General features: G+C 64.1%; 42 protein-coding genes (1 of these 42 running past the window's edge). 17 read left to right on the top strand and 25 right to left on the bottom strand.

All coding sequences use genetic code 11. The features are described 5' to 3' along the window. The first annotated feature begins 64 nt into the window (after positions 1-64). The 4 genes from AC1DW0_RS25525 to AC1DW0_RS25510 are packed head-to-tail and all read left to right on the top strand — an operon-like array spanning position 65 to position 3815. The gene (locus AC1DW0_RS25525; protein ID WP_477948803.1) at positions 65-484 is read left to right on the top strand and encodes an SRPBCC family protein; all 420 of its coding nucleotides are present in this window, start codon (positions 65-67) and stop codon (positions 482-484) included. Between the two features lie 19 nt (positions 485-503). Then, positions 504-785: a hypothetical protein gene (locus AC1DW0_RS25520; protein ID WP_457324486.1), complete on the top strand. Its 282-nt coding sequence runs from the start codon at positions 504-506 to the stop codon at positions 783-785. Between the two features lie 23 nt (positions 786-808). Then, positions 809-1243, top strand: a complete 435-nt coding sequence (locus AC1DW0_RS25515; RefSeq protein ID WP_477948801.1) for a VOC family protein — start codon at positions 809-811, stop codon at positions 1241-1243. A gap of 16 nt (positions 1244-1259) precedes the next feature. Further along, positions 1260-3815 carry a serine/threonine-protein kinase gene (locus AC1DW0_RS25510; protein ID WP_477948799.1) on the top strand — a complete coding sequence of 852 codons (2556 nt, stop codon included), beginning with the start codon at positions 1260-1262 and terminating at the stop codon, positions 3813-3815. 155 nt (positions 3816-3970) lie between these two features. Here the strand turns inward: AC1DW0_RS25510 and AC1DW0_RS25505 are convergent, their stop codons facing one another. The 7 genes from AC1DW0_RS25505 to tsaB form a co-directional block, all read right to left on the bottom strand. Next, positions 3971-5221: an NAD(P)/FAD-dependent oxidoreductase gene (locus tag AC1DW0_RS25505; RefSeq protein WP_477948797.1), complete on the bottom strand. Its 1251-nt coding sequence runs from the start codon at positions 5219-5221 to the stop codon at positions 3971-3973. Beyond that, on the bottom strand, positions 5218-5508 hold the full coding sequence (locus AC1DW0_RS25500) for a c-type cytochrome (RefSeq protein ID WP_457447380.1): 291 nt from the start codon (positions 5506-5508) through the stop codon (positions 5218-5220). The genes AC1DW0_RS25505 and AC1DW0_RS25500 overlap by 4 nt, the downstream gene beginning before the upstream one ends. Before the next feature lie 10 nt (positions 5509-5518). After that, positions 5519-6610 carry a class I SAM-dependent methyltransferase gene (locus tag AC1DW0_RS25495; RefSeq protein WP_477948794.1) on the bottom strand — a complete coding sequence of 364 codons (1092 nt, stop codon included), beginning with the start codon at positions 6608-6610 and terminating at the stop codon, positions 5519-5521. Further along, a complete protein-coding gene (locus AC1DW0_RS25490) occupies positions 6607-8682 on the bottom strand; it encodes a putative bifunctional diguanylate cyclase/phosphodiesterase (RefSeq protein ID WP_457356180.1) in 2076 nt (691 codons plus the stop codon). The genes AC1DW0_RS25495 and AC1DW0_RS25490 overlap by 4 nt, the downstream gene beginning before the upstream one ends. Positions 8683-8758: 76 nt before the next feature. Beyond that, complete coding sequence (locus AC1DW0_RS25485) at positions 8759-9496, bottom strand: uracil-DNA glycosylase (protein ID WP_477948792.1); 738 nt, start codon at positions 9494-9496, stop codon at positions 8759-8761. After that, on the bottom strand, positions 9493-9975 hold the full coding sequence (gene rimI, locus AC1DW0_RS25480; protein ID WP_477948790.1) for a ribosomal protein S18-alanine N-acetyltransferase: 483 nt from the start codon (positions 9973-9975) through the stop codon (positions 9493-9495). The genes AC1DW0_RS25485 and rimI overlap by 4 nt, the downstream gene beginning before the upstream one ends. Then, on the bottom strand, positions 9972-10655 hold the full coding sequence (tsaB, locus tag AC1DW0_RS25475; protein WP_477948788.1) for a tRNA (adenosine(37)-N6)-threonylcarbamoyltransferase complex dimerization subunit type 1 TsaB: 684 nt from the start codon (positions 10653-10655) through the stop codon (positions 9972-9974). Before tsaB ends, rimI begins: the two co-directional genes overlap by 4 nt. A 38-nt stretch (positions 10656-10693) precedes the next feature. On the opposite strand from tsaB, the gene dacB reads away from it, so the two are divergent. Beyond that, positions 10694-12064 carry a D-alanyl-D-alanine carboxypeptidase/D-alanyl-D-alanine endopeptidase gene (dacB, locus tag AC1DW0_RS25470; RefSeq protein ID WP_477948786.1) on the top strand — a complete coding sequence of 457 codons (1371 nt, stop codon included), beginning with the start codon at positions 10694-10696 and terminating at the stop codon, positions 12062-12064. A gap of 8 nt (positions 12065-12072) precedes the next feature. On the opposite strand, the gene AC1DW0_RS25465 is transcribed toward dacB, so the two are convergent. Next, on the bottom strand, positions 12073-12510 hold the full coding sequence (locus AC1DW0_RS25465) for an SET domain-containing protein-lysine N-methyltransferase (RefSeq protein ID WP_477948783.1): 438 nt from the start codon (positions 12508-12510) through the stop codon (positions 12073-12075). Positions 12511-12678: 168 nt separating this feature from the next. Here AC1DW0_RS25465 and AC1DW0_RS25460 point away from each other — a divergent pair, with 168 nt between their 5' ends. The 4 genes from AC1DW0_RS25460 to AC1DW0_RS25445 all read left to right on the top strand — a co-directional run bounded on the left by AC1DW0_RS25460 (position 12679) and on the right by AC1DW0_RS25445 (position 14995). Beyond that, the gene (locus tag AC1DW0_RS25460) at positions 12679-12852 is read left to right on the top strand and encodes a hypothetical protein (protein ID WP_056194453.1); all 174 of its coding nucleotides are present in this window, start codon (positions 12679-12681) and stop codon (positions 12850-12852) included. A gap of 166 nt (positions 12853-13018) precedes the next feature. Then, complete coding sequence (lepB, locus tag AC1DW0_RS25455; RefSeq protein ID WP_477948781.1) at positions 13019-13705, top strand: signal peptidase I; 687 nt, start codon at positions 13019-13021, stop codon at positions 13703-13705. 131 nt (positions 13706-13836) lie between these two features. Next, positions 13837-14172 (top strand): hypothetical protein, encoded by a 336-nt coding sequence (locus tag AC1DW0_RS25450; protein WP_157281263.1) that lies wholly within the window; start codon positions 13837-13839, stop codon positions 14170-14172. A gap of 208 nt (positions 14173-14380) precedes the next feature. Continuing rightward, positions 14381-14995, top strand: a complete 615-nt coding sequence (locus tag AC1DW0_RS25445; RefSeq protein ID WP_477948779.1) for an OmpA family protein — start codon at positions 14381-14383, stop codon at positions 14993-14995. A gap of 192 nt (positions 14996-15187) precedes the next feature. Here the strand turns inward: AC1DW0_RS25445 and AC1DW0_RS25440 are convergent, their stop codons facing one another. Beyond that, positions 15188-15514 carry an NIPSNAP family protein gene (locus tag AC1DW0_RS25440; RefSeq protein ID WP_477948777.1) on the bottom strand — a complete coding sequence of 109 codons (327 nt, stop codon included), beginning with the start codon at positions 15512-15514 and terminating at the stop codon, positions 15188-15190. Between the two features lie 67 nt (positions 15515-15581). Here AC1DW0_RS25440 and AC1DW0_RS25435 point away from each other — a divergent pair, with 67 nt between their 5' ends. The 4 genes from AC1DW0_RS25435 (at position 15582) to AC1DW0_RS25420 (ending at position 21467) form a co-directional block, all read left to right on the top strand. Next, complete coding sequence (locus AC1DW0_RS25435) at positions 15582-16862, top strand: LacI family DNA-binding transcriptional regulator (RefSeq protein WP_477948775.1); 1281 nt, start codon at positions 15582-15584, stop codon at positions 16860-16862. A gap of 401 nt (positions 16863-17263) precedes the next feature. Then, positions 17264-18922, top strand: a complete 1659-nt coding sequence (locus tag AC1DW0_RS25430; protein WP_056194466.1) for a glycoside hydrolase family 5 protein — start codon at positions 17264-17266, stop codon at positions 18920-18922. 586 nt (positions 18923-19508) lie between these two features. Then, the gene (locus tag AC1DW0_RS25425) at positions 19509-21026 is read left to right on the top strand and encodes an arabinofuranosidase catalytic domain-containing protein (RefSeq protein WP_477948772.1); all 1518 of its coding nucleotides are present in this window, start codon (positions 19509-19511) and stop codon (positions 21024-21026) included. 57 nt (positions 21027-21083) lie between these two features. Further along, the gene (locus AC1DW0_RS25420) at positions 21084-21467 is read left to right on the top strand and encodes a hypothetical protein (RefSeq protein WP_477948770.1); all 384 of its coding nucleotides are present in this window, start codon (positions 21084-21086) and stop codon (positions 21465-21467) included. Positions 21468-21854: 387 nt separating this feature from the next. Here AC1DW0_RS25420 and AC1DW0_RS25415 read toward each other — a convergent pair whose 3' ends face one another. Continuing rightward, complete coding sequence (locus AC1DW0_RS25415) at positions 21855-22307, bottom strand: nuclear transport factor 2 family protein (RefSeq protein ID WP_162247748.1); 453 nt, start codon at positions 22305-22307, stop codon at positions 21855-21857. Positions 22308-22492: 185 nt separating this feature from the next. Between AC1DW0_RS25415 and AC1DW0_RS25410 the strand changes: the two genes are divergently transcribed. Beyond that, on the top strand, positions 22493-23590 hold the full coding sequence (locus tag AC1DW0_RS25410) for a sensor histidine kinase (RefSeq protein WP_056194474.1): 1098 nt from the start codon (positions 22493-22495) through the stop codon (positions 23588-23590). Further along, a complete protein-coding gene (locus tag AC1DW0_RS25405) occupies positions 23591-24304 on the top strand; it encodes a LytR/AlgR family response regulator transcription factor (RefSeq protein WP_056194476.1) in 714 nt (237 codons plus the stop codon). A 28-nt stretch (positions 24305-24332) separates the two neighbouring features. Here the strand turns inward: AC1DW0_RS25405 and AC1DW0_RS25400 are convergent, their stop codons facing one another. From AC1DW0_RS25400 to AC1DW0_RS25345, 12 genes are all read right to left on the bottom strand, one after another. Beyond that, complete coding sequence (locus AC1DW0_RS25400; protein ID WP_477948767.1) at positions 24333-25868, bottom strand: alpha-N-arabinofuranosidase; 1536 nt, start codon at positions 25866-25868, stop codon at positions 24333-24335. 96 nt (positions 25869-25964) lie between these two features. Further along, positions 25965-27413, bottom strand: a complete 1449-nt coding sequence (locus tag AC1DW0_RS25395; protein ID WP_457325551.1) for a glycoside hydrolase family 43 protein — start codon at positions 27411-27413, stop codon at positions 25965-25967. Positions 27414-27459: 46 nt separating this feature from the next. Continuing rightward, positions 27460-29091, bottom strand: coding sequence for a glycoside hydrolase family 43 protein (locus AC1DW0_RS25390; protein ID WP_457356165.1), 1632 nt, complete (start codon positions 29089-29091; stop codon positions 27460-27462). Positions 29092-29210: 119 nt separating this feature from the next. Beyond that, positions 29211-30683 (bottom strand): tryptophan halogenase family protein, encoded by a 1473-nt coding sequence (locus AC1DW0_RS25385; protein ID WP_477948764.1) that lies wholly within the window; start codon positions 30681-30683, stop codon positions 29211-29213. Positions 30684-30838: 155 nt separating this feature from the next. Then, positions 30839-33934 (bottom strand): TonB-dependent receptor, encoded by a 3096-nt coding sequence (locus tag AC1DW0_RS25380; protein ID WP_056205316.1) that lies wholly within the window; start codon positions 33932-33934, stop codon positions 30839-30841. Between the two features lie 141 nt (positions 33935-34075). Further along, entirely contained in the window at positions 34076-35776 is a 1701-nt protein-coding gene (locus AC1DW0_RS25375) for a hypothetical protein (protein WP_457394282.1), read from the bottom strand. 554 nt (positions 35777-36330) lie between these two features. Continuing rightward, the gene (locus AC1DW0_RS25370; protein ID WP_327082895.1) at positions 36331-37026 is read right to left on the bottom strand and encodes a FadR/GntR family transcriptional regulator; all 696 of its coding nucleotides are present in this window, start codon (positions 37024-37026) and stop codon (positions 36331-36333) included. An 859-nt stretch (positions 37027-37885) separates the two neighbouring features. Continuing rightward, a complete protein-coding gene (locus AC1DW0_RS25365) occupies positions 37886-43264 on the bottom strand; it encodes an NACHT domain-containing protein (protein ID WP_477948761.1) in 5379 nt (1792 codons plus the stop codon). A 1262-nt stretch (positions 43265-44526) separates the two neighbouring features. Next, on the bottom strand, positions 44527-45906 hold the full coding sequence (locus AC1DW0_RS25360) for a hypothetical protein (protein WP_477948759.1): 1380 nt from the start codon (positions 45904-45906) through the stop codon (positions 44527-44529). Then, positions 45903-47987, bottom strand: coding sequence for a hypothetical protein (locus tag AC1DW0_RS25355; protein WP_477948757.1), 2085 nt, complete (start codon positions 47985-47987; stop codon positions 45903-45905). Before AC1DW0_RS25355 ends, AC1DW0_RS25360 begins: the two co-directional genes overlap by 4 nt. Next, positions 47984-48967 carry a PDDEXK family nuclease gene (locus AC1DW0_RS25350; RefSeq protein WP_477948756.1) on the bottom strand — a complete coding sequence of 328 codons (984 nt, stop codon included), beginning with the start codon at positions 48965-48967 and terminating at the stop codon, positions 47984-47986. The genes AC1DW0_RS25355 and AC1DW0_RS25350 overlap by 4 nt, the downstream gene beginning before the upstream one ends. A gap of 226 nt (positions 48968-49193) precedes the next feature. Then, the gene (locus AC1DW0_RS25345; protein WP_477948829.1) at positions 49194-49460 is read right to left on the bottom strand and encodes a DNA-binding protein; all 267 of its coding nucleotides are present in this window, start codon (positions 49458-49460) and stop codon (positions 49194-49196) included. A gap of 116 nt (positions 49461-49576) precedes the next feature. On the opposite strand from AC1DW0_RS25345, the gene AC1DW0_RS25340 reads away from it, so the two are divergent. Continuing rightward, positions 49577-49972: a helix-turn-helix domain-containing protein gene (locus AC1DW0_RS25340; RefSeq protein ID WP_477948754.1), complete on the top strand. Its 396-nt coding sequence runs from the start codon at positions 49577-49579 to the stop codon at positions 49970-49972. Between the two features lie 469 nt (positions 49973-50441). After that, entirely contained in the window at positions 50442-52301 is a 1860-nt protein-coding gene (locus tag AC1DW0_RS25335; RefSeq protein ID WP_477948752.1) for a TnsD family Tn7-like transposition protein, read from the top strand. Positions 52302-52389: 88 nt separating this feature from the next. On the opposite strand, the gene AC1DW0_RS25330 is transcribed toward AC1DW0_RS25335, so the two are convergent. From AC1DW0_RS25330 to AC1DW0_RS25320, 3 genes are all read right to left on the bottom strand, one after another. Beyond that, positions 52390-53100: a hypothetical protein gene (locus tag AC1DW0_RS25330; protein ID WP_477948750.1), complete on the bottom strand. Its 711-nt coding sequence runs from the start codon at positions 53098-53100 to the stop codon at positions 52390-52392. 46 nt (positions 53101-53146) lie between these two features. Further along, a complete protein-coding gene (locus tag AC1DW0_RS25325; RefSeq protein WP_477948748.1) occupies positions 53147-55384 on the bottom strand; it encodes a hypothetical protein in 2238 nt (745 codons plus the stop codon). 1091 nt (positions 55385-56475) lie between these two features. Further along, a protein-coding gene (locus tag AC1DW0_RS25320; RefSeq protein WP_477948746.1) for a tetratricopeptide repeat protein crosses the window boundary here: on the bottom strand, positions 56476-57671 show its 3' portion. The gene runs 754 nt beyond the window's last position; only the last 1196 of its 1950 coding nucleotides appear in the window; its start codon lies off the right edge, out of view; the stop codon is at positions 56476-56478.

Raw genomic sequence — 57671 nt, 5'->3', positions numbered from 1 at the left:
CCGGTTCCGGCCGGCGCAGGGCTGGACAAGCGGCCACCATGAGCCATCACTTCAGGAGACGGCCATGGCCTCCATCCACCGCGAAATCGTTGTCGACACCCCCGCCGCCGTGCTCTGGGACGCGATGCGCGACCCCGGCGCCCTGCACACCCGCCTCGTGCCCGCCTTCGTCACCGAGTGCACGATGGACGGCAATACGAGTGGTGAACAGGCCCGCGAGCTCCGCTTCGCCAATGGCATGACGGTGCGCGAACTCATCATCGACATCGACGACGACCGCCGCCGCATCGCCTGGTCAGCCGTGGGCGGGCGGCTGACCCACCACAACGCGTCGACGCAGATCTTTGAGGAAGGCAGCTCACGCTGCCGCGTCGTCTGGATCGCCGACCTGCTGCCCCACGCACTGGCACCGGCCATCGCCACCATGATCGAGGCAGGGCTGCAGGCCATGAAGGCGCACGCGGAAAGCATTTTCACCGCCTGACTGGCTTCCAATCCAATCGTTGCAATCGACAATCCTTCGCGACAACCTTGATCCGAATGGAATGCGTTCTGTAAAGCGCCTGCTTATCCTTGTCCTGCCCTGGTTGCTGTTCGTCAGCGGCATCGGCATCGTGTTCAAGCCTCAAAGCGGCGCGCAATGGCTTCTGGCTGGGCACTGGCTGCTGATCCCCTTCCTGCCTGTTTACGTGCTTCTTGTGTGGCTTGTGTTCCGCGCCACCCGGCCTCCCAAGGAGACGCCGACGACGCGGTGGATCAAGTCCGTGCAACAGCGAAAGAAATAGCAGAGGCGTCGACAATCACGACCATGAAATACCTCCACACCATGGTGCGCGTCGAGAACGTCGACGCGTCGCTGCGTTTCTACCGCGACGCCCTCGGCCTGCACGAAGTCAAGCGCTCCGAAAGCAGCGCCGGCCGCTTCACGCTCATCTACCTCGCCGCGCCAGGCGACGAAGACGCCCAGGTCGAGCTGACCTACAACTGGCCGGACGCCGACGGCAAGGCAGAGACCTACACCGGCGGCCGCAACTTCGGCCACCTGGCCTACGCCGTAGACAACATCTACGCCGCCTGCCAGAAGCTGATGGACCACGGCGTGACGATCAACCGCCCGCCGCGCGATGGCCGCATGGCTTTTGTGCGCTCGCCGGACGGCATTTCCATCGAGCTGCTGCAGGCCGGCCCGTCGCTGGCGCCGGCCGAGCCCTGGGCGTCGATGCCCAACACCGGCAGTTGGTAAGCCCGCGCCGGGCGTGGTGCAGGCTGAAGCGGGCGACGCCGCGACGTTGACCGGCCTGCGGCTGGGTGCCTGGGTGCTGTGGCGGCGCATCGGCCGCGGCGGCCTCGGCGAGGTCTGGGAGGCCGAGCGCGCCGACGGCCTCTACCAGGCCAGCGCCGCCATCAAGCTGCTGCACGGCGACAGCGCGACGCCTGCCGTCGCGCGGCGCTTCCTGCGCGAGCGTGCAGCGCTGGGTCGCCTCACGCACACCGGCGTCGCCGCCCTGCTGGACGCCGGCGTGCAGGCGCCCCACGCCTACCTGGTGCTGGAGCTCGTCGACGGCCTGCCGCTGGCCGAGCATGCGCGCGCCCAGCTCCCCACCGTGGCGGACCGCGTCACGCTGCTGCTGCGTGTGGCCGAGGCGGTGGAATACGTTCATGCGCGCCTGGTCGTGCATCGCGACCTCAAGCCCGCCAATGTGATGGTCACGGCCGCAGGCCTGCCCAAGCTGCTGGACTTCGGCCTGGCGGCCTCTCCCGGTCAGGCCGTGGACGAGGCCCGCGCCGGCCTGACACCGGCCTACGCAGCCCCCGAGCTCATCGAGAGCGGCGACGCCGGCACGGCGGTGGATGTCTTCGCCCTGGGCGTCATGCTTTTCGAGCTGCTGACGGGCCGGCTGCCCTTCGGTGCGCGTGACGACAGCCGCGCGGCGCTGGAACACGCAGTGCTGCACCAGCCCCCGCATCGCTTCGCCGCGTTGCTGGGCGCGCCCGAGGACGAGGACGGCCCCGGACGCCCGCGCGACGCGCAGCGCGCCCGCGGCGACCTCGAGGCCATCGCCGCCAAGGCCCTGCACAAGAACCCGGCTGAGCGCTACGTCGGCGCGCATGCCTTCATCGAGGACCTGCGGCGCTGGCAGACCCAGCGCCCCGTGATGGCCAGGCGCCGCCTCAGCCTGCGGCACCGTACCGCCCTGCTGCTGCGCCGCCACACGCTGCTGGCCGGCCTGTCGGTGCTGCTGCTGGCCAGCTTGACGGGCAGCATCGCCGCCAGCCGCTGGCAATGGCGCGAGGCCGAGTCCGCACGCCAGCGCAATGACAGCGTCGCGCGCTTCATCACGCATCTGCTCGCCGGCGGCAGCCTGCCTCGCCAGGGCCGCATGCCGTCGGTGCTTGAACTGCTGGACGACAGCCGCGGCCGCCTGGACGAGTTCGCCAACGACCCCGCGACGCGGCAACGGCTGCTGGAGGTGCTGTCGCGCACCTACATGGCCCTGAACCGCTTCGACCATGCCCTGCCGCTGGGCGAGCAATGGCTGGCGCTGGCACGCCAGCAGCATGGCGAGGACGAAGCCGCGGTGCTGCAGGCCCGGCTGAGCCTGGGCCAGGTGCAGCAGATCATGGGCAACCACGACGAGGCCATCGCGCTGCTGGAGCCGATCGCGGCGCCGCTGGCACGCCGTTTCGGCCCCGACAGCGAGGCGGTGCGCCAGCAGCAGTTCATCCTGGCCGCCGACTACATGCACGTCCGCCGCCTGGACGACGCCGAACGCGCGCTGGAACGCGTGCGCGTGCTGACCGACAGGCTCCACCCCGGCGACGACTACGAACGCGCCGACTACCTGCAGAACCTCGGCGTGCTGCGCCAGCGCCAGGGCCGCCTGGCCGAGGCGCTGGACCTCGTGCGGGCGACGCAGCCGATGTGGACCAGCACCGACCCGCGGCTGACGTTGCCCGTGCTGGTGCTGCGCCACAGCGAGATTTCAATGCTGACGCTGAACGCGCTGTTCGACGGCATCGACACACGCGCCGCGCCACTGCTTGCCGACATCCGCAGCAAGCTCGGCCCCGGCAACGACCTCGCGCTGCAGGCCGCCACCGGCTGGGCCGAGGCGCTGCAGCTGCAGGGCCGCCATGCCCAGGAGGTGCGCACCCGCCAGGCGCTGCTGGACGGCGCAAGTGCCGACGGCCTGGCCCCGGGCTCGCTGCTGATCTACCGCGCCGAACTGCTGCTCGCGCAGGCGCGTCTGGGCCAGCCCGACCTGAATGCCCTGCGCGCGCTGATGACCGAGGCCGCCGCGCTGGATGGCGGGCCGCGCGGCCGCTGCCTGCTGCTGGCGGCGGACGCCGCCCTGGCCGCCGGCAACCCGGCCCTGGCCGCCGAGGCCGTGCAACACGTGCGCGACAAGCCGCTGTCCCCCGCCCTCGCCCTGCCCGGCAGCCGGCTGGCCAAGGTCGAGGGGCGGCTGGCCCGCGCCCGGGGCGAGCTGGCCCGCAGCGCCGAGCTGCTGAGCCAGGTGCGCGGCGTCGGGCGCGTCCATGCCTGGGGCTCGCGCCTGGATGCGGCACTGACCGCCGTGCTGCAAGGCTCGCCCGAGGCGCCTGCCCTGCTCGCCCAGGCGCGCCAGGCCCGGCCCGCCAGCCTGCCCGACAGGCACCCGCTCGACCTCGTCAGCCATTGGTTGGAGGTGCGCCAGGCCGCGGGTCGTGACGACGACCCTGCCGTGCGTGCCGCCTGGGCGGCGCTGGCCGGCGCACGYGGCCCTGGCGCGGCAGCACCCACGCTGGGCAACCTCGGCGGGCTTTTCCCCTAGGAGTCTGCGCGGCAGAGGCGTGGCCCGCGCCGGGGCGAGTTGCGGGGCGATGCAAGGCGCCGGCGAGGCGTGGGTCGGGACCCACAACGAGCCGGCAACGCCGCAGCGCCCCGCAACTCGCCCCGGCGCGGGCCACGCCTCTGCCGCGCAGACTCCTAGCCAAGCGCCAGCGTGTCGGCCCAGATGTTCTCGGCCCAGGCCAGCGCGATCCCAGCCTCGGCCGACGTCGCGGCCGGCGACACGCCCCCGGCACCGGGCACCGCCTTCATCGTCTTTTCTGCCGCGTCGTACTGATGGACGGAAGCCACATGCATGGCCTCGGTCGGCGTGACAAAGCTGTAGCAGGTGTTCATCACCACCGGCGCCGGGTTCACCGCCTCACCCTTGAGCAACTGCAGCACGGCCGCCGCCGCGAGCTTGGCCTGCTGGTTGGCGAGATGGCCCGACTTGGGCATGCCCGGCGCCGAGAAGATCGCGTCGCCGACGACATGCACGCCCTGCGCGGCCTGCGCCTGCATCGTCAGCCAGTCGATGCCGACCCAGCGGCGATTCACGTTGGCAAAGTCGCGCGCCAGATCGCCGGCACGCTGCGGCGGGATCAGGTTCAGCACATCGGCCTTGACGTCCTCGAACTCGAAGCGCGCCGTGCCGTCGGCCAGCACTTCCTTCAGCTCGGCATTCGGCCGGTACTCGAGCACGCCGGCATGGTGTTGCGCAAAGGCGCGCTCGAACAGGGCCTTTTTGCTCTGGATCTCTGGGTTGGCGTCCAGCACCAGCAGCTTGGCGCGCGGCTTGGCGCGACGCAGATACGAGGCGATCAGGCAGGCCCGCTCATAGGGCCCTGGCGGGCAGCGATAAGGCGCCTTGGGAATACTCATCAGCACGACACCGCCATCGGGCAGGGCTTGCAGCTGGCGGCGCAGCGCCAGCGTCTGGGCGCCGGCCTTCCAGGCATGCACGGCACGGCCGCTGTCGAAGGCGGCGGCGAGGCCGGGCACGGCGTCGTTCATGAAGTCGATGCCGGGCGACAGGATCAAGCGGTCCCAGCCCAGGGTGCTGCGGTCGGCCAGCTGCAGGGTCCTGGCCGCGGGGTCGATGCCCACGACCTCGCCACGCACGCGCTTGACGCCCTGGGCCTCCAGGCCCGCATAGCCATGGCTGATGCTGAGCGGGTCGCGCACGCCGGCGAGTACGAGGTTGGACATCGGGCAGGAGATGAAGCCTTCGTTGCGCTCGACCAGGGTGACGTCGACCGCCGCGCCGCCCCAGAGCTTGAGATAGCGGGCCGCGGTCGCGCCGCCAAAGCCGCCGCCGACGACAACGACTCGGGCAGTCGGGCCCGATGGCGTTGCACAACCCGCCAGCGCCAAGCCACCGGCCACGACCAACTGGCGCCGCGCAATCATGGCTTGGCCTGCACGGCGAAGTAGGCGGCGACGAGGCGCAACTGCTCCTCGGTAAAGCCCTTGACGATCTGCGGCATGACGGTGCCGGCCTGCCTACCGCTGCGGTAGTCGGCCAGCAGCTCCAGCATCACGTCGGCCTTCATGCCAGCCAGCGGCGGTATCGCCTGGTTGCGTGGTCGGCCGTTGTTGGCATGGCAGTTGGCACAGGTGGCCGCAAGGCTGCGGCCGACATTGAGGTCTTGCGCCAGCGCCGGGGCGCAGAGCAACAGCAGCAACCAAGCCTTCATTCACAACTCCTCAGAGTTTGTGCGAGCGGTCTCCGCGACTGAATCCGAGCGCATCGAAAGTACCGCTCAGCGGCGCGAAGCCGATCACCTTGAACAGCTCGCCCATCTCATGCTCGGCCAGCAGGCGGTGGGCCATGGCGCGCTCGCCCAGGCTCGCCCCGTGCAGCAGATCGGCGATACCGCAGTTGAGCAGGAAATTGGCCTGGCTGGTGTAGCCCAGCACGACAAGGCCGGCGTCCTGGCCGGCCAGCGCAATGCCGGTGAAGTTGACGTGGGCCGTGATGTCCTTGTCGCCCACGGCCACCAGCGGATCGGCATCGGCCAGGTGGCCCTGGTGGCACATCAGCGTGCCGCCGTGGCGCTGCGGGTGGTAGTACTCGGCTTCGGGGAAGCCATAGTCGATGAAGAAGGCGGCGCCGCGTTTCAGGGTCCGGGCGAGGGTCGCAACGAAGGCCTCGCCCTGCGGGTGGATCTCGGTGACGGTGCCCGGCACCATGCCCGCCTCCAGCGGCGGGCGCAACATGCTGGCGCGGTCTTCAAAGGCAAAGCCCTCGCCCGCCGAGACCACACCGCGCTCGCGCCAGACCTGGCCGTCGAAGGCAAGGAGCTGGACCGGCATCGCATCCAGCACCTCGTTGCCGATGACGACAGCCTCCAGTTCGGCGGGCAACGCGTCCAGCCAGTCGACGCGCCCCCCCCAATGCGAAAGGCGTTCGCGCTGGCGCTCGCGCAGTTCGGCCGACAGCTCCACTATTGCGTAGCGTGCCAGGCCCGCGCCCAATGCATCCAGCTCCGCGATCAACTGGGCCGCCAGTGCACCCGAGCCGGCACCGAACTCGATGACATCGCGGCAGCCGCTGGCGTCCATGGCTTGGGCGAGCTGGCGAGCCAGCGCGCGGCCGAACAGCGGCGACATCTCGGGTGCCGTGACGAAGTCCGAGCCCTCGCTGGGCATCTGGCCGAACTTGCGCCGGCCGCCGGCGTAATAGCCCAGGCCCGGCTCGTACAGGGCCATGCTCATGAAACGGTCGAAGCCCAGCCAGCCGCCGGCTGCGGCGATCTCGGCGTGGATCTTGTCGGCGAGCTTCACCGCGCCATTCATCGAGCTTTCACCCAGGCTTCGAACTCGGCCAGCGGCATCGGCGCGCCGACCAACTCGCCCTGGAACTGCTGGCAGCCCCAGCCAGCCAGCAGCTGCCACTGGGCCGCGGTGCGCACGCCTTCGGCCGTGACGGTCAACCCCAGGCCGACGGCCATCTGCACGATGGCCCGCGTGATGGCCTGGGCACCGACATCGTCGGGCAAGCGGGCGACGAAGCCCTGGTCGATCTTGAGCTTGTCCAGCGGCAGCTCCGTCAGGTGGGCCAGCGAGGTGTAGCCGGTGCCGAAGTCGTCGACCGACACCGTCAGCCCGAGAGCACGCAGCTGGGCCAGCGTCGCCGGCGCATGCGTGATGTCATCGATGAGCATGCGCTCAGTCAGCTCCAGCTCCAGCCACTGTCCTTCGGCGCCGGATTCCTGCAACACCCGCTTGACCGTGTCGGCAAAACCATCGAGATGGAACTGGATGCGCGACAGGTTGACGGCGATGCGCATGGCGCCATGGCCGCGGGTCAGGCCGTTCTCGCGCCAGCGCCGTGCCGTTGCGGCGGCTTCGCGCAGCACCCATTCGCCGAGGTTGAGCATCAGGCGGTGGCGCTCGGCAACGAAGATGAAAGCGTCCGGCGCCAGCAGGCCACGCCGCGGGTGGCGCCAGCGCAGCAGCGCCTCGGCGCCCGACAGCTGGCCCGTCGTCGCCTCGACCTGGGGCTGGAAGAAGAGTTCGAACTCGTTGCGCGTCAGGCCTTGGGCCAGCTCGGCTTCGAGCACGATGTCGGCATAGGCGGCCTCGGCCAGCGAGGATTCGAAGAACTGGTAGGTCGCGCGGCCGCGGGCCTTGGCGAGGTACATGGCCGTGTCGGCATGCTGGATGAGGTCATCCGCCTGCCGGCCATCGTCCGGGTAGACGGCCACGCCGATGGAGGGCGTGACCGACAGCGCCCGGCCATCGGCCTTGACGGGCACTTCGACGACCGACAGCAGGGCCTCCAGCACGACGACGATGTCGGCGCGACTGGTCAGGTCGCTCAGCAGCACGATGAACTCGTCGCCACCGAAGCGGCCGACGAGGTCGCTGTCGCGCAGCGCACCGACGATGCGCTCGGACACCGTCGTCAGCACCTGGTCGCCCTCGAGATGACCCAGGGAATCGTTGACGCGCTTGAAGTTGTCTAGGTCGATGAAGAGCAGGGCCAGCATCTCGCCCTTGCGCTCGGCGCGGCGCATCTGCAGGGCCATGCGGTCCATGAAGGCCGCGCGGTTGAGCAGGCCGGTCAGGACATCGTGATGGGCCAGGTGCTGGATGCGCGCCTCGTTGGCGAGGCGGTCGCTGATGTCGCGCACGACGGCCATGCGCAGCTGCTCGCCGTCGCGCTCCATCGTGCGCATGATGAGCTCGACCGGAATGCGTGAGCCGTTGCAGTGCGTGACGGCGGTCTCGTAGCGAAGCTCCTGCCCTCGCAACATGACCTCGCGGACCTTGGGCAGTTCGTCGGCGTCGACATAGGACAGCACGTGCTTGCCGATCAGTTCGTCCGCCGACCAGCCCAACATCTTGCACAGGGGCTGGTTGACGTCGGTCATGATGCCGTCGCGGTGGAAGAGGATGCCCTCCACCGTGGCCTGCATGAACTTGTCGAGCCTGGCCTCCGATTCCCGCAGCCGGCGCTCGGCCAGGCGATGGCGCGTGATGTCGTAGACCAGGACCCAGCTGCCCAGCAGCGTGCCCTGGCTGTCGAACTGCGGAATCAGGTGGATCTCGAGGAAGGACAGCTTGCCGCCGGGCTGGATCAGCTCGCGCTCGTAGACGACCGGCTTGAGGTCGCGCACCAGTTGTTCGACCGACACGCGCACATGCTCGTAGGCCTCGGATCCGACGATCTCGCTGAAGTGCTTGCCGACGATGGAGTCCTGCGTCAGCTTGAAGGCCTCGGCATAGCCACGGTTGGCAAAGAGGCAACGATGGTCGGCGGCACCGTACAGCGCGATCCAGGCCGGCACATGATCGGCCAGCATGCGAAAGCGCGCCGCGTCCAGGGCCTGGCGCTCGAGGTCGAGTTCCCTGGGTGAGCTCACTGGTGCACCCTTCGGCCTACGGCCTGTCCCGCCAAGCGGGAGCGAGCTTGCTTGGGGCGGCCCGGCGCGGCGCTCATCAGTCGTTCACCGTCCGCAGGGCCAGACACAGGTCGTCCCAGGCGCCGGCCTTGTCCGCAGGCGAGCGCAGCAGGTAGGCCGGGTGGTAGGTGACGATGACGGGCAGGTCGCGCCAACGGTGCACGCGGCCGCGCAGCTTGCCCAGGGGTTCGGTCAGGCCAGTCAGCCGGCGCGCCGCCTGCAGGCCCATGGCCAGCACGACGCGCGGGCGCAGCAGCTCGGCCTGGCGTGCCAGCACGGCCTCGCAGGCATCCAGCTCGCCGGGCTGGGGGGCGCGGCCGCGCGGCGGGCGGCACTTGACGATCGAGGTCACGAAGGCGGTCGCTTCATCACCCGTGCGGCGTTGGCCGGCGGCGCTCAGCATGCGGTCCAGCAGCCGGCCCGTATCACCGCCGAGCGCTTCGCCGGAGGCGTCGTCGCCTTCATCGGGCGGATCGGTGACGACCAGCCATTGCGCCTGCTGCAGGGCGCCGTTGCCGAAGACGGCGTTGCGGCGCTGCTCGCACAGGCCGCATGCCCGGCAACTCGAGACGGCCTCGCGCAGCGCCGGCATATCCAGGTTGGCGAAGCTCGATGGCGCCGACGGCGCTGCCACACGCACGATGACAGGCGGCGGCGCGGCAACGACGATGGGCTCCGGCTCGGCTTCGACGACTTCGGCGGCCACTGCCGAAGCAGCCGGCAGCCGATAACCCATCTCGGCCAACATGGCCCGCTGGCGCTGGTCCCAGCTCATGCCGTCACCGAGAAACTCATCAGGATGGCATCCTCGCGCGGCCCCTGCTGCACCGGGTAATACGCGCGGCGCCTGCCGACCTCGGCGAAGCCGTAGCGCCGGTAGACCTCGCGGGCGCGCTCGTTGCCGACGCGCACCTCCAGCCACAGCTGCGTCAGGCCGCGGCGGCGGCATTCGCCCACCAGCCGGTCCAGCATGGCCACCGCCAGGCCGCGCCCCTGCCAGGCCGGCACAACGGTGATGTTGAGCAGGTGCATCTCGTCCACGCCCGGCATGGCGACCCAATAACCGAAAAGCTCGGCGCGCGGCCCGCGCAGCACCTCGGCCGGGTAGGCGGCCGCCAGCGAGTCGACGAAATTGCCATGCGTCCACGGCACCGGGTAGGCCTGGCGCTCGACGGCGATGATCTCGGTCAGGTCGGGCACCCGCATGGCCTCGGCCTCGAAGGGCGGCAGGCTGCGCTCCAGCAATGCGTTCATGACTTGAGTTCTCGCTCGGCCGTCGTCAGCGCGACCTTGTCGCGCACATAGACGGGCAGGGCCTCGGCCGCGTCGCGCATCTCGCCACGCTGCCAGGCGGCCAGAGCCAGGGTACCCAGGGCTGCAGCGCGCGAACGGGCCTGCGGCCAGGTCTGCGGCAACACGCCCAGGGCCTCGGCATATTCGGTCAGGGCCGTGCCGGCGACGGCCGCGGGCGTCCCCCAATGAGCGGCCAGCGCCGTGGGCTTGTACAGAGCTGGCGCCTCGACGGTGCCCCAAGCGCCATCGGCCCAGCGGTAGCGGGCCGCATAGATCTCGCCGATACGCGCGTCCATCGCCACCCAGAGGTCGTCGCCAGCGCCTTGCGCACGAGCGTCCTCGGCGACCACCATGAGGCTGTCGATAGCCAGCACCGGCCGGTCCAACCCGAAGGCCAGGCCCTGCGCGACGGCGCAGGCGGTGCGCAGCCCGGTGAAGGCGCCGGGGCCCTGCCCGAAAGCGATGGCGTCCAGGTCGGCCATCGCGATGCCCGCGCCGGCCAGCAGGGCCTTGACCTCGGGCAGCATGCGTGCCGACGCCTGCGCCCCGCCCTGAGCCTCGAAAACCCGAGTCTGCCCCTCGGCCACGAGGGCCAGGGCCATCGTGTCGGTGGAGCTGTCGAGAGCCAGGAGGGAAGGCATCAACCCAGTGTAACTTTCGGGTCATGCGCAGACAGGCGATGGGATGGGTGTTGGCGGGTTGGATCCTGGGGGTACAGGCGGCGGAACCATTGCCGCTGTCGGTCCAGGTCGCGCTGCGCCAGGCCCAGGTGCCGGCCACCGCTCTGGGCGTGTTCGTGCAGGCCCTGGATGAACCCCGGCCCCGCCTGGCCTGGCAGCCAGACATGCCACTGAACCCCGCCTCACTGACCAAGCTCGTCACCAGCATGGCGGCGCTGGACACCCTGGGCCCGGCCTGGCAATGGCAGACGCCGGTCTGGCTGACCGAGGACGGCGGCCTGGCCATCCAGGGCAGCGGCGACCCGCGCCTGTCCACCGAGCGCGTCTGGGGGGCGCTGAAGCGCCTGGGCATCAGCGAATTGCGCGGACCGCTGCGCCTGGACCGCAGCGCCTTCACGCCCGGCGCCGCCGAGCCCGGTGACTTCGACAACGAGCCCTGGCGCGTCGGCAATGCGCTGCCCGAGGCCTTGCTGCTGAACTTCAAGGCGGTCAGCTACACGATCCGCGTCGAAGGCATGCAGGCCCGCATCAGCGCCGACCCGGCGTTGGACCCACCCCAGACCGTGCCGACGACGGCCGGGCCCTGCGGCGACTGGCGCGGCGCGCTGAAGCTGCAATGGGCTGCCGGCCAGCGCCCGCGCTTTGCCGGCAGCTATGCGGCGGCCTGCGGCGACCTGACCTGGACCCTGGCCGATCCCGACCCGGCCACCTATCCGGCGCGGCTGCTGGCGCTGATGCTGCGCGAAGCCGGCATCGCCTGGCGCGGCGAGGCCATCGTCGACGCACCAGCGCCCGCCAGCGCGCCCACGCTGCTGTGGCCCGGCCCGACGCTGGCCGAGGCGCTGCGCGATATGAACAAGGCCAGCAGCAATCTCACGGCCCAGCAGGTGTTGCTCAGCACCGCGCGCGCCGCTGGCGTGCCCGCGCCCTCACCCGACACGGCGGCAACCTGGCTGCAGGCCTGGCTGGACGCGCATGCCGGCACGACGCCACCGACCCGCGTGGTCAACGGCTCGGGCCTGGCCCGCGAGACGCGCATGAGCCCGGCCCAGCTGGCAGCGCTGCTACGCTGGGCCTGGGGCCAGCCCTGGATGCCTGAGCTGTTGGCCTCGCTACCGGTGGCAGGGCTGGACGGCACGCTGTCACGCCAGCCCGGGCGCTTTGGCGCTGCGGCCGGGCGGGCGCATCTCAAGACCGGTTCGCTGCGCGACGTCGTCGCGCTGGCCGGCATCGTCGATGCGCCCTCGGGCAAGCGCTGGGTGCTGGTTGCCATCGTCAACCACCCACAGGCCCAGGCCGCGCGCGGCGTGCTGGATGCAGTATTGCGCTGGGTGGCGCAGGACGCGCCGGAGGGCAAGGCCGGGCGCTGACGCGCAGGTCAGGCGTCGCTCTCAGCGGCGTAGGGCTCGACGCCCTGGCCCGTGAACCAGGTGTCCCGCTCAGACACATGGCCGCCGCCGACGGCGTTGTAGTTCACCGTGAGTTCCTCATCGGTGGCAATGTCGCGGATGGCCACGAAGCGCAGCAGCCGCAATTCGACATCGGCCTCGTAGCGCATATTGGCCGGGTTCTCATGGTTGTACATGCTGCCGTAGCCGAGAGCCAGGCAATGGCCGCTCGTGGTGTGAGCCAGCACGCCCCAGTTGAAGAGCAGTTTTCTGACCTCCTCGGGAATCGACGTGTAGGAGCCGGTGAACAGCACGACAGGGCAGGCCTCGACGGTCTCCCCCTTGGCATGAGGCCGTGACGCATAGGCGCCGCGGCCTTTGGTCGTGCCCGTGTCCTTGATGTAGACGCTGGGGGATTGGATGGTCATGAGGCGGATTCTCGCTATCCCCGCGCCCGAGCTTGTGCAGCGAGAGCCGCGCCGCGGTAGGAGGCCACCTACCGGCAGCTTCAACGGCGTCCGACCATCCGCGACGGGCCGCCTCACTAAAGTGCACTGACGAGATGGGGCGCCGCTCCATCCCTGACAGGAGCCGCTATGTCCTTCCTGCTCTATATCGTTGGCCTGGCCGTGCTGCTGGGCGGCTTGGCCTGGGCCCTGATCACGGCCGGCCTGGCCGCCACCTATGTCGCCATCGCCTGTCTCATCGTCGCCGGTGTCGGCATCATGATGGCCGTGTCCCGCACCCGGGCCAAGGATCCGCCGGCCTGACGGCCTGACGTCAGGGCGCCGCTAGCGGGCGGTCGAAGGCATTGGGCCGAGAAATCGGCCTGCCGCGCCCGCCATTCGCGCAGCGCCGCTGCCATTCGCCCACTTCAGCCGGCCATTCGCCCGCCGGCTGGGTCGAAGCCAGGAGATCGGCCCGAGCATGGCCGTCATGAACCTCCGACGCACCCTCCGCGACAACCGCGGCTTCATCCTCTTCCTGCTCAGCTTCGCGCTGTTCCGCACCGCGGTGGCCGACTGGAACCCCATCCCCTCGGGCTCGATGCGGCCGACGCTGCTGGAAGGCGATGTCGTGCTCGTCAACCGCCTGGCCTATGACCTCAAGCTGCCGCTGACCGACGTCGTGCTGCTGCCACTGGGTGAGCCCCAGCGCGGCGATGTCGTCACGCTGAGTTCGCCGGCCGGCGGCACGCGGCTGATCAAGCGCATCGTCGGCCTGCCGGGCGATCGCGTCGAGATGCGCGACGACGTGCTGATCCTCAATGGAACGCCGCTGAGCTACAGCGGCAACCAGTCTCATGGCGAGGCGGTGGCGCCCGGCTGGGTCATGGACGCGGTGCGCTCCACGGAGGACCTTGACGGCCGGCCCCATGCTGTCCAGTTCCTGCCGGCCCTCAGCGCGCGGCGCAACTTCGCCGAGCTCACCGTGCCGGCAGGGCAGTATTTCCTGCTCGGCGACAACCGCGACAACAGTGAGGACTCGCGCTTCATCGGCACGGTGCCACGCGAGAAGCTGATCGGTCGAGCCCATCACGTCATCGTGGCGGCGGACTGGCTGGGCGAGGACGGCTGGCGGATGGCGCCGCGCTTCGAACGCTGGGTGTCGGCGATCCGCTGAGTGCATGCTTGTCGCAGGCCGTGACCAAGCCCACACCTTTTGCGCCGCCCATCGACCGGCGCCCGTCGAAAGCCGAAGAAGCGGTGTTTTTCGGCACGGGTTTGAGGTGCGGCGGTTCTATCTTCGCGGCCATGACATCCCGCCGCCACCGCCGCTCGCTCCCGCTGCCCAGCTTCGGCCCACGCCGCGTCAGCTGCCCCGAGGGGTCGGTGCGGCTGGTGATCGAGGAGCAGTGGACCTGCGAGGAACGCCCGATGCAGGCCGAGCTGCAGCTGCTGGAGCGCTTCTCGGCGCTGATGGCCGCCCAGGGCTGGCCCGCGCATGTGTCACGCATGGCCTATGACCGCATCTACGCCGGCGAGCGCTTCGGCTTCGCCAAGCGAGCCGGCCGGGGCGAACTCCCTGCCCTGGCACGAGAGCTGATCCTGTGCTGGCGCGCCAACCGCAGCGAGCCAGTGCAGGGCTGAGTCTCAGGCCGCTCGCGTGCCCTGCGGGGGCTGCTGGTCAAGCACCTGCGCAACATGGATCTGTGCCCGTAGCGCCGTAGCGCCGTAGCGCAGAACGGTAAGGCTTTGTTCAGTCCGGTTAATGGCGCAAGGATTGCTCACAGCTCGGTACGTTCGTCCGTGAAGGACTGCCTACATTCGCACCACTTTCTTATCCACGAGACTACCGATGTCGAGACTTTCGCCCCTGATCGTCGCCAGCAGCGTCATGTTGCTGAGCGCTTGCGCCACCAAGGATTTCGTCAAAGAGACAGTCGCTCCGGTGCAGACCAGCGTGGACGGCCTCGGCACCCGGGTGCAGGCGCATGACGAGGGCCTCAAGGCCCTGGATGGCCGGCTGCAGGGCAGCGAGGCACGCATGCTGGCCCTTCTGCAGCAGGAGGCTGCAGCGCGAACCCAGGCCTTCAACAACCTGCCCAAGCCGCCCGGCCTGCTGATGAGCACCGTGCTGACCGATGACAAGGTCAAATTCAAGTCGGGCCGCTTCCAGCTCACCGAGCAGGCTGGCCAGGAACTCGATCAACTTGTCGCCAAGCTCAAGGCCGACAACCAGCCGGTGTTCATCGAAATCCAGGGCCACACCGACGCGACCGGCAGCGACACGATCAACCAGCAACTGGGTCTCAAGCGAGCCGAAGCCGTGCGCCTGCACCTGTCTCGCGCCGGCTTGCCGCTGGCGCGCATGGCTACGATCAGCTACGGCGAATCTGCGCCCCTGGCCGACAACAGCAGCCGCGAAGGCCGCAGCACGAACCGGCGGGTTCAGCTGATCGTGATGCGCTGAGCTGGAGGGGAAGCCGCAACGCGATTGCGGCACTACAGCTGGACAACGACCAAGCCGCAGGCAGAAGCGATGCCTGAGCGCATCGCGCTCCCTTCCTGCGGCTGAACTGTTCCTGAAGCGGTGGCCAGACTGAAGAGGCATTGGGCGTTGATACCGCGTCCCAGCCCACTGTGTCGTCCGCCGCGGAACAGACTATTTCGCAGGCGAGAAAGAGGTTGGCGCCAAGAACGAGTTGTCCATCTTCGCAACAATCGGTCCGGCTGCCTCGCTCGCCTTTCTGACCTCGACCCATTCGGGATCGGCGACAAACTTGCTCCACTTGACCTCACGATCGGCCATGCTCTCCCAGACAAGCATGTAGGTGAGCGCGTTGCTGTCAGGTCCGACTGCCGTCGTCCAATATCCGAGTTGACGAATTCCCAGCCGGTTCCAGATGCCCACGGTGTGATCGCGAAATCTTGCAAGAACGTCGGGTAGCCGGCCAGGCATTGCCGTATAGACGCGCAGTTCGTAGATCATCGACATCAGTCCTGGGAAGATTGTTGCGAGTTGACGGGGTGGCGGGCGTGACCGCCAGGCTCACATTGTGCTGTCCAAGCGCGCGTGCTGGCGTCGCCAGGAAGACGCCTGCCAAGAAAGCGGGCAAGTTGAAGGGGCGTCCTGGACCGGGTTGCTGCCGACTTCCAGCCGTGGCGACGCCGAGCTTGCGGACGGCCCGGTGCTACAGTGCGCCGCTCGTTCACCCCGCCGCCGGTCAGTGTCCGCCTCGACACCCAAGCCTTCCCAGCCGACGAAAAGTCGTCGTCACAGATTGCCCACGCTCGCTGACGTCGCGCGAGAAGCTGGCGTGTCGGATGTCGCGGCCTCCTGCGCGCTCAACGCCGGCAAAGGCTCGACGCGCGTATCCATGGAGACGCGCGAACGGGTGCTGGCGGCGGCGGAGCGCCTGCGCTACCGGCCAAACGCGACGGCACGCGCACTCAGCCGTCAACGGGCCAACGCCATCGGCTTCGTCGCGAACATTGCCAATGAGGAGCCCAACCTCTACTTCCTGGAGGTGTTCAACGGCGTTGTGCGGGGCGCGACGGAGGCCGAGCAGGCCACATGCGTCTTCCCGCTCAGCGGCTGGGAAGAAGCGCCCAAGCGCATCCCCGCGCTGTGTGACGGCCGCGTCGATGGGCTGGTCGTGCTGGCGCCGTATCTGGAAGATGACTGCACGAGCTGGCTGCCTCCCCATACGCCCTTGGTCACGATCCATGCGGGAATGCAGCTGCAGGGCCAGGTGAACGTCGAGGCGGACGACGAGGCGGGCGGCTTTGGCATCGTGCGCCACATGCTTGATCTCGGCCATCGCCATATCCTGTGCGTGGGCGGGCCGCCGCACACCAAGGGTGCGGACCGCCGCGTCGAGGGCTTCTTGCGCGCGCATGCCGAAACCGGCGTCGAGGTCGCTGCCGACCATGTGATCCGTACCTGGTTCACCGTGCAGGGCGGCCGACAGGCGATGGAGACGTGGCTGCAGGGCCACCGCGGTGAACGGTTGCCCGAGGCCATCTTCTGTGGCAACGACGCCATCGCGTTCGGTTGCATGGAAGCGCTGGAGGCGCGGGGGCTGAGCGTGCCTCGGGATATTTCGATCGCCGGCTTTGACGATACCTTGCTGGCCCGCACCCTGCGCATGACGACCGTGCGCCAGCCCCTGCTCGAAATGGGTCGTCATGCGGTCAACGTCCTCATGCAATTGATCGAGGCGCAGCGCAGTGGACAGATGTACGAGGGCCCGCGCAATATCGTCCTGCCCGTCGAGATCCTTCCCGGCCGGACGTTGATCGCCCCTGCGCGCGGCGCGGTGCTGACGATCTCCTGAAGCTGTAAGCAGGTGCAGCGGCGCCGATGGGTTTCCCCTAATTAGTTCGGTTGTCGACCGAATTAAGATGACCTCGCGGCACTGCTGCAATTTTTTTCGCCGAATGATTCGGCGTCGAATCAATCCTCGCATGGTGCTCACGCCGACCTGCCAAGCCTCCGACCGACCGGATCGACCGGCGGCGGTCGCCATGCACGCCCACACCACGTCGAGCAGCCGCGGGCCATCCTGCCCGCGCCGTTTTGAGCCCAGCCTGGCCCGCAGGACCTGGTGCTGGCACTGCCTCCGGCAGTCCATCGATGTCGTCGGGATGTAGCCATGCATTGAAGCTGCATCTTTCACAACGCTCGTGACCGGAGGAGACAACCGGCCGAGCACTTTTCAACCTTGAAAGGTAGAACATGAGAACCTTGATACCCGCACTGCTGCTCGCCTTCGGCGCGAGCGCAGGCACCCTCGCGCAGGCGCAAAGCTGCGGCAGCGGCGGCGGCGCCACCGTCTGCCTGAGCGCCAACGGCTCGGCCAACGACAACCAACTCAGCTGGACCGTCAGCGGCAACGTCTCTCGCCTGGAGGTCTACCGCGACACGGACAGCGACCCCAACGGCCGCACCCGCATCGCCGTACCCGCCACCAACGCCAGGAGCTACGCCGACGGCTCGGCCAACACCGGCACGCCCTACTGGTACTGGGTCAAGTTCACGACCAGCGCCGGCAGCTACAACTCCGGCTCGGCCTCCGCCACGCGCGGCAGCAGTTGCGCGCCGACCGCCGTCACGCCGTGGGTCAACGTCAATGGCACGTGGACGCAGACCGCCTCGGGCACCGTCACCGCCGGCAGCTCGGCCATCCTGGGGCCGCAACCGATCTCCGGCGGCATGTGGACGTGGAGCGGCTGCGGCACCGCGGGCGGCTCGCGCGAGCAGACCATCACGCCTACTGCCAGCTGCACGGCCACCGCCACGTATACCAACAGCTGCGGCGCCAAGAGCAATCAGGCGTTCGTGATCACCGTGCCAGGCTCCATGCGCGACCTGACGAGCGTCCAGCTGTCGCAGCAGATGTCCCCCGCCTGGAACCTCGGCAACACGCTGGACGCGGTGCCGGCTGAAACGTCCTGGGGCAACCCCGTGGCGAGCCAGCAGTTGCTCAACGCGGTGAAGGCGGCCGGCTTCAAGACCGTGCGTATTCCCGTCACCTGGAACCAGTACGCCGACGCCGACGGCAACATCAACCCGAGCTGGATGGCGCGCGTCACCCAGGTCGTCGGTTACGCCCGCAACGCCGGCCTGTATGTCGTGCTGAACACCCATCACGAAGGCGACTGGCTGATTCCGACCTACGCCCGCCAAGCCAGTGCCAACGCGCGCCTGGCCCGGATGTGGACGCAGATCGCCAACAACTTCAAGGACTACGACGACTACCTGCTGTTCGCCGGCACCAACGAGATCATGGTCGCTGGCGACTACAACCCGCCGACGGCCGAGTACCAATCCGTCCAGAACGGGTTCAACCAGGTCTTCGTCAACGCGGTGCGGGCCACGGGTGGCAACAACGCCAAGCGCCATCTCGTCGTGCAGGGCTTCAACACCAACATCAACGCGACCTACGACGGCTTCGTCAAGCCCACCGATCCGGCGACGAACCGGATGTTCATCGAAGTGCACTTCTACGATCCGTTCAACTTCGCGCTGAACGACAAGAGCGGCATCTGGCAGTGGGGTTCGATCGCGACCAATCCGGCCGCAACCGAACCCTGGGCCCACGAAGCTTACGTGGACGCGCAGTTCCAGAAGATGAAGTCCCGCTTCGTCGATGCCGGCATGCCCGTGCTGATGGGCGAGTACGGCGCCATCCTGAGGACCGAGTACGACCCGGCCGGCACCTACCGCACCTACTGGACCAAGTACGTGACCAAGTCCGCCTACCAGCACGGCATCGTGCCGACATGGTGGGACCCGGGCTACACCACCAACCACGCGACGGGCCTGTTCGATCGCTCGACCAGCGCTCAGTCCTTCCCGGACTTGATCAAGACCATCGTCGACAACGCCAAGTGACGTCATGACATCACGGTGGTGACACCGTGAGCCCGCCGCGGATGGTGTCCGATGACCGGGCCACCAACCGCGGCGGACCCAGTTTTACAGCGTTAAAGCCTGTCCCGCTGCCTGGCACCTTGGCGCGATGTCGGGCGACAGGCCACTCGCCCAAGGGTGGCCCGCAAGGACCTGCTGAGCCTGCCGTTGGCTCGCGGCCATGGTGCGGCGCCCTGGCCGCCCTTCAAGGAACCAGACCCCTTTCCTTGTGAACAAGTTCAGTCAACGACTCGCCGCCCTTTGCGTCCCTGCGGTCGGCTTGGCAGGTTGCGGCGGCAACAGCGCAGGCAGCGACACGACGCCCCCGCCGTCGGCGGCGGGTCGCCGGCCCAGGCCAGCGCTTTCGAATGGAAATCCGGCGAGCCCCTGATCCAGCCGCCGGCTGAGGCGAGCCGCCCTATCGGCTGGGCTTGATCGTCGCCACCGCCCCCAACGCCATCAGCGAGTTGTGCACGAAATGAACAGCCGCGGCTGCAGGAGCCAATGCCTGCTCCGTGATCAGCGCCGCCGCGCCATAACAGTCAACGAACCACACATCTTTTCCGCCATGAAGTACAGCAAACAGCTCACCGTTCTCTCCATCGTCACCGCGACCCTGGTGGCGGGCTGTGGCGGCGGTGGTGGCGACGCACCTGCACCTGCACCTGCACCTGCACCTGCCCCTACACCTGCGCCTTCGGCTGCGCAGGGGCCTTGCGACATCTACGCCGCCGGCGGCACGCCGTGCGTCGCGGCGCACAGCACGACGCGGGTCCTGCTCTCGACCTATACGGGTCCGCTGTACCAGGTCCTCAGGCAATCGGACAATGCGACGCTCGACGTCACCGCCCTTTCCAGCGGCATCGCCAACGCGGCGCTGCAGGACGCCTTCTGTGCGGGCACGACCTGCCTGATCAGCGTCATCTACGACCAATCGGGGCGCAACAACCACCTCACGCAGGCGCCCCCCGGCTTCTTCAAGGGGCCGGCGGCCGGCGGCTACGACAATCTCGCTGTCGCCAACGCGGCGCCGTTGACGCTCTCGGGCCAGAAGGTCTATGGCGTCTTCATCCCACCAGGAACCGGCTACCGCAACAACGCCACCAATGGCATCGCGGTGGGCGACCAGCCCGAAGGCATGTACGCGGCCCTCGACGGGTGGCATTTCAACTCGGCATGCTGCTTCGACTACGGCAATGCCGAGCCGAGCGGGAACGACACCGGCAATGGCCACATGGAAACGATCTACTTCGGCAACCAGTCCGCCTGGGGCACCGGAGCAGGCCCGGGCCCCTGGATCATGGCGGACCTGGAGAACGGCCTGTTCTCGGGCCGCGACCCGCACCTCAACGCGAATGACCCCACGATCACCAGCCGATTCGTCACGGCCATCGTCAAGGGTGAGCCGAACCACTGGGCCATCCGCGGCGGCAACACACAGGCCGGCTCGCTGTCGACCTTCTATGACGGCGTGCGCCCGAGCGGGGGGTATACGACCATGAGCAAGGAGGGTGCGATCGTCCTGGGCATCGGCGGCGACAACAGCAACGGGGGGCGGGGGACGTTCTACGAGGGCGCGATGACGTCGGGCTATCCGTCGGACGCGACCGAGAACGCCGTCCAGGCCAATCTGGTCGCGGCGAAATACGCGGCCGACATTTCCACGACGCTGGCGGGCCGTGCGATCAAGAATGAGTACAACGGTCTCTGTCTCGACGACTACAACTCGGCCACCGCGGCCGGCTCGCCCGTCGTGCAGTGGACGTGCAACGGGTCGGCGGCGCAGCAATGGAATATCGTGCCTGCGGCCGACGGCTACGTCACGATCGTCAACGTCAACAGCGGCCTGTGCCTCGACGATACCGACGGGAAGACCGCCCCCGGCTCCGCCATCCAGCAATCCACCTGCAACGGCCAGGCCGTCCAGCAATGGCGCCTCGTCAACGCGGACGGCGGCCAGCTCAACATCGTCAACCGCAACAGCAACCTCTGCCTGGATGACTTCAACGGCGGGAAGACCCCCGGCGCGGAAGTACGGCAGTGGCAGTGCACCGGCGGGGTCGTGCAGTGGTGGAGCATTCTTTGACATCGTGCCGGTGGAATTCTTCCCGTTCGGCCTCTACTCCGACGCCGGCTCCTTGACATGCGGCTGGCCGCGCCGCTGATCGCCGGCAACGACCTGTCGAAGATGGACGCCGAGACGCTGCGCATCCTCACCAACAAGGATGTCATCGCCGCCGACCAGGATCCACTGGGCAAGCAAGGCCACCGCACACTGAAGGAAGGCGATCTTGAGGTCTCGGTGCGTCCGCTGTCTGGCGGTGAGCACGCGGTGGTGCTGTTCAACCGCGGCAAGACGCCGGCCAACATGAAGGTGGCTTGGGACCTGCTCCAGTTGCCCATCGACCAGAAGGCCGACGTGAAGGACCTGTGGAGCAAGAAGGTCACGAAGAACGTCAGCGGCAGCTATGGCGGCAAGGTCGCTCCTCACGGCGTGATCATGGTGCGCATCACGCCGCTGCGCTGACGGCGGGCCCACGCGCCGATGGCGGGCAGACCATGATCGCCGTTGCCCATGACGCCGAGCATCGCCAAGCCGGCGCATTGAAACGCAGGACGGGCCCAGCGACTTCGGGTCGCTGACCCATGACGACGCCATCCATGCTCAGACTCACGTCACCCCGCTGCTCGGCGCACTCATGCCGTCGGGAGGCACTTCAGCCGCGCCCGAGGCGCCTCCCGCGAAGCCGCGCCTCGTCGTCCTCACCGACATCGCGTACGGGCCTCGGTAATGGCACTGTGATCCGCTGGAGGACACGCTTGGTTGGCGCCCGCGCGAGTCGTTGCGCGCCTCAAGGCTGATGGGCGTGCGCGAAGCAGGTCTTCATTCGCATTCGCAACGACATCCCCGCACTTACCGAACCTTGGCACCCATGCTTTGCACGACCACCCAGCGGCCGTCGCGCTTTTTCAGGATGTCCGCATAGACGAGTTCCATATAGATCTCCCGACCGTCGACGAATCTCTTCTCGGCCACGTTGCCCTGAGCAATGGCGACTTCACCGAAGACCTGTACATCGATCGGCCGCAGCTCGAACCACGTAAGCCTCTTCTTGCCCGTCTTGACGTCGTTCAGGAGCATTCGCTTGGTTGATACGCCGCCGGATGATCCGACCGACACCCAGTCATCACCAAAAATTTGGTCAATCTTGTCGATGTCGAGTGCCACCATCGCATCCCCCATCTCTTTCCCTAGCTGCCTGATTTCCTCGACGGCCGCCTGCGTCGAAGGAGGAACCGGTGTGTCAGCCAAGGCAGCGACCGCGAGCGACCAGAATGAAAGAATCAAAGCCATCGATCGTTTCATATTGCCATCTCCTTTTGGTTGTGTGAGATCTCCCCGCGTGCCTCTCGAGGGCCCGGGCCCGTGCGCAGCGACTTGAGTCAGTCTAGGCAGTCCGCAGGGACGAGGCCAGACCGCTCCCTGCATGCCGGCCGCCGTTCGCTGCAGAACGCGTGGAGGCTGATTACGCCTAAGGTATCGTCGCCGGCATGCTCTCCTTGGGACGGTATGCAGCCTCGAGCCGTTGGCGCTGGATCGCCGCAGCCTGGACGGCCGGCGCGCTGTTCGACGCGTGTCAAACCGTGGCGATCATGCGCCTGGAAGGCAGAACGCATCCCTGGGCGCCGCTGTTCTTGATCGAACTGGCCCTGTGGTTGCCATGGGCGTTGGCGACGCCACTCGTCGTCCAGCTGGCCTTGCGCTACCCGATCATTCGCAGAGCCAGCGTAGGCACCGTCACGCTGCATCTGGCAACGTTCGCCATCATCAGCACGATCACTGAATGCTGGTATGCGTGGCTCCAGACGATCTTCAATCCGTGGGGCAACAAGCGCTGGCCGACGTTCGGGGAAACGTGGAGCACGTCGCTTGTCTACCAGCTATTGACGTTCACCATCGCCTACACGCTGATATTGACTGTGACCTATCTGGTGGACGCGAAGGACCGCATCACCAAGCAGGTGACAGAAGCTGCCCGACTCAATGAAGAGCTGACCAGAGCGCAGCTGGAGGCGTTGCGAAGACAACTCGAGCCGCACTTCATGTACAACACGCTCAACACGATCGCTGGCCTTGTTCGTGACCGACGCAACGACGCGGCAGTCAACATGGTCGTGGGACTGAGTGAATTCCTGCGTCGCGCATCGGAAGATTCGCACAGGGCGCAGGTGACGTTGGCGGAGGAAGTGGACTACCTGCAGCGTTACGTCGACATCCAGAAGCTTCGGTTCGGCGAGCGCCTTGTCGTGAACATGGAGCTCCCGAACGAACTGCTCGGCGCCAAGGTGCCGAACCTGCTGTTGCAGCCTCTCGTCGAGAACGCCATCAAGCACGGCATTTGCAAACGAGTGAGCGGCGGCGGCATTCGCATCGTCGGCGAGGACAGGCAGGGGATGCTGCGGCTGACCGTGTCAAACGACGGACCGTTCACGCAGGAGGATCTCGCTGCAACGGGCACCGGCGTGGGCCTCAGGAACTTGCGGGCACGCTTGCGGATTCTTCACGGCGAGCGGTCCGGCCTGACGCTCAAACCCGCCGGAGAGGATGGCGTCGAAGTCGTCGTCACGCTTCCCCTGCAGGTGTCCTGAATGGCGGCGCTGCGGATCCTGGTGGTCGACGACGAGGCGATCGCCCGGCGTAACCTTGTGATCTTGCTGAGTGCCGATCCAGATGTGGCAGCCGTCGTTGAATGCGACTCTGGTCAAGCGGCCGTTGCCGAGATGCGGCGCACAAGACCTGACGTTCTCTTTCTCGACGTCCACATGCCCGAGTGCGATGGCTTCGATGTGCTCGAACTGATGGGCTCGGACATGCCCGCGGCCGTCGTCTTCGTCACGGCGTACGACGAATACGCGCTGCGCGCGTTCGATGCAGGCGCGCTTGACTATTTGCTCAAGCCGTTCGACGACGCGCGATTTCACCGCGCGTTGCAGCGAGCCAAGTTTCGGATCACGCAAGAGCCGACGGCGGACCGCCCGCCATTGACTCAACTCGTGGTGAAGAACCGGGGCAAGACCTTGTTCTTGAACACGGCAGACGTGGACTGGATCGAGGCGGCCGACTACTACGCATACTTGCACGTGGGCAATGCGACGCACATCTTGCGCCGCAGCCTGCACGCTCTAGAACGAGAGCTGGACGCAAAGACCTTCGTTCGTATCCACCGGTCCATCATCGTCAATCGCGAGAGGGTTCGCGGTCTAGAGCTTCACAGCAGCGGAGAGCACGAGGTGGTTCTTCAATCGGGCGTTCGGCTGTCAATGAGCCGCAGGTTTCGAAAGAATTTCACCGATCGAATATGACTTCACGAAGCGCTTGCGCGCGACGCCTTCACTCCTCCAGCGCGACCACCATCACGGCCTTGGCAGGTACCTTGATGGACAGCTTGCCGTCCGCGGCACGCGCGCTGAACGCCGCCGGCTTGATGACCTGCGGATCCTGGAAGGTGTTGTGCGCGTCCATCGCGGCCGAGGTCAGCACCTTGCCTGCCGCACCGTTGACCTTCGTGCCCGCAACGTTGACGGCGACATCGACCGCCTTGGACGGATCGGTGTTGACCAGCGCCAGGTACACCTTGCCGTCCTTGGCACGCGCCGCCGAAGCGCTCACGCCCGGAATGGTCACAGCGCCCAGGGTGTAGCTGGTGTTGTCCTTGATGGCCAGCGGCAGCGACTTGGCATCCTGGAATGGCGCATACATCTGAAAGGCGTAGTAGGTCGGGGTCAGGACCATCTTCTCCTTGTCCGTCAGGATCATCGCCTGCAGGACGTTGACCATCTGGGCGATGGTGGTCATGGGGACCCGCTCCGCRTGCTSATGGAAGATGTGGAAGTTGAGYGCCGCCACGAGCGCGTCGCGCAGGGAGTTCTGCTGGAACAGCCCGCCYCTGGGGTTCACTTCGTCATACCAGGTGCCCCACTCGTCGATCATCAATCCGATCTTCTTCTCGGGGTCGTGTTTGTCCAGCACGGCCACGTGGTCCTTGATCAGCTGATCCATCTTCAAGGTATTGGCCAGGGTCGAGATCCACTCGCCTTCCTTGAAGCCGAGGTCCTTGCCCTTGACGTCCCAGTTGCCGGTCGGGACGGTGTACTGGTGGACGGTGATGCCGATCGTGCGGCCCTTCAGTTCCTTGCTCAGGAYCTGGGTCCASGCGGTGTCGAAGCCGCTGCCGCCGCTGGCGATCATCTTCGGCCGCGACTTCTCGGGCGCCCACAGGAAATGCTCGTAATTGCTGTACAGGCTCGCGTAGTACTCGGGCTTCATGTTGCCGCCACAGCCCCACAGCTCATTGCCGACACCGAAGAARGCGACCTTGAACGGCTTCTCGCGSCCGTTCTGRGCGCGCAGCCTGGCCAGCGGCGAGCCGCCTTCCGCRGTCATGTACTGGACCCAGTCGGCCATCTCCTGCACGCTGCCGGTACCGACGTTGCCGTTGACGTAGGCGTCGGCGCCCATCATCTCGATCAGGTCGAAGAACTCRTGSGTRCCGACGGCGTTGATCTCTTCGACGTGGGTCCCCCAGACGTTGCTCGGGCGCTTGTCCTGCGGGCCGATCCCGTCGCGCCAGTGGTAGGTGTCGGCGAAGCAGCCGCCCGGCCAGCGCACCAGCGGCACATGCAGCTCCTTGAGCGCGCCGACGACGTCATTGCGCCAGCCTCGGGTGTTCGGGATGTTCGACTTCGTGCCGACCCACATGCCTTCGTAGACGCCGGTGCCGAGGTGTTCGGCGAACTGGCCGTACACATACTTGCTGATGACCGGGCCGGGCTTGCCGGCGTCGATGTTGATGCTGACCTCGTTGGCGGCAAAAGCCGGGGCCGCGATCAGGCCGAGAACGGCGAGGCTGTGTTTGATTGTTTTCATATAGGGTCTCAAGACAGCTGCAAAGCCGCCATGTGTTTGATCGCAATGAATCCCGCTGATTCTTCGGCAGCGCCATGCGCGGACCGCCTTGTTCAGTTATTTCGAGAATTGCCAGTAATCGAACTTGAACAGTTCTTCGCCGGCCGCACCGCGGAATACGAAGAAGAGATCCTGGACGCCGGAGGCTCCGGAGATCTGGGCCAACTGCTGCTTCCATTCGCCGCCGGTTCCTGACACCGGCAGAGTGCCGATCAACTGGCCGTCGAGCTTGCCCAGACGAATCTCGATCTTTGCCCCGCTGGGCTCCTTCGCCTCGGCCGTGCTGGCGAGGCTGGCCATGAAGGCGCGCGCGCCGGTCACGCCGAAATCGACATTTCGCACCTGGATATAGGCGCCGTCATGGATGTCGCGCACATTCTGGCCACCGGCGCTGCTGGGCTCGATCTTGACACCGGAAGACCAGGCGATGGTCTCGGCTTCAACTCGCTTGTAGGGATCGAGGGTGGCGACCGGCGCCGGCCCTTCCTTGGTTGGCTGCACCATCGGGACCGAGCCATCGGGGTTGAACTTCAACTCGTCGACGCACACGGAACGTTTGAAGCCGTCGCCTCCCGGAAGAGCGGCGTTGTGATAGAAAAGGTAGGTCTTGCCCTTGTAATCGACCACGCCCGGGTGGTTGGTAAAAGCGCTTTGCGGAGACATGACGGCGCCGCCGTAGGTCCACGGGCCTTCGGCTGTGGGGCCGGTGGCGTAGCCGAGATGCTCAGGGATGGGACCGGCGGCAAAAAACAGGTAATTGAGATTCTTGCGCCTATAGAGCCAAGGACCCTCTTCGTAGGATGTGCCGCGCAAAGCAGGCTTCGGCTTCGTGACGCCTACTGTGTCCGGAGGGTTGCGCTCGCCCAAGGCCTTGACGGTCATCGGATGGCCAATGATGCCCTTCTCCCCGACGCTGGTGTCGTAGGAAATCATGTCCTTGTTCAGTTTCACTGACCACAGATTGGGATTGCCCCAGGCGAGATAGGCCTGACCCTTGTCGTCGATGAAAACGGTCGGATCGATGCTGTCGTACAGGCCGCCGGCGTGGCCGGCGATCAGCGGCTTTTTGATCGGGTCGATATAGGGGCCCAGGGGGTTATCGGCCACCAGCACGCCAATGCCACGGCCTTGCACCGGGCCATAGAGATACCACTTGCCATCGCGCTCAATCACTTGAGGGGCCCAGGCACCGTTGTCATAGCCGTCCCAGCCGGAGTTCTCCTTGGAGGCCCAAGGAAAATCTCGCAGGGAGGCGACCGCGCCGTGCTGAGTCCAGTTCACCATGTCCGTCGTCGTGGCGAGCACCCAATTCTTCATATTGAAGTTGTTGGCCTCCCCGACGTCTTCGTCGTGGCTAGAAAACAGGTAGAGCGTGCCCTTATGGACCATGGGGGCCGGATCGGCCGTATACATCGTTTGAATAACCGGGTTGCGCGCGAATGACGTTGCGGGCAGCAAGACCAGCACGGACGAGAGAACGACTGCGGAGAAGGCTGTTTTTTTCATGCGCGGCGGAAAATGAGAGAAGGCGGAGAAATAAAGTTGCGCCGTCCTAGCGCCCGTCTTGCGTCCCTTGCCCGACCCGGTAGTAGTCAAAGTCCACGCGGCCGCCGGCAATCTTGGTCGAGTAATAGAAGAGGCCGTAGCGGTAACCCATGAAGTGCGGGAAGGTGTAGGCCAGGCGCGAAGGACGACCGATGGGGGTCCACGATTTGCCGTCTAGGCTGTAGGAGAACCGGGCAACTTCAGGCGCGGGCTCAAATTCGCAGTCGACCCGAAGGTGAACGGTCTTGCCGGAGAGGGGAATGGAGGCGATCTCTTCGGGCTTGTCGGTTTCGGCGCTCACCATGACGAGAGATCGGGCGCCGTCGCTCATCTTGACGCCCACGAAACCGTATTGCCTTTGAAACGCGGCCAGGCCGGCCCAGTCGCCGTCTTTCATGCCGCTCACGTCGATGCTGGTGGTGGCGGAACTGCGCGGCCCGAAGGTGCGCTGAGTGAGGGTGTTCCGGGCCTCGAGCAGAGTTGCGACGTTCCGGCTGGTGGTCAAGCTCAGGTGGCCCGGGCGCTTCGTGAGCGACCAGTCACGAGGCTCGGGGTTGTGATTCCATTGCCAGGCCAGGGGCAAGTCGGGCTCGCCAGGCTGACGGTCGAATTCGTCGGAGGCGACGATGCCCGATGCGCCTGAGACGCCCTGCGCGCCGGCCGGGATATCGAGCGTCATGGCCACCTTGCCGTTTTCGCCGAGCACAGGCCAGCCGTCCGTCCAGGTCACAGGCACGAGGTAGGGAATGCGACCGACGGCGCCGTTGTCCTTGAAAAGATAGGCATACCACTTGCCGTCGGGCGTGTCGATGAGGCCGCCCTGGGCGATCCCCCGGTCATCGAGCGCGATGCGACTCTCGTAAGGCCCGTCGAGGGTGTCGGCGCGGCTGACGATGACGGTGCGCGCCCAGCGGCTTCCGGGCGAGGCGATATTGAGGAGGTAGTAGCGGCCGTTGATCTTGGAAAGCTGCGAGCCCTCCCCACACAGCCCGCCCTGGTCAGCGCCGAAGACGGCGTTGACGTGTTCGATGATGACCTTGTTCACGCCGCCGGGCTTGGTGCCGGTCAGATCGGATTTGAGCTCGGTGAGCATGATGCGGTTGCAGCCCCAGACCATGTAGACGCGACCGTCGTCGTCGAAGAACAGGCTGTGGTCATTCATCAAGGGCTCGAAACTCGTCTCCTTCCATGGGCCGCGTTCGGGATCGCGCGTGGTGTAGACGTGGGTGCGTCCTCCGGTGGTGGCGGCGAACGTCGAGGCATAGAACATGCCGTCGTGGTAGCGCAGGCTGCTGGCCCAGGAGCCGGCACCGTAGGCGTTCTTGCCGTTTTCAAGGCGGAAGGCTTCGTTGTCGGCAAGGTTCTGATGTGCGTAGGAGGCCATGCTCCAGTTGACGAGGTCCGTCGACTTCATGATCGGCAGGCCCGGGCTCATGTGCATCGTCGTGCTGCTCATGTAGTAGGTCTTGCCGACACGGATGATGGCGATGTCCGGGACGTCGGCCCAGATCAGCGGGTTATGTGCAGGTGCTGCCTGTGCAGCCTCTGCCGCCGGAGCGACCTGAGACCCGACGGAGAGGATGAGAGCCATCAGGAGGGGAAAAATCGGCCGACTCAGGCCGTCAGGGTGTTTGTCCATGTTTTGTCTCTGGAGTAGTTTTTGCGAGCCAGCGCATCGGTCGCACGGAGCGGCCCAGGCTGCGGCGCGCTTACGCGGGGCGGCCGTCAGGGACCGGATGAGTTCAAGATGGCCAGGAATCAGCCCAGCATCTTGAGCAGCATGCGATGGTGCTGCGGCATGCGCGCCACCGAGGCTTCGATGGCCTTGCGACGCTGGTCCAGCGCCTGCATGGCCCGCTCCGGCGAAATCTCCGCGAAGACCGGATCGTTGCGCTCCGGCCAGTGCTCCATGCCGGCGTGGATGGCGAGCCAGCTGGTGGCGTCGAAGCCCTCTTCGTCGTACTCATGCAGTACGCCGTAGCGACGCCACAGCTCCATCCGGAAGGCCAGGGTTTCGGGCAGCTCCATCGATGACACGTGCCGCCACAGCTCGCTGTCGCGGCGGCGGGTCAGGCAGTAGTGCAGGATGATGAAGTCGCGGATGCGCGCGAAGCGGCGTGCCGCGCCGTCGTTGAACAGGGCCCGGTCGTTCTCGTCCACCGGCCGGCCGGCCGTCAGCAGGGTCATGAGGCGGCTGATGCCGTCCTGAATCAGGTAGATGCTGGTGGACTCGAGCGGCTCCAGGAAGCCCGAGGACAGGCCGATGGCGACGACGTTGTGCACCCAGAAGCGCTCGCGGTGGCCGGTCGTGAAGCGCAGCAGCCGCGGCTCGCCGAGCGGCTTGCCGTCGAGCCGGGCCAGCAGTTGTTCGCGGGCACGGTCGGCGTCGATGAAGCGGCTTGAGAACACGTGGCCATGACCGGTGCGGTTCTGCAGCGGGATGCGCCACGCCCAGCCCCCTTCCAGCGCCGTGGCCTGGGTGTACGGGGCCAGTTCCTCGCCGACCCGTTCGGTGGGGCAGGCCCAGGCGCCGTCGACGGGCAGCCAGTGGCTGAAGTCGACGAAGGGCTCCTCCAGCGCCTGGCCCAACAGCAGGGAACGAAAGCCCGAGCAGTCGACGAACAGGTCGCCCTCGATGCGCCGGCCATCCTCCAGTTGCAAGGCGGCCACGCCGCCGTCGGCGCGGCGTGACACGTCGGTGATGCGTCCCAGCGTGTGGCGGGCACCGCGCTGCACGGCCAGATTGCGCAGGAAGGCGGCGTACTGGACGGCGTCGAAGTGGTAGGCGTACTTGAACTGCGCCTGCTCGCTGGGCAGCACGAAACGGCCCTTCATCGCCATCACCGTGGGCACGCACTGCACGCCCAGCGGCTCGGCCAGACCCATGCGCCGGTGCTGCGCCCACAGCGTCTGCGAGCCGAACAGGTTGCCGAAATGGCCGAAGGTGTGGAAGTAGTCCTTGCCAACGTCCAGCCAGTCGCAGAAGCGGATGCCCAGCTTGTAGGTGCCGTTGGTGGCGCGCAGGAAATCGCGCTCGTCGATGCCGATCAGCTGGTTGTAGTTGCGGATGGACGGGAAGGTGGCTTCACCGACGCCGATGATGCCGATGTCCTCGGACTCGACCACCTCGACGGTGGCGCGGCCTTTCAGCCCGGTGACCAGCGCCGCGGCCACCATCCAGCCGGCGCTGCCACCGCCCACGACGACGATGCGATCAACTTTCTGCGTCATAGAAACCCTGCGAAGTTCTTGGGCGCCTTGAACGACCTGCGCCGACGTCAATCATTGCCATCTCTGGCCATGCGCGGCGCCGATCCACACGAGTGGGCATGCCGCCCGGACAGCCCGTCCGGGCGGCATGCAGTGACGCCGCGTCAGGGACCGCGTCAGAACTCGTAACGTGCGCTCAGCGAGTAGCTGCGGCCAGGGTAGAACCACGCACGTCCCATCACGCCGATGTGCTGCTGCTGCGTCTGGCGGACGATGACGTTGTTCAGGTTCGTCACGTTGAGGGACACGCCGAGCGCGTCGGTGACCCTGTAGTTGACGCCGGCGTCCCACTGGCCGAAAGCCTCCTGCCATACCGGCAGGCCCCAGCCCACATCCCGGGCACCTGGGCGCGACGGGTCCGCGCTCGTCGCGTCGTCGCCGCGCGTGCCATTGGCATCCGCCGCCTGCAGGATGCGGCTGTGCCAGTTGTAGGCCAGCCGCGCCGACAGCGGACCGCGGTCATACATCAGCACGAAGTTGGCCGCGTTCTTGGCCATGTAGGGCAGCGGCAGATCAGTGAACGGCAGGCCGTTCGTGTCGCAGCCGAACAGGTGCAGCGTGCCATTCGTCGTCGCTCTGCCTGCATCGCAGTAGGGGTTGTAGATCTGCTTGTACAGGCTTTGCTTGGCATCGATGTAGGTGTAGTTGACCGACACGCCGATGCCCTTGGCCCACTCCGGCAGCACGCCTTCCAGGAACGCGAGCTTGTCCAGGTAGGTCATGCCCGCAACCTCCAGACCGCTGACCTTGGCTTTGCCCACGTTGTCCGGCCCGGTGATCGCGAAGAGCTGCGGAGTGCCGGTGTTGGTGTTGTAGGCACGGCTGTAGACGCTGTTCATGATGACGTCCTTGACATCCTTATGGAACACCGTGCCCGTGATGGACTGGCCGTCGCGCGGGTACCACTCCAGCGCCAGGTCGTAGCTGTTGGCCGTGATCGGCTTGAGCTTGACGTTGCCGGTGTTCTCTCCGGTGTAGGTGAGCGTCCCTTTCTGCTCGTCGTAGTTCTGGAACAGCTTGATGTACTCACCCAGTTGGTTGAAGCCAGGTCGGTTCATGCTCTGGGCCATTGCCAGGCGCGCCTGCAACCTGTCGGTGAAGTTCATCTTCAGATTGAGCGACGGCAGCACCTTGAAGAACTCGTTCTGCACGTCGATCGGTTGATTGATCTGGTCGAAGTGCGGCAGGTGCGGCGGCGTATTCGAGTCGTATTTGCGATCGAAAACTGTGTAGCCGTGCGAGACGTCGTGGGTCAGCACGGCGCGCACGCCGACATTGCCTTCGATCGGGAACTTCAAGTCGTCGAAGCCAAAGCGCAGCGTGGCATAGACGGCATCGGTCTGTTCGCTGTGCGTGCTGGTTTTGGACGGGTCGTTGTCGTAAACCAGCTCCTTGAAGTTCTGATAGTCCTTCTTCAAGTCGCATTCCACGCCTGGGTACTGCGCCTTGGCGTCCAGGCATTGCTGGTAGCGGTAGTCGTTGAGCAACTTGCCGTATGTGTTCGGATAGTCGCGCACGGCACTGACCGTCGGCATGACGATGTTCGGCAGCGAGCCCGCCTTGCCCCCGTAGAAGCTGCCGAAGTTGAACACTTCGACCGGGACGGTTTGGTACTTCGCATCTTTCAGGTACGCGAAGCTTGGGCGCCGGCCCCCCTGGCCGTTGTCTGGGGGATATTGACCGGGTACGACGTTCTGCTTGACGTCCCAGGGTTCGGCAATGGAACTCCACCCATTGCCCGTGGGTTCGTAGCGGCGCGCCACGCGGTAGGTGGCTCTCACGCCGACACGGATGTCACGCAGGATGGGGTTGTCCTCGAAACGGTATCGCGCGTCTGCCTTCCATGCGTACAAGTCGCCGTCGGCCTTGCTGGCGCTCGGCATGATCAGGTTCCAGTAATAGTGTTTCGGATCGGCCAGGAAATCCGTGGCGGCCTGGTCGAACTCGAGGCGCAACGGGCCCTTTCCTGACACGTCGATGCCCATGCTTGGCGCGAAAGTGCCCAACTGCAGGTTGCGGCCGACCGAATCGTTCTTCGCGTGAACCCACTGGACGTCGTTCTGCAGCAGCCAGTTGTCGTTGACGGCCCACTTGAAGTTCCACGCCAGTTCACCGGTCTTCGAGGTGGTCTGGTTCCAGCCGCGCGTGATCTGCAAGCCCAGGCCGCCAGCCTCGAAGTCGTTCGCCCCGGGCCCGGTCGGATAGGTGTACTTGCCCGAGAGCAGCACATTGTTGGCGTCGTACTTCGCTGTCGCGGGGTCGATCTTCGACTTGTACGCGTTCTCGATACCGGTGTAGAAGCCCTGCTCGCTGCCCGTCTCCCGTGTGCCCGACACGAAATAAGTCAGCGACGAGTCCATGCCGTCCTTCTTCCACTGCAGCGCGCCGTAGAAGCCGGCGCGTTCGTTGTCGCCGGTGTTGTTGCGGAACGAGGCCGATTTCGGCGCCCACGCCACCTTGCCCTCGATCAGGTCGGTACGGGGGTAGTAGGCGTCCAGTTGGAGGCTCTCGTTCTGGAAGCTGGTGTGGTTGTAGGACACATCCAGCAGCACGCCCACACGGCCGATGTCCGTATTCCACTGCGTGGTGTACAGCCCCGACAGGCTGGGCGAATTCTTGCCTGAGCGCTGCACGTAGTTGTTGCCCGCCGACATGTAGGCCTTGGTCACCTTGTAGTCAAAGGGCAAGGCCGTGCGCAGGTTCACCGTGCCGCTGACGCCGCCTTCGATGATTTCGCTGGAGGGGTTCTTGTAGACGTCCACGCCGGCCATCAGCTCAGGCGGGATGTCGCCCCAGCTCAGCTCGCGGCCCGGCCACCCGGCAGAGAATGACTCGCGGCCATTGAGCAGCGACGAGCCCCAGCTCAGGCCGCGCACGCTGATGCCCGAGCCTTCGACGGAGAAGTGCTCCGGGTCGCCGCGCGACTTGTTGCGGTCGATGACGACGCCGACGACGCGCTGCAGCACTTCGGTGATCGACTTGTCCGGCAGCTTGCCGGCCTCTTCGGCGACGACCGAGTCGACGATTTCCTCGGCGTTCTGCTTGATCTTCTGCGCCGACTGCAGCGCTGCGCGCTGACCGGTGACGACGACGGTTTCCAGGTTTGCCGGCTTTTCAGCCGCCGACTGCGCCAGCGCGGCGCTGCCGACGGTCAGCAGCATCATGTGGACCATGCCGCGATGGATGGCCGTGGTGCGGAATTGTTTTTTCATGGTGTCTCCGTATTCCTTCGATGAGTCGGCGGCAGCGCGCCCGTGTGGGCGGCTTCGCCTTCTCGGCATCGGATGCCGTGGCACTTGCCCGATCAACACGGGAGACCGGCCACCGGCACACGACGCCGCGCGCGAACTGGGTTATTGGAAGTAGATGAGGCCCTTGAGGGTCAAGTCGGAGGCAGTGATGCCGTCGGTCTTGTTGTCCAAGTTGATGTCCATCAGCCAGAAGCGCGTGCGCACCACGGTGGAGGACTTCAGCAGCGTCGCAGCCGAGGCACGCGAGGCCGCAAGCTTGTCCAGGGCTGCCTTGAACGCGGCTTCGTTGACGGGGGCGCCCGTGCTGTCATACGGATTCGGCAGCTTGCGCACATCGTCGTCCAGCGAAGCCTTGGTGATGTCCGGCAGGCCGCACGACTCAGTGACCGCAAAGTTGTCCAGAGGCACGGCGTAGCTGACCATCCCCGCCTTCGGGACCCACACCAAGGTGCTCAGAGCGACGTTGCAATTGTTTTTATTGCTCTTGCCCAGATCCAGGTGCACGACGATGGGCTTCGCAGCCGCGAAGAGCTCGGCATTGACGCCCAGGGTGAAGTTGAGCGTCTTCTCGTTGGTCACCTTCAGCCCGTTGAGGGTGTCGTCATCCGTCTTGAACCCGATGGTCCAAGGCGAGAAGATGTCGATGCGATTGAAGCCGTAATTCCAGTTACCCGGGGTCCACCTGCTCTCGGGAAGGTGCAGTGAAGAAACGAGAGACAACCCGTCGTCGGAGACCTTGCTGTAGCACCAGTTCTCCACACTTGTGCCATCGTCGGCATTGGCGTTACACCGCTCCCAGCCCGCGGCCAGAGTGCTGCTCCAGGGGTTGACGGACACACGACCGCCTTGCCAGGTTCTGTAGGACTCCGTCCAGCCGACGCTGCTGCCTGGCGCAAACCCACTAGACACCAACAGCGGGTCGGCGAGCACCTGAAGCTTCTCAGAAGTGCCCGCTGCGCTGGACAGGGTCACCGCGCAGCTACCCTTGGCGGTCAGACGAAGCTCATTGCCGGCCACCGTGCAAACCGTGGGCGTGGTGCTTGCGTACGTCAGGGCGTTGCCATTGGCATCGACCGTGCCCAGCACGACTGTTTGAGTCGCGCCGCCCAACGGAACCACCGCGGGCGGCAAGGCGCCGATTTCAATGAAGGCCTGCCCCTCGGGCATGGCTGTGTATGAGTCATTTTCCGCCGCCGTCACCCCAAGCGTGCAGAACCCTTGCTGCAGGACTTTCAGCGTCGTGCCGCTGACCGTGCAAACCTCGGGCGTCTTCGTCGCCGTGTAGGTTGCCGGCATGCCAGCGTCAGTTTTGTCTGGCAGCGTGATGTTGACGGGAGCCGCTCCGCGCAGAACGATGCCCACCGGCACCAGCGGGCGTTGTGCATGCTTCAACACGACGAACACTTGGCTCGTATCGTCTGCAGCAGCCCATACGGTGCCGTCCGAGCCAACGCCGCCGGGTTGGCTCGCGATGACCAGGCAGTCTCCTGCAGCCACCAGGGTCACCTGTTTGTCCGCCACCGTGCAGGTGGTGGGCGTGCCGGTACGGAAGCTGACCGGCAACCCGGAAGTGGCTGTTGCGGACAACGCGGTCGGGCCGTTCAACAAGGTGTTGCCGCCCGGATATTTGAAGCTGATGGCCTGGAAGCGCCCCTCAGACCCTCCACCACTATCTCCGCCCCCTCCGCCCCCGCAGGCGGCCAAAAAAGCGCATGCCGCTACAGCGGTCAACTTCTTGGCGTGTGGAATCGACTTTTTCGTCACGTTCTGTCTCCTTTTCTGAAATAACTGGTAGCTGCTCAACTGCAGAACTTGCAGCGAGAGCGCTCCTTTGAGCTCGGGCCCGTCTCGCCGAACCCAAGCCATTTGGTTCGGGCGTTGAGCGAACTATTTCCGAGTAAAAAAGCCCCCCATCGGCGTGCTTGTTCACCGTGGTTGGGTCTCATCCACCCCAGCCGAACGGTGGCGGAGGATGTGAATTCGAGGCAGCCCTTCACACGGCCGGTCCTAGCCCCAGAACCACCGCCCGAGGTGCGCACGGCACCTCCAAGGACACGCAGTTCGGCCATCCGGGGGCTTACGGTGAGGTCAAACATGGGCTGGTCCGTTGGACGTGGCTGGCGGCAGAGGACGCCGGCCGTATGGGGCTGGTTCCGCTCCAAAGCCACCAAATCGCGCTTGATTCGACGCCGAATCAACCGGAGAAAATAATTGCGGCAAATGCCGCGCGAGCATCATATTTCGATCGACCGTCGAACTAATTAGGGGAAACCCATCGGCGACGCAGGCCCAACATCCCGTTCGGGGCGTGAAATCACACGAGCCCGACCGACCCTCTTTGGGCGCCGAAGCAGGGATCACGCCCATGCGAGCGCCGCCTCGGTGGAGGGCTCGGTCGGTTCGCCGATCCAGCGCCTATGGGAAGACTGGAGGTGATGGCACATCTGCGCCGCCGCAGCTTGCGGATTGCGCGATTTGAGCGCCCGAAGGATCGCCTCATGTTCGTCCAGGGCAGACCGCCAACTGCGCTCCGTTTCCACGCGCACACTCATCTGCGCTGAAATCGGGCTATGCCGACTGTCGAACAGTGCACCGACCATTCCAACCAGCACGGAATTCCCGCCCTGTTCGGCGATGCTGAGATGAAATCGTCGGTCAGCCTCGACTGGCTTATATCCTCTGGCGAGCCCATCCCGCATCGCCTCAAGAGCCTCCTCGACACGATGCAGCCCTAACGTACTGACGCGAGCGGCGGCGAGCGTGGCCACCGCGCTCTCCAGTACAACTCGCGCTTGCAGCAGTTCCTCCGGGCTGTCCCCCAAGCTCAGCGCAGAAGTTTCGCTGCGACGGCCAGACGGGCAGACGTAGATGCCCGATCCGCCGCGAATCTCGATGCGCCCGTCTATCTCCAGCGCGATCAGCGCTTCACGGAGGGAGGGCCGCGACACGCCGAGTAGCGAGGCCAGATCGCGCTCACCGGGAAGCCGTGCGCCTTCGACCAGGCCCTCGGCTTCTATCAGCGCCCTGATCCGATCGGCGATCTGCTCGTACAAGCGACGGGGCTCGACGCTCCGATGATGAAATGACATGGCCTCCGTGAACTCCTATTTCTGAAATAACTGGCAGCCGCTCAAACTGCAGAACTTGCAGCGAAGTTTTCGGCGAGTTTGGTCACCATGGCTGGGGGCCATCCAGTCCGGCCCATCGGTGGCAGGGATGTGAATTCGGGCCAGCCCTCCACGTGGTCGGTCCTAGCCGCAGAACTACCGCCTGGTGTGCGCACGACGCCTCCAAGGGCATGCGGGTTGGCCAGCCGGGCGCTAGGGGTGAGGTCAAACATGGGCTGGTCCGCCTGACAAAAGAGTGCGTTGGACGCGGCTGGCGGCGGAAACCGGCGGCTGTACGCTGCTGGTTCCGCTCCAAACCACCTAATTGGGCTTGATTCGGCGCCGAATCAATCGGCGAAAATAATTGCGACAATGCCGTGCCGTCATCATAGTTCGATCGGCCGTCAAACTAATTAGGGGAAACCCATCGGCGCCGCGGGGTCCACGTGTCGGCGCACAAGGGACCGCAGCGACGCATTGAGAGCGCCGAGTGTTGTCGCCGACGGAAAACTGAGCCACTGGCTCAAAGTTCGGTCGGCGACAACATCACAACTGGTGGCTGACTCCAGCAAATAAGGTCCGTCCGGGCATGCTTGCATAACTTGTTGATTCCATTACATCTGTCGCATCGGACAAGGTCCGTCGGGAGTCCACAAGAAGCAGCGCTATGCGGCCCGCTTACAAATAAGGTCCGTCCTGCCTCTTGGAAGGATGCCAGCTGGGTTCTTCAACTGCGAGTCGACAGCTCCTGACAGTCACCCGTCAACTCTCCATCGCTAGGGCAGCGAGTAGGCGCACGCGCGCTTCACGCTGGTGCTTCTAAACGGACACCGCGAAAAGACTCGCTCTGCTGCAAGGCAGCGCTGCGGCGATCGCCAAGATCTACCAGCCCGTCAAGTACCTGCAGGAGCTTACGCGCCAGAGGAGCCGGAAGCGGATGGGATCGGTCGGCATGCGCCTGCACCAACGCTGCAATCTTGGCCGGAATCAAGGAACCCTTCCAGCCTACCGGCAGACGTCCTTCGACGATCTGCGCCAGCACTTGGTCAGCGAACGTGTCGGCGGGGTAGGCAGCGCCGGAGCGCTCGCACAGCGTGACGAACTTGCTCGCTACATAAGGATGCCAACCAGCGGCGCGCACGATGCGATCTATCAGCGGCATCACCTTGCCAAGGTCATCCCAAAGGCCGTTGGCAAAGCGGGCAGCGCCAGGGGCATGCTCGACAAGTACGAAGAGCAGCGCTTCGACCAGCTTCGGCAAATGGAACCCTCCCATGCGCCCTTTTTCATGTGGCGAGCGTCGCAGGTCACGATTCTCCAGGACCCGTTCAAGTACAGCATGCAACACCTTCAAAGTGTCATCGCGGACCAGTTGCGAATCCAAAACTTCACCGCAGACCACAGACACGGTGAATGGCGCGAGCAACCGCATGGCGATTTGATCGGGCTGAGCAAGGATTGGCCGCAGCAAGCGTCCTAAGACCTCATCGCTGGGAAGGTGGGGAACAACGCACGCCACCATCCGCCCGAGTTGATCCTCCCACTCATACAGGTCTCCCTCGCCACGCTCACGACCGCGGCGCCGCTCGGCTCGCCACGCCGGATTGATCGTGTCGAGTGTCCAACTGACGTACGCCTCAAGGGCGTCGACAAAATGCGCGCGACCTTCGCCGGCCATGACGGCCGCCACTGGGACCCTTTGCAGGACCACAGCGGCAAATCGACCGTCCCACAGATCGTCCGTGTGCTGCCACCCATCTTCATCGCGCTCGCCAAAATCGTGCGCGTCATCAACGTCTGGTGCAGCCTGTTGCCATGACGGGCGTGGACGCACCCATGCAGGCAGAGGCTCTTCCGCGTTGAACTCGCCAAGCGCTGCAGTCACCGCCGCCGCACGACGATCCAACTCCAGTCGGCGCCGGGCGCTGCCATCAAGCCGATAGAGGTCTTTTCTGCTCAAGTATTGCGCCAGCCGCAGCCCAAGATTCAACCCGCACCAAGCAAAACGAGCATCGCGCTCCCAGCAACCAACGACGCCGGCCAACGCAGCGGTTGCAACTGCATCGAGCGGATGCGCGACTAGGCGATAAAGCGCGTCGCGGTCACCATGAAGTTCACGGCCGACCTTGATGCGCGCGGCCAGCGCATGTGCCACGAAGATCTTCGGGTGCCACGGAATCACCGACGGGCCAAACGTGTCGTCGGAAATCTCATCCTGCGCGACGCGAAAGCTCTCGAGCATGGCGTTGGCCCAGGCCTCATGCGCGTGTCCACCCGAAAAGCAAATCACGGCCGCAGCCGTCCCAGCTATTGCCCCCTCTGTAAGACTGCCGCCCGGGATCAGGGAAATCGACTCTCCTGTACTTGCCCGTTCGGCCAGTTCGCGCGCACGTTCAACGGCCTCGTCCGCCGTGAATCCTGCGTCCCAGCAGCGCGAAGTGAAGCATTTGTCTACCCAAAGCCAAAGTTGGGACTCGCGCGCCAACAGCTCATGGTTCTGTAGGGCAACTTTCACCTGCGGAGCTTCGTGCCGCGGGCTGGTTACCGAGATCTTGACCACATCATCACGGCCTGGGACCGGTTCGCTTGTGTAGTTCTCGACATGCCCCAGCTCAGACCAGAGTTCAGCGGTGCTGCGAAGCTCTGCCACATGCTCAAGCGCTTGGCACTCTTCTTGAAAAGCGAGTTCCAGATTGTCTGGAAAGGCGTCAAGAGCCGTTCGGCAAGCGTCGCGCATCGCCGTATCGGTGCCGAGAACGAAGAGCGGAACCAAGTTGCGAAGCTCCATACGTCGCGACGCCATCTTTGCCGTCTCGGCCACGGCTTGCCGGTGTACCGCGTCGGCGCTTCCCCCTTCAAAGCCAATCATCCCGGCGCTCTGCAACTGCTGTTCCTGGACCATTCGCTGCAAGTCAAGTCGCCACAGTCGGATGCTGCTCAACAGTGCCAACGTCGTAGGCGACACCTCTCTGGCCCGCAGGGAAAGGTGTATCGCAATCCCAAGGACGCCAATGCTCGTCTGCCCTTCTAGGAGCTGTTGCAGCACTTCGCCCAGTGGACGCCCTGCATCGAGCTGCGAGATGCCCCACCGCTCCAGAGTCATGAGCGCGCATTCCACGACTTGAGGTCCGCCGTGGCCGCGAAACCAGAAGTAGTGCCGGTCGTCCCCCCAAAACTCCTGGCGCCCCCATGGGAAGACCAGCGCCAGTGGCAAAGGTGTCGAGCTGCCACGCCAGTGGTCGTGCAACTGGCGCCATGCAACGGTGGCATGGTTTGTCACATCGCGGATCAACGCCAGTCCGGTAGCCGGATCACGCAGGAGCAGCGAATGAAAGGGTTCTCTTAGTGGCGACGCAGGGAAGAAGCCCTGATGGTCACCGTCGATCGATAGCCGGTCCCAATCGTGTCTAGAAAACGAGTTATGCATGATCGCGGTGGCCGAAAGCGCGATCTGTTCGAACCGCGATCTTTTCTCCGGCGGGATCGCTTGAGCTTCCCTGCGTCTGCGGCCCTCTTCACGCGCTTCGCGGCGCCACCGCGTCGCGGTGTCGTTCGGTAGTTCTGCCATGAACCAACGCCGGGCCATCCGAGCAAGCTGCGCGAGATGTGTCTGCGCCAACAGCGGCGAGTAGTCCATGAGCTCGCGGAAGGCCTTGTCAGACCAGCGCTCAACTGCCTCTACCTTCGTGAGATATGCGCCCACCACATCCGGGTACGCGCGCGCCGCGCGCAAAACCAATGCGCGCAGCTCGGCTTCCATGTTGGTGGGGATGTACGGGCGCGGCGCAGCATCGCCCGGCGGCTCTCGGTACCAATGTCGACGATCTGCATGCTCGTCCTCGATCGCATTCAGCCACGTGGCGCACTGCGCGACGATTTGCTCTGACACCTCATTGGGGTAGTCCGCGACAGCAACTTGCCAGGTCTCAAAAAGCGTGACGAGGTCCCGTACATATGCATCAGGTATCGACTCGACATGCTCGACCGCCCACATGAGCAGACGGCGCCACGCGGCGAAATCCGAAGGCCAGCCGAGCGAATCTGCTACGCGGATCCGGGCGGCCGGGTCAAGCTCACCGCCAATCGCCCCGGACAGCACCATGGGATTGGGCGTTGTCTTCTCGGCTTGCATCCACACCAGGAGCTTGCCGAGTAGCAGATGGCCGTTCGCCGACAGTGAAGCAGCAAACTTGTCAGCGTGATCGGCGAAGCGTGGGCCGAACACGGGCGCCAGGAGCCAAGCCCGCAGCCACTGCGGCCGCAGCTGAGCCTGCTCAAGCGCACGGAGTTCGCGCGACCACTGGTCTGGAAGCGGATACGTCGCCAGCGACAACAGCTCCACTACCCGCGCCAGGGCAGGCGGTTCCCCGGTCGCAGTCAGCGCCGCGGTCCAGTCGTCACCATGATCCACCAGCAAGTGGAAGAACGACCACTCAAAGAAGATGTCGTGGCTGAACTGCGCCGTATGACCTGGGCGCACCTGCTGCACGAGGCCGTCCGCCTCTAGTGACGGGAGTACGTCGCGCGTCGTCGCCGACAGATCTCGGATGCGTACATTCCGGCCCAGGTCGGGTGCGCTGTGCCGGGCCAGCTCGATCAGCCCCCGCTGTCGCGCCAGAGCCTGCGGCGCGTGGGCGTCATAGCCTCCCCGAGTCCACCAAGCTTCAACCAGGTCCACTTCCGACTGAGGCGCGAACTCGGACGGGTACGCCGCAAGTGAGAACCCTCGTGCCAGCACCGCGGCGAAGAACGGGCGGCGCGCTAGCGTGCGCACGCGCTCGCTCCCTCCGGTCAGGATCGGCCGTAGTGCAGGCAGCGATTCCGCGAGGGAACTGGCCTCTTCGTCCGTCAGATTCTCCACGTCCACATAACCCACGCCATTGCTAGCGAACAGCGCGGGCGGTACCCAGTTTCTTAGGGGCTCGATCCCGGCATCGCGAGCTGTGGCGACCACACGCCACTCTGAAAGCACAGGGTTCGTCAGAAGCTGGCCGAGGAGGTCTGTCACGATCGCGCGCTGTTCCGGCGCGATGCGGTCCAGGCCGTCGATGAGCAGCGTGGCATGTCCGGTGGTTGCAATCTCCACAAGTAGTGGTTCGATCGACGTCGTCGTCAAGCCCATCGCACGCGCATGCTCCGACCAACTGCGGCCCGAGAGCCGATTGGCGGTCAGGAACACGGTGGTGCCATCAGCGGCCAGTTCTTGCACGAACTCGCGCAACAGCACCGTTTTTCCGGTGCCAGGCAACCCCTTGATAAATGTCAGGCGGTGGACTGCCATCTGCTTGGCAAGCTGGTCGCGCAGTGCTTGGCGCGAAAGATGCGTCCCACCGATATCGTTTGCCTGCTGGTCAAGCCAGTGGCGGGTGCTATCGCGCAGGATCTGCAAGTCCCCTGCGAACGCGGGCGCGCCGTTGAACCGCCAGCCAGTCAGTGCACGCGCCAACAAAGCTCGGGTGTGCACGGCGCTGCGGCCTGCGCCGTCCCGAGCGCGCTGACGCAGCAAATCCCACAATTCGCCGGCGCGCGCTACCAGTCCAGGCACAAGGGCGCGCTGGAGGCTGACGACCGCCTCTGCATCATCCGTCGATCCTGCATGAAGAAAGTCGAACCTGACCAGCACGAGGTGCGCAAGCAGACGGCACACCTCTTCATTGGACAGAGGAGCGTCCGCGCCCCGCGCAACCGACCGAACTGCTTCGATGACGGCGTGATGAGTAGCCGAGGCATTGCCGTTAGACCGCTGCATGAAAGCCGCGGGCGTGTCCGAAGCCCGAGCCCAGTCGCACACTGCTGTGAAAGCTCTGAACGCCTCTTCTGCGACCGATCCTGCTGCCGCTCCGACTCGGTCAATGTGCACGCGGAAATCGGGTTTCTGCAAGGTCTGCCAGCTGCGCTGGATCACCTCTCGGAAGTCGGTGTTGGTAGCAGCATTGGAAATCGTGAGAGAGCGCTTGACCTGCAGCGACAGCCGCATGACCGAGCCGTCAGCCAAGGAGGCGGCATCGACGACGACGTCGTCCAGCGGCTCGCCAAAGTCAGCCTGCTGCTGGGCAACTCGCTGCACGATTCGCGTATCAAGGGCCGGCGCCGTCGTGCCACCGATCATGGCCACGAGGAACTTCGCCGCAACCGCATCCTCGTAAGTGAATCCGGCGCCGCCAGTGAGTTCAGGCGACGGCATGGCTACTAAACCCCTCAGGGTGAGATGTCCGAACTTGGGTTGTCACCTTGTGGCTCCTGTTGACCTCGGCGAATCGAATCTCAGTTGTTCGATCGTGATGGTATCGGTGGGCTCTATGGCGCCGCGGCCAATGCACCAGGTGCAAGGGGCAGCCAGCATGACGAGACCTGCTGCAGCGCCCGGCCTCCTCTTGGATCGTGGTTGGAATAGTCGAATTTCGACTATTCATCAATACGGCTGACGATGAGATGGAGCCTTTCGACGTCCAGCTGTGAACCAGATCCTCGCAACACCCTACGCACTTCCCAGAGCCAGCCTACCCTCGATGGGATGGCCCCTCCCCTTGGCAGAAGAGGACGAATTCATCGGAGGGCACCTCGGCAGACTTGGCCGCTGGTGTGGAGCGCCAGATCTCGCCTCGACGAAGTCCGTCTTGAAGGAGCGCGCGCTCGCCAGACTAGGAGAGCGCGTTGAATGGCCGGAGGCGTTCGCTCTCGAATGCTCGCTCGACACCCATCATTACGTCGCGGCACATTCAATGCTCGCGCTCACCCGATTCACGCACAAAGGAGACCATCGCCCCAGCGGCCCGCCACAAGCTTGGTCCAGCAGCGACACAGTGCGCGCATGGGCACCTCCCAGTCAGAGAGCAGCGTTCTGCTCGAGCTGCGTTGCCGATCAACTTGGGCGCAGGCCGTATGCGGTCTGGCGCCGGTCCGATCAGCTTCCGTTTCGATTTAGATGCGTGAAGCATCTCGAGCCGATGTGCGTCGCTGACTCGGACGAGGCCCTCATGCAAGACCCTGCTCACGTGTGGAAGTCCGGTGCTTGGGCCCACCGCCAGGTTCCGACTGAATGGCTGGAGGCCCCGCAGCTGCAGAGCTTGGACGAGATGACCGCAGCCATGCTCCAAGCGAATCGAACGTGGCCTCGGTCAGTGGTACAGCGATGCCTGCAGCTTCGGGCAAACAGGCGGTCGATTCGCAACAAGTTTTCGAATACGGGCCCGCTGCTCTCCGATTTGTTCCTTGACAGCTTCCCCGCGGACTTCCTGCGCTCAAAGTTTCCCTTCTTCGAACGCAAGAAGGTTGGCGAGCCGCTTGATCTGATCGACAACTTGGTTCGGAGCAACTCGGGCTCATGTCCGGCTATGGCACTAGCATTTACTCTTCTATTCAAATCGACAGCTGACGCGATGGGAAGTTTGAAGACTCTCGCCACTAGACGGTCTTCTGACCATTAAGTTCGCCGTGGCGGACTGTCTAAGGCTTGGACCCCGGAGCCGGCGACAGCGAAGTCAAGAAGTCCTGGCCAGCTTCAAGCAGCCCGTCGAGCGTTCTCGGCTTACGCTTGCGGTCCAGCGAAATCACCTTGGCTTCCGTGGGTGGCTGCCGAGGCTCGGCGGCCTTCTTGATCGCGTCTACAGCGCGGCGCTCTTCAGCGTTCATGCCGCCTTCGACGGTAGCCTGCGCTACCTTTCCGGCCCTTGCCCCGCGAAGCGCCTCCGAGTACACATCAACCTTTCTCTGTACCTCTGGTCCCTCGAAGGGACACAGGAGATCTCGCCTGAGGCCGCCACCCTGGCCCGCATGGGCGATGAGCAAATTGACGTCCTCGCGCGACACCGAGTACGTCGCCGATGAGAAGGCTTGGAGGACGTGAGGCCAAGCCATCGCGTTTGCGCCAGAGAGCCGAGCAAGCCGGTAGCTGTGGACCAGCAGCTTGACAAGTTCGCGCTTTAAGCCAGCACACAGGTTCCAAAGTTCGGCGCGCATGTCCGGCAACTTGAAGGCAACCGCGTCTGCGAAGACGATTTGATATTCCTTCAGGAGGCTGCCCCAATCCTCGGACTCTGGCGGATCGGGCAGCATGATTACTGGATCTCCGAGGAGACGTTGCCGTGCCTCGGCCGGTCGTTCGCACAGCTTCCAACCAAGCGAATAGTTCGCAATCACGAACCACGGGACTTCCAATTCGGAGAGTGCCAGCAAGGTTCTGGTGACCAATGTGCTGGCCTCGGCTGACTGAGTCATGAACTGCATCTCGTCGACGCCAAACAAGCAAGCACCACGCAAGCGGATCCAGCGCCTGCAATCGCCAGACAATTCATCCTGGTTGATCTTGGCGCGGCCGCTCGCAACCTCTGGACTTGCGAGGGTCTTGAGAACGGCTTGCGTGCTCGCCTTTGATCCAATGGTGCAGCCCAAGTAGTCAACCAGCGGCACAGCAGGGTGGGATGGATCGACGTAGACCGCTTGCCCCCCAGCAAGAACCTTCCGCAACACGAGTTCGAGCTTGGATTTGCCTACGCCCGCCAAGCCCGATAGGAACATCGGTGTCCTGCCGCCACGACACTCTACGCCTTCGTACGCGGCCATTACGGCCGAATGCGGGGACTCGTAGACGGCCCTCGCGTGCGCCAACGCGCGCTCGATCAGAGTTCTGAGAATCCATTCGACCTGGACAGTGATGAGGCACACGTCCTTTAGTGCGTCAAACAGCCTTGCGCAGGCTTCCTCGACAACCATGTCCGCGAGACCCTCAAGCGCTTTGCCGCGAAATTCGCCTCGCGCGCGAATCACTCCTGGCTCCAGCGCCTCCTCGTAGCGCCTGGTCCATGTGGAAGCGTCTGCTCGAATCAAGCTGCCTTCCTTCCTGCCGAGCTTTGCTTGGCCTCCTTGGCTTCCTGGCGCGCCGTAGCACCTCCTCGCTTTGGCCTGCCCGCCGCGCGCGTACCGGAGCTCAACTTCATCCCCGTTTGCTCCTCGAAGTCCTGCGCGAAATGAGCCTTGGCCGCGCGCTGATGCTTGGCATGCGCTCCTTCCCGCTTCTTCATATGCTCGTGATACTCCACTGCTTCGAACAGCGACATGTGCTGGACCATCGCCGACACGGCAACTGGGTACCGCACGTCAAGCTCGATGAGACGCCCCTTCCATTCAAACCAGACGTGCCTGACGCAGCAGGTCAGGACGTAAACCTTTACGTTGATGTCTTGTCCATTTGCAGCGGAAGTCAAGGCTTCCTGGAATGCCTCCGCGTTGGAGAAGTAGTTGCGTCCAGCGACTTCCAAGCCGCCGCGTTTCAACACGGCCTGCTCGATGTCCAGGAAGGCGCGTATAGCTTCATCAAATCCAATTTGCACCGCGTCATTGCGGCCCACCGAATCCAGCGCTTCCCAGATTCCACTCGGGCTGAGGCGGGTCACCCGATGCTCGAGCTCGGGGTCCACTCGATTTGCAACGTTGGTGGCCTCATTGAAGACCAAGAGGTTCGCCAGCTCGCGCCGAGCCAACTCGACCACAGTCATGTTGGACCGCCGATACGACGGTGCTTCGTCGTCCGACATGGTCTTTGGGTTTGATGTTTCGACCAACGCCTTAGCCTGCCCAGAGTAGGCTTGTGTGCCCTCTCGGATGACTGGCTTGAATTCAGGGGAGCGTGAGGCTCCACCCGCTGTAGAGCCGGGCCCGCGGTCCGTGATGTCATACGGAGACAGACCACGCCCGTCGTCCTTGACCTTCATTCCAAGTAGCCGCCCAAACTCCTGCAGGCCGATAGCTTCGCAAAATGAGGCCATGCGGTAGGCGGCTGCGGTTTCGCTTCCTTGGCTAAAACCTATCCCCGTCTTCTTGCCGCTCGCCGTGTCGCGCTTCACGACAACAACAAGTGCAGGCAGATCGCTGCCTTCGATGTATCCCTTCGGCAGGTCGTAAACGCGATAAGCGTCGGCCTCGACCCGCTGCATCAGGTTCCACGCGCTCTCGGTGAAGCTGCCACGAAAAGGCTTGATCTTGGAGCGCGCGCGGTTGCGACCCAAGCGAGTCTCTTGGACGAGGTGCGGCCTGAAGTACTTATTAACGTGATAGAAGTACGTGGACTTCTCAGGAAATGCCTCGCCGTGTGGGTGATAGAACGCCAGTTCCTTCAGGCCCTCTCGAATGACCCACCGCGTCTTGCAACCAAACTCTTCGCGCATCGCGTCGACATAAATCTTCTCGTCGCTGACTCCGATGCCTGAGAACCGCACGTAGGAGCTCTTGATCCGTTCGAGCATCTCCGACTTTGTGTTGTGCCCATGCCCTGGGCCGTTTGCTCCTGGAGCGCCCCGCTTCACTTCCGACGGATGGTTCATGCGGTCCCAACGCCCAAGGCGATGCACGGGATAGTGAAGAGCATTCCGGTTGCGCCCGAATGCGAGGTATACGAATAGCCAGAGCCTTACGCGGGTCACGTTCTGCACTGGCTTTAAGCCGCGGGCGTGCCGATTGATGAGAGTCTCGGGATCGTCCTCGTCGAGGATCTCCTCGATCTTTGGAAGGAGCGCATGGAACGTGAAGAGCTGCGAGTCGATCCGGTCCTGGTGCGGCTTCGCTGCCTTTTTTCGCTCCGAATCAAACAGTGCAAGGTCCAGCCCCTCCAGGTCTTCAAGCCACGGAGGCATCAGTTTCCTCTCACCGGGAGCGACTGCCTGTGCCCACAAGCCGGACTCCCAGTCGGTCCGAGGCAGACGAACCAACACCGCCAGCGGAAGTTGGGCAACCGTTCGTTTGGGCTTCTTGGCTTTCTTGTAGATGACCTGCTTTGGCGGTCGACACATGAACTCGACCAGCGTGACGAGCTTCGTCCTAGGGCTGCTTCGAAGGAAGTAGTAGGTGACATCAGACCTAAGCGACTTGTAGCCCCTTGGCGCGGTAATGGGCGTGCCGGCGCAAATGCTCACGCCGCCCTCCGGAACCAGTCACCGAACACTTCCACGACGTCCCGCCGCTCCGGCACCATCGGCTTGTCAATGAACAGATGACTCTCAAAGAGATCTATTCGCAACGCTCGACGGTAGATGCCTTGATAGAGAACTGTCTTCTGTTGATAGGGGTTGATCTGGTGCGAGACCTCGACGGCGGCCATCACCTCCAAAGGAGATGCCTCGACGGCGAGCCCATCGTTGAATGCGTCCAGGACTACCTGGACCTGTTCGCGAGTCAGGCCATGGCCGCGTTTCTGCCAGAGCAGCAGCAACTCGAGGTTGGCCACGAGTATTTCTGGGATCTCGTCGGCAGCGACCTCGATCGTTGGGATGTCGATGTCTGCGTAGACCTGCTTTTCGACTCTGTGCCTGGCTGTGTTCTTGGCCCTGGCTCTCGCCAGGTTGGTCTTCACGGAAACGCCGTGCGCGGGCACAGTGAACTCGTCCCTCGTCTCCTTGACGTTGAAGTTGACGCAGAAGGGGCCCTTCGCGTCTTTGAGAAAGGCGAGGTAGTCGCCTATCCAGCAGCCCGGGATGTCTCGCTTCAGGCCACCTTTGACCTCCGAAGCGACGGGATGGAACGGGAGGCAGTTCAGTTCGGCTGCGACCGCCAGAGTGCCCCTGAACATCTTCAGCTCGACTCCTTCGGCGAATGGATGACCCTCGAGAGGATGCGCTGCAGGGACAAATGGCAGCATCCGTTGCTCCTGAAGCTCGAAGAGCGAGGACGGGCAGTACAAAAGGATCCCAAGAACGGCGCGTTCGGGTCTTGACAATGTGTGGATGTCCCGGCCGAGCAGGCTCGACCAGACGGTCGCGAAGCGAGAGCTCGAGGGCGCCTCCTCGCGACACGCTTTTATCGAAGGCTCGTAGCCTTTGCCAAACACTGGCGCACGTTGGCGCCGCAGGATCTCGGCGACCCGCGCCGCAGTCAACTTCGCTAACTTGTGATGCATCGTGGCTGTCTCCTAGAACTGGCCATAGACCAGGTGGATGAAAGCGGGACAGCACGAAGGCACCCTCGACCCAACGGGTCGAATTGACAAAAGGCGCGCGTTGATGGAAAGTTGAGTCAGGCCGGTTGCAAAAAGTCTGCTCGCACATTCCAAACACGCCCGTGATCCTTTGACGAGGATCACGGGCGTGGTGCTTTTGTCCCACGAATTTTTCGTTGGGATCAGGTCATGAGGCCACTCCTCGGTGAGCGAGCGCCCCAACCTGAGCGGTGGTCGCCGCAAGGGGATGCTCTTCGTTCTCGTCTGGTGACGGGCGCAAACCCAGCGCGACCGCTGCGTTGTGCGCCTCACCCCAGTTGCCTTGTGCTCGTCCAGCGAGCAATGCCGCAACGACAGCCGGCTTGAACCCATGGGCACGCGCCCATCCAGTGATGGTCACACCATGGCGGGACAGCCAGGCGCGCGCTTCAGTTGGAGTCCGGAGAGTCGGCATTTTGAAATGTTCAGATCTTTCCCATCTTTTGTCAAGATTATTGACAACCGTCATTGATTACGGACTTTAAGAACGGCTTGTTAGATAATGTTCATACTTTTGGAGGATGTTCAAACATGTTTGGATTTCGTCTTGCCGCAGAGCGCAAGCGGCTGAAGCTCAGTCAACAGCAGCTCGCAGAGCTGCTGCAGGTGAGTCGATCCGTGATTGGAATGATCGAGACAGACCAATCGGGCCTGGGTGCCGAGCGTCTTCTCGAACTTGGTTCCCACGGTTTCGACGTTCTCAAGGTGCTCACCGGCGAGCCGGGCTCCACTGCCGCTGGAAGGCTGCTGAACTGGAACCTGTGTCTTGCGATTTCTGACCAGGTGGACACTTGGGCGCGATCTCGAGAGATCAGCCTTCCGCCGGAGAAGAAGGCCATCATCGTGAAGCACCTGTATCTACAGTTCGCGGCGCGTGACCAGGTCGACGAGGCTGCGCTGATCGAAACCCTTCAGTTGGCCGCGTGAGGCATGAGCGGGAACTCCTTGCCGCCGCCGCATGAGGTCTCGCGCCTTTTGGACGAAGCGCTTCATGACGTCATGCTTTCCGAGTCCAGCTCCAAGAGCAGGATTGGCGTCCGTGTCTTGCGCGTCGCGGGCCTCGTCTTCTTGGTCCTTGCGGCCGCATGCACTGCCGGCTCCCTTGTGGCCCCTGCATTGCGCACCCCACCAGCCATGCTTGCGGCTGTTGTTTGCTCCGTCGCGCTGCTGTTATTCGGAGGGTGGCTACAGGCTTGGGCTGGCGACATCGAACGATCTGGCCATCGGCCAAGCGATCCAGTCATAGCCCGAGGTCTGCAAGGGTTGGATTGCGTCCCTCAGCAAGCCAAGATCAGCATCGAGCGGTACTCGGGCTACACCATGCTCCTGCTGTCTGTGCACAGCGCGTTGTTCGCCTTCGCGCCGTGGCCTGGCACGCGTATGGTCGTGCCGTTCTGTGTGCTCTCTGCGGGGCTTGTTGCGGTTGGGATTTGGTTGCTTCGCCGGGTGCGGGCTCAGGATCGGCTGGTGGCAACAATGGCGCCCGCTGCGCGAGCTCGCCGATTGGCCAGATCTGGCGCCCGCGCTTGGAGGATCTGGTAAGCCGCCGGCCGTGCACCACCTGCACCCCGCACTCCCAATTTCATGGCTTCCGGACGAGACTCTATTTAGCCTCTGCAGCCGCTATCACGCTCTGTCGGGAAACCGCCTTTCCGAGTCCACTTGCAAGGCACTCTTCGGCCACCGACGACAGGGAAGTGCGCATGACTTTCCCGCCAGGCTTGACTATTTCTGCCGGGTAGCCGGCCCTGAGCTGGGTACGGTCAGGGAGATCGTTGAGTCCCACACTCTTCTGCCTCTGTACTTGAGGTTTGCGAGCCCGGACCTCGCAGACGCGGCCATCACGGCAGCAGCGGCGAACTCTGCGGGCGCGTTGAAGTTCCAGCTCGGCCTGCTGACCAGCCGCTTCCGCGCCAACCATCCCCTCAAGGCGTGCATGGCCTGCATGGATGAAGACAGAACTCGATCAGGCACTCCCTATTGGCATCGCGAACATCAGATACCAGGCATCTGGGTTTGCCGCCGACATGGATGCTGGCTCTCTGCTTCCGACCTGAAGGCTACCGGGGCACGTCGGTTTCACTGGGTTCTGCCAAGTGCTAAGCAGTTTGCCCCGGTGCCTGGCGATCCGGTTCCAAAGAAAGCACTTCAATTGGCGGCGATGATCTCCGGCCTCGTCACCTACGCCGGTGCGTTTTCGCCGGCCAAGCTTCGGCTGACATTCAGGTCAGCTCTGAGGTCGCAGCAGCTGCTGGCCGGCCCCACTCGCGATCGACTCGCGCATCGAGCGGCGGGACAGCGGTTTGCGGAGTTTTCCTCCGCTCTCGCCTCTCTTGACCAACTGCGAGGCCTGCCCAGCACCGAAGTCACAGCGGCTGCCGAGGTCGCCCGGCTTGTTGGCAAGGAGAGATCAGGGGTTCACCCCATTCGATACGCCGCCATCGCCGCTTGGTTGTTCGCCGACTTCGATGAGTTCATCGCTTGCTATCGATCGGCGATGAGCGGCGAATGCCTACAGGCACCTGTCCCGAGATCGATCGCCAAGGGTGACCCTACAGAAGGTGATGCGCGCAGGCAGCGGCTGCTCGACCTCCTCGCCTCCGGCGCTTCAGTGAGCGGTGCATCTCGTTCGATTGGAGTGGACGTCAAGACTGGAATGGCGTGGGCGGCATCCCAAGGAATTCAGATCGCTCGGCGTCCCAAGGTTCTCAAGGAAGACGGGAGACGTCGTCTAGTTTCACTCCTGCGCAAAGGCGTCTCGAAGCAGCGGGCGGCCGAAGTCGCTTCGGTGTCTGTAGAGACGATCACGAACCTACTTCGAACTGAAGTTGGGCTGCACGACGCATGGAAGCGCGCGCAGTTCAGCACACTGCAGCTGAGGAGTCGCCGGCTATGGGACCGCGTCACTTCGGCCAATCCAAACTCAGGCGTTAAGGCGGCACGAATGCTGGAGCCAGCCACCTATGCCTGGCTCTATCGAAATGATCGGGACTGGCTGGCCGCGAGGACCGCATCCATGAGCCGCGCCGTCCGTGTGGCGGCCGTCCGGATTGATTGGGACCACAGAGACGTAGCGCTGGCAGATTCGGTACGCCGCGTGGCTCTGTCGCTAGTGGAGGAAGCTCCGCAGCGTCACATTCGATTGGTTTACCTCTATCAACGCCTGCCTGACCTCAAGGCGAAGCTGAATCAACTCGACAAACTTCCGCTGACTCGCGCCGCCATCTTTGACGTCGTCGGACGTCCGCGGCGCTGACCTATCCGCGAAGCAATCGTTGGCCAGGCCGCCACTCAAGCTACGGCCAAGAGTTTCCAAGCAACTACGGCCGCGAGTGCCATGACGGTCATTGGAAAAAACGACAGCCGCTGGAAAACCTTCGACATGGCCCAGCGGACGGGCCTGGCATTCGCTTTGCGCCAGTACTCAGTCCACTCCTCATCGTTCCGCTGCCGCTGCACGAGTTCGCGGCTTGACGCTGGCACTGGTAGAGAATGTCGCCGACGTAGTCGCGGACGTTGAGCTCCGCGATGTTTGCCTTCCACGCATCGACTTCCACCAACGAGGCTGCAAGCATCACCCGGGAGACTCCCTCTTCTTGCGCTGAACTGCTGTAGTCGAACTCGATACCGAACTGCTCGTAGAAGCGATTGCGGCGCTGCTTGTTTTCACCGCGCGCTTGACTCGAGATCAGCTTGATGGGATTCACGCTTGCATCGGGCCACTGCTTCGTCCACAGCACGATCTGGTTCATCAGATACGTGCCAATCCGATTGCCCTCCAAGCCAGGGAGGTCCAGGAAAACGGCACCGCTCTGCATCACACCAGACGTCAACGAAACATAGGGCTGGCCGCCGTAGGACTTGGAGTAGGAGCCTGTGAAATAGCCCTTGCCCCCTTCCCTGAAGGAATGCGTCGGTTGAATGATCTCGAAGTTGAGCCGGATCGAGGCTTCATAAACGACACCCTCATAGCTCTTGCTGGTCTCTTCGCGCTCGACAAATACCCAAGCGATCGGTGGCCCGTCCGGGCCTTCGCGCCCGCGGACCTCGAGCACCAGCAGACGAGGCGCGATGCGCTCGCCGTTTCTCGACCCGGCCCCATCAGAATGGCGACAGTGCCCGCAATGCGTATCGAAAGATGCCGAAAAACCCTGCTCGCACGGGTCGAGTGTCAATCAGCATGGCACCTGGAAAGGCTTGAGGCACTCGAACCAGCGAAAAAGGGTCCAGGTATACGGAGCTTAGGTGGGGCGTAATCGTCGCCTGAAAACGAATGCCCGCGTTCCACGCCGCGAGTCTCTCGACCATCACGGTACTTCCGGTCCGACATACGTCTTCAGTCGGATTCAAGCTTTCCAACGCTAGCAAAAGATGTGCGGGACGATCCGGAGGTGCCTCTGCGACAGCAAAGATGAACCGCCCGAACAGCATTGTGTCAAGCCTAAAGCTAATGTGGCTGTAAAGGCGGATATGGCGAGACGCTCCAATGAAATACCGATAGGAAAACACTACCTTTTCGCCGGGTGCAAGTCGCCAATCAACTATGTAGCGCCCCTCGCCAGCATTCCACCGGACGATCGCGTCGCTCATGGGGCCTCCAACGTTGAAGCCGTAGTAGCGGAAATGCAGCAAGCGCGCAATCAAGCTGCTGAAAGGCCAAGGCGGCAAACGAGCAGCGTATTGGACTTGCCCATCAAGAAACTCTCTGGTCACGAGAGGCGTCGTGGACGTCACATCGTCGAACCGAAGCACAGTCGATGAGGCCGCGCTCCCGGCAATCTTTGGCCCTTCCCCCACTGCCCCTGCGCTCGAATCAAGGCGAACGCGAACACTCGATGGAGTCTTAAGCGCGAAAACTTTCAACGACATCGTGTAGAGAAGGCTCTTTGCAAGCAACAGGCAAACAAGGACAAGCAATACGGTGTCAACCGCCCACGCCGTGCTCTCCGCCAGACCGAGCGCCTTTCGCAAATCAGCTGCGGCATGACGTATCTCTCGGCTGCCCTGATTACGTAGCGCAAAGATCGCCTGATCCGACAACGTGCCGACAGCCTTCCGCGAAGCGTCCGCACCGTCTACGAAAGCTTGTCCTGCCGAGCGTCGGGTTGACTCGTACCGCTCCTCCAAGAACTCCGCAGCAGCGTTCTGTACTTGCCCGAAGAAAGCACAGCAGGGCTTTCGACCGAGCGCGATCCTGCGAAACCTAGAAGCTTCAAGCGCTTGCGCCTGCTCGCCGGCAATTTGTTCTCCCTTGTCCGCATTCAGAAGGGCTGTGACGGTGGAATGCTCCAAATCGTCCAGCTTTCGCGCTTCCCACTTGTCAATGGAAAGCTCAATGCTTGTCCGCATAGGCTGGGGAATCACCTGCCCGTGGCGCCCCGCGACGAGCCTTGACTCGCACGGGAAGGAACCGACATTGATTGCTGCTGGCTCCCCGTCGACCTCCTGAGACACCACCTCACGACTCTTGGCCTCGAAGCTGCACATACTTGGTATGCCAATCGCCGAATATTGGCCTTCAGCGCGGGGCACATGGTTTGCAACCGCCAGCGCGACACCAAGCGTCTGACGACGTACCTGTTCTGAGTAGATCAGCAACTTTGCGATTGCCCTTGCGCGAGCTGCCGCCGGCGGTGCGAGACCAGGCTCAATGCCTGGCAACGCAACCGTCGAGACGGCCCCGGCCATCTGCTTCTTGAGCTGGATTACTGCGGACTCGCTGGCCTCTTGGTTTGTGATGATGGGAGGGTGCTTGCCTCCGAGAACCAGTGCTGTTTGTGCCTTCAGTTGCTCTTCGACTCGTGCAAGTTCTTCCTTGCGAAGGTAGGCGATGATCTCGTTTACGTTGACGTACTGCAGCCATCCCCCGATATTCGGATTTGGCAGCGCCTGCTGGACTGGCTCATGCGGTCGTTGTAGCTCGGCCCTAGTCGCTCTCAGTCTTTGAGTCACGGGGTCTGATCCAAGTAGCACTTCTTCTTCGATGCGGTCGTCCACAAGGCGGAGCCCGAGTACGTCGGGGGTTGCCAAATACTTCTTCAGGACCGTGTTCAAGCTAGGCCGGTTCTCAAGATTGAATTTTTCGTCCCCTAGGCTCCCCACCTCCGCAATGACGTGTTTTTGCCATGCCCGAAATCTCTCCTCCCAGTAGATCTCGATGTTTTGACTTAGGGGGCGATGAGTCGGCTCAGTGTTCGCATTGAAGACCTCATCACAGGGGAGCGCCCCGCCAGTGGCTGTGCAATAGCGGTCGATCGGCGTGGTGTCGAAGACAACCTTCTCGGCGACTCCTACGAGCAGTGAATGCAGCTGCCCTCCGATCGCGACGAAGACGATCATCGGCGACCAGTACAAGAGAGCGGAAGCAAGCTTGCGTAAGTAGCCTGAGTCGGTCCTACGCACCTCCAGGACTGTCGCGATGTTCTGTCGAACGATTTCTACTGCGACGGTTATTAGTACGTTTGCGCAAAACCAAACCACCATCAGGTCAATCTTGATCTGTATTTGCTGGCTCAGCCTCGACGCGATCCAAGTCGCAAGGATCGTCAAGGCAAGAGCCATCCGTCTATGTGGCGATAAGACTGCGAACGCAATCAGGAAGGCCACGCAACTCGCACCGAGGTATTGGTGGGAGCTGACGTCAAAAAGCTCTTTCCAATCTGGCATTGCTGAAACAGCAACCACGAGGAACGTGTGCAGTGCAGCGAACCCAACACTGATCAATGAGGTGAACAGCGTCCGCACCCTAGCTAGCAGCATGTTGTGCCCTCCCATGAATCGTTAGACGCCCTCACGGCGTACGGTTCGGTCTTCGAATTGATGATCTAGCTTAACGACCGCTGCTGTTTGCCTGTCCTGAGACTTCTATAACCTTCCACGGTCGAAACCGGACGTGCAGTACGTGGTGCGTTAGGGCTCCCCGATTCCCTCTGGCTCCCGGCGCCGTACGAGAACGACTGGGCCGTTCGTGCGGCTCGACCGCGTGATTCTGATATCTCAAACGGCGAGTTGAGAAGTCCATTGCTAGCTTTGAAAGCTACGGCTGCGGGAGCACCACGAGTTGAGCTGTCGAAGCAACTGGTTAGAACGGCGAAGCGGCCGGTCAGGCGCTGCGAACCCCAGTGGCCGGTTTTGGTGGCAGCGGCCGCTTAGGCGTAGAACCGCGAACGATATCAGCCTGAAGCAGTCAGCATCTCAGCACTCGGAGGTGGGCCGAGTGGTCAAGTCGCCGGACACGCTGCCCTGCACGACACCTCTAGACAAGGTGGTCATCAGGCGCCGGATTCGATGCTCAGAAGACGCTGGACCTGGTGCTCAGGTCGCGTCGGAATATGCACCTCCCCTGGATTGCAGCTTCCGCGTTCTGACTTCCAGATGGCGACATCAGATAGCGGCTATGTCGCTCGGAAGATATCCCACGGAGCTGCGTGCTACTTCTTGTCCGCTGTGTCGATATGACCGCGCCGGCGTACTTCTGACGCCTCGTTTGACCGTCCCTGCTTGTCGAGGGCCTTCGCCCAGCCGCGGAACGCGTCTGCGAAGCTCGGGTCGATTTCGGATGCGATCCTATAGTCCGCGATGGCGGCATCTAGTTGGTTCAGCGCGAGCTCGGCATGGGCTCGGTTGATGTAGCCGATCTTTTGCTTTTCCCCCTTTTTCTTGGCTATCTCGATGGCTTGGCTGCTTTTGTCCAGTGCCTCCGCGTATCGGTGGAGGGTGAGCAAGGAGTCCGCCCAGTTGACGAGCGCACCGTCCCGATCCGGTTCAAGTTTGAGGGCCTGCTCGTACTCGGCAAGGGCTTCCGCATCCCGACCTAGGTAAGACAAAGCCGTCCCAACATGTTCATAGGCGTCCGCCATCGGCTGGGCGTCCCTGCTCTTTCGATAGGCAGCGATGGATTTCTCGTATTGCTTTGACTCAAGAAACGCATAGCCCAGACCCAGCCCGATGAGAAGCTTGTCCGTCGGCTTCTCCGCGAGCTTCTCGGCGTGCTCGAGCATCGGAATGGCTTCTGCATAGCGCTCCAGCTCATTCAACGTCACTCCAACCATCACGTAGCCATGGGCTTCCTTGGGGGCCAGTTCGATCACCGCACGCCCAGCTGCAAGCTCGGCGTCCGACTCGTTGGCTTGCGAGTACGCCGCGGCGAGGATCTGCCAAGCCTCGACATTCAGCGGGTTCAGTTCCACTGCCATCTGCAGTTTTTCTTTTCCCTCGCTCAGTTGCTTTCGGCTCAGTAGCCTGCTGCCCCAGCTAACGAGCGGCCAGTCAGCGGGTGGCGCCAAACGAGCGCCGGCATCAAAAGCTGCCAGCGACTCTTCGGGTCGCTTGAGCATCCACAGGGCGTCGCCAAGCCCGAAGATCGCTTCCGGATTCTTGGGGCGCAATCGCATTGACGTTCGAAACTTTTCCTCCGCCTCGGAGAACCTACCGGCATGGTTCAGGGCAATGCCCCAATTTCTGAACGCGATGTCGTTCTTGGGATCGAGTTGAGCTGAGAACCTGCACTTTTCGACAGATTCCTCCGCCTTGCCTTTGCCGGCAAGCGCATAGCACCATGCGAGGTAGGCAAAGGCAACAGTCTTCGTGTCGCCCTCCCGAATGAGACGTTGAACAAGGCTGATCC

The organism is Roseateles sp. P4_D2 (genome assembly GCF_056401875.1).
This window is presented reverse-complemented; position numbering and strand designations above follow the sequence as displayed.

Bases quoted from the DNA above. Each gene is read 5' to 3' on its own strand.
- AC1DW0_RS25525 (WP_477948803.1), top strand. From the start codon at position 65: ATGGCCTCCATCCACCGCGAAATCGTTGTCGACACCCCCGCCGCCGTG.
- AC1DW0_RS25515 (WP_477948801.1), top strand. From the start codon at position 809: ATGAAATACCTCCACACCATGGTGCGCGTCGAGAACGTCGACGCGTCG.
- AC1DW0_RS25505 (WP_477948797.1), bottom strand. From the start codon at position 5,221: ATGATTGCGCGGCGCCAGTTGGTCGTGGCCGGTGGCTTGGCGCTGGCG.
- AC1DW0_RS25500 (WP_457447380.1), bottom strand. From the start codon at position 5,508: ATGAAGGCTTGGTTGCTGCTGTTGCTCTGCGCCCCGGCGCTGGCGCAA.
- AC1DW0_RS25495 (WP_477948794.1), bottom strand. From the start codon at position 6,610: ATGAATGGCGCGGTGAAGCTCGCCGACAAGATCCACGCCGAGATCGCC.
- AC1DW0_RS25485 (WP_477948792.1), bottom strand. From the start codon at position 9,496: ATGAGCTGGGACCAGCGCCAGCGGGCCATGTTGGCCGAGATGGGTTAT.
- rimI (WP_477948790.1), bottom strand. From the start codon at position 9,975: ATGAACGCATTGCTGGAGCGCAGCCTGCCGCCCTTCGAGGCCGAGGCC.
- tsaB (WP_477948788.1), bottom strand. From the start codon at position 10,655: ATGCCTTCCCTCCTGGCTCTCGACAGCTCCACCGACACGATGGCCCTG.
- dacB (WP_477948786.1), top strand. From the start codon at position 10,694: ATGGGATGGGTGTTGGCGGGTTGGATCCTGGGGGTACAGGCGGCGGAA.
- AC1DW0_RS25465 (WP_477948783.1), bottom strand. From the start codon at position 12,510: ATGACCATCCAATCCCCCAGCGTCTACATCAAGGACACGGGCACGACC.
- AC1DW0_RS25460 (WP_056194453.1), top strand. From the start codon at position 12,679: ATGTCCTTCCTGCTCTATATCGTTGGCCTGGCCGTGCTGCTGGGCGGC.
- lepB (WP_477948781.1), top strand. From the start codon at position 13,019: ATGAACCTCCGACGCACCCTCCGCGACAACCGCGGCTTCATCCTCTTC.
- AC1DW0_RS25450 (WP_157281263.1), top strand. From the start codon at position 13,837: ATGACATCCCGCCGCCACCGCCGCTCGCTCCCGCTGCCCAGCTTCGGC.
- AC1DW0_RS25445 (WP_477948779.1), top strand. From the start codon at position 14,381: ATGTCGAGACTTTCGCCCCTGATCGTCGCCAGCAGCGTCATGTTGCTG.
- AC1DW0_RS25440 (WP_477948777.1), bottom strand. From the start codon at position 15,514: ATGATCTACGAACTGCGCGTCTATACGGCAATGCCTGGCCGGCTACCC.
- AC1DW0_RS25430 (WP_056194466.1), top strand. From the start codon at position 17,264: ATGAGAACCTTGATACCCGCACTGCTGCTCGCCTTCGGCGCGAGCGCA.
- AC1DW0_RS25425 (WP_477948772.1), top strand. From the start codon at position 19,509: ATGAAGTACAGCAAACAGCTCACCGTTCTCTCCATCGTCACCGCGACC.
- AC1DW0_RS25420 (WP_477948770.1), top strand. From the start codon at position 21,084: ATGCGGCTGGCCGCGCCGCTGATCGCCGGCAACGACCTGTCGAAGATG.
- AC1DW0_RS25415 (WP_162247748.1), bottom strand. From the start codon at position 22,307: ATGAAACGATCGATGGCTTTGATTCTTTCATTCTGGTCGCTCGCGGTC.
- AC1DW0_RS25410 (WP_056194474.1), top strand. From the start codon at position 22,493: ATGCTCTCCTTGGGACGGTATGCAGCCTCGAGCCGTTGGCGCTGGATC.
- AC1DW0_RS25405 (WP_056194476.1), top strand. From the start codon at position 23,591: ATGGCGGCGCTGCGGATCCTGGTGGTCGACGACGAGGCGATCGCCCGG.
- AC1DW0_RS25395 (WP_457325551.1), bottom strand. From the start codon at position 27,413: ATGAAAAAAACAGCCTTCTCCGCAGTCGTTCTCTCGTCCGTGCTGGTC.
- AC1DW0_RS25390 (WP_457356165.1), bottom strand. From the start codon at position 29,091: ATGGACAAACACCCTGACGGCCTGAGTCGGCCGATTTTTCCCCTCCTG.
- AC1DW0_RS25385 (WP_477948764.1), bottom strand. From the start codon at position 30,683: ATGACGCAGAAAGTTGATCGCATCGTCGTCGTGGGCGGTGGCAGCGCC.
- AC1DW0_RS25380 (WP_056205316.1), bottom strand. From the start codon at position 33,934: ATGAAAAAACAATTCCGCACCACGGCCATCCATCGCGGCATGGTCCAC.
- AC1DW0_RS25365 (WP_477948761.1), bottom strand. From the start codon at position 43,264: ATGCCGTCGCCTGAACTCACTGGCGGCGCCGGATTCACTTACGAGGAT.
- AC1DW0_RS25350 (WP_477948756.1), bottom strand. From the start codon at position 48,967: ATGCATCACAAGTTAGCGAAGTTGACTGCGGCGCGGGTCGCCGAGATC.
- AC1DW0_RS25345 (WP_477948829.1), bottom strand. From the start codon at position 49,460: ATGCCGACTCTCCGGACTCCAACTGAAGCGCGCGCCTGGCTGTCCCGC.
- AC1DW0_RS25340 (WP_477948754.1), top strand. From the start codon at position 49,577: ATGTTTGGATTTCGTCTTGCCGCAGAGCGCAAGCGGCTGAAGCTCAGT.
- AC1DW0_RS25325 (WP_477948748.1), bottom strand. From the start codon at position 55,384: ATGATCGTCTTCGTCGCGATCGGAGGGCAGCTGCATTCACTGCTCGTA.